General features: G+C 67.2%; 45 protein-coding genes (1 of these 45 only partly in view). 27 read left to right on the top strand and 18 right to left on the bottom strand.

Annotated elements, in window-relative coordinates:
- The first annotated feature begins 21 nt into the window (after positions 1–21).
- The gene (gene nrdD / locus A9974_RS05310) at positions 22–204 is read left to right on the top strand and encodes an anaerobic ribonucleoside-triphosphate reductase (RefSeq protein WP_183003090.1); all 183 of its coding nucleotides are present in this window, start codon (positions 22–24) and stop codon (positions 202–204) included.
- Positions 170–967 carry an anaerobic ribonucleoside-triphosphate reductase activating protein gene (locus A9974_RS05305; RefSeq protein ID WP_183003089.1) on the top strand — a complete coding sequence of 266 codons (798 nt, stop codon included), beginning with the start codon at positions 170–172 and terminating at the stop codon, positions 965–967. Before nrdD ends, A9974_RS05305 begins: the two co-directional genes overlap by 35 nt.
- On the opposite strand, the gene A9974_RS05300 is transcribed toward A9974_RS05305, so the two are convergent.
- Positions 958–2397, bottom strand: coding sequence for a PLP-dependent aminotransferase family protein (locus A9974_RS05300; protein WP_183003088.1), 1440 nt, complete (start codon positions 2395–2397; stop codon positions 958–960). The genes A9974_RS05305 and A9974_RS05300 overlap by 10 nt on opposite strands.
- Positions 2398–2529: 132 nt before the next feature.
- Here A9974_RS05300 and A9974_RS05295 point away from each other — a divergent pair, with 132 nt between their 5' ends.
- The 4 genes from A9974_RS05295 to A9974_RS05280 all read left to right on the top strand — a co-directional run bounded on the left by A9974_RS05295 (position 2530) and on the right by A9974_RS05280 (position 7051).
- The gene (locus A9974_RS05295) at positions 2530–3819 is read left to right on the top strand and encodes a hydroxymethylglutaryl-CoA reductase, degradative (RefSeq protein WP_183003087.1); all 1290 of its coding nucleotides are present in this window, start codon (positions 2530–2532) and stop codon (positions 3817–3819) included.
- Positions 3820–3911: 92 nt separating this feature from the next.
- Entirely contained in the window at positions 3912–4382 is a 471-nt protein-coding gene (locus tag A9974_RS05290) for a hypothetical protein (RefSeq protein ID WP_183003086.1), read from the top strand.
- Positions 4379–5767, top strand: a complete 1389-nt coding sequence (locus A9974_RS05285; protein WP_183003085.1) for a tripartite tricarboxylate transporter permease — start codon at positions 4379–4381, stop codon at positions 5765–5767. The genes A9974_RS05290 and A9974_RS05285 overlap by 4 nt, the downstream gene beginning before the upstream one ends.
- A gap of 126 nt (positions 5768–5893) precedes the next feature.
- Positions 5894–7051: a nitronate monooxygenase family protein gene (locus tag A9974_RS05280; RefSeq protein ID WP_183003084.1), complete on the top strand. Its 1158-nt coding sequence runs from the start codon at positions 5894–5896 to the stop codon at positions 7049–7051.
- Positions 7052–7134: 83 nt separating this feature from the next.
- Here A9974_RS05280 and A9974_RS05275 read toward each other — a convergent pair whose 3' ends face one another.
- Together A9974_RS05275 and A9974_RS05270 are read right to left on the bottom strand one after the other, a co-directional pair.
- Positions 7135–8607 carry a HAMP domain-containing sensor histidine kinase gene (locus tag A9974_RS05275; protein WP_183003083.1) on the bottom strand — a complete coding sequence of 491 codons (1473 nt, stop codon included), beginning with the start codon at positions 8605–8607 and terminating at the stop codon, positions 7135–7137.
- Positions 8604–9335, bottom strand: coding sequence for a response regulator transcription factor (locus A9974_RS05270; RefSeq protein ID WP_183003082.1), 732 nt, complete (start codon positions 9333–9335; stop codon positions 8604–8606). The genes A9974_RS05275 and A9974_RS05270 overlap by 4 nt, the downstream gene beginning before the upstream one ends.
- Before the next feature lie 203 nt (positions 9336–9538).
- On the opposite strand from A9974_RS05270, the gene A9974_RS05265 reads away from it, so the two are divergent.
- From A9974_RS05265 to A9974_RS05230, 8 genes are all read left to right on the top strand, one after another.
- Entirely contained in the window at positions 9539–10273 is a 735-nt protein-coding gene (locus tag A9974_RS05265) for a cytochrome b/b6 domain-containing protein (protein WP_183003081.1), read from the top strand.
- Between the two features lie 10 nt (positions 10274–10283).
- Positions 10284–11075, top strand: a complete 792-nt coding sequence (locus A9974_RS05260; RefSeq protein ID WP_183003080.1) for a molybdopterin-dependent oxidoreductase — start codon at positions 10284–10286, stop codon at positions 11073–11075.
- 54 nt (positions 11076–11129) lie between these two features.
- Entirely contained in the window at positions 11130–11471 is a 342-nt protein-coding gene (locus tag A9974_RS05255; protein WP_183003079.1) for a pentapeptide MXKDX repeat protein, read from the top strand.
- Positions 11472–11547: 76 nt separating this feature from the next.
- Positions 11548–12054 (top strand): peptide-methionine (R)-S-oxide reductase MsrB, encoded by a 507-nt coding sequence (msrB, locus tag A9974_RS05250; RefSeq protein WP_183003078.1) that lies wholly within the window; start codon positions 11548–11550, stop codon positions 12052–12054.
- 37 nt (positions 12055–12091) lie between these two features.
- Positions 12092–12784, top strand: coding sequence for a peptide-methionine (S)-S-oxide reductase MsrA (gene msrA / locus A9974_RS05245; RefSeq protein ID WP_183003077.1), 693 nt, complete (start codon positions 12092–12094; stop codon positions 12782–12784).
- A gap of 257 nt (positions 12785–13041) precedes the next feature.
- Positions 13042–14175: a quinolinate synthase NadA gene (nadA, locus tag A9974_RS05240; RefSeq protein WP_183003076.1), complete on the top strand. Its 1134-nt coding sequence runs from the start codon at positions 13042–13044 to the stop codon at positions 14173–14175.
- 37 nt (positions 14176–14212) lie between these two features.
- Positions 14213–15727, top strand: a complete 1515-nt coding sequence (gene nadB, locus A9974_RS05235; RefSeq protein ID WP_183003075.1) for an L-aspartate oxidase — start codon at positions 14213–14215, stop codon at positions 15725–15727.
- Positions 15728–16319: 592 nt separating this feature from the next.
- A complete protein-coding gene (locus tag A9974_RS05230; protein ID WP_183003074.1) occupies positions 16320–19130 on the top strand; it encodes an autotransporter outer membrane beta-barrel domain-containing protein in 2811 nt (936 codons plus the stop codon).
- Positions 19131–19287: 157 nt separating this feature from the next.
- Here A9974_RS05230 and A9974_RS05225 read toward each other — a convergent pair whose 3' ends face one another.
- Both A9974_RS05225 and A9974_RS05220 read right to left on the bottom strand, forming a co-directional pair.
- Positions 19288–19635: a hypothetical protein gene (locus A9974_RS05225; RefSeq protein ID WP_370539575.1), complete on the bottom strand. Its 348-nt coding sequence runs from the start codon at positions 19633–19635 to the stop codon at positions 19288–19290.
- Between the two features lie 25 nt (positions 19636–19660).
- Entirely contained in the window at positions 19661–21190 is a 1530-nt protein-coding gene (locus tag A9974_RS05220) for a sensor domain-containing diguanylate cyclase (RefSeq protein ID WP_183003073.1), read from the bottom strand.
- A gap of 620 nt (positions 21191–21810) precedes the next feature.
- On the opposite strand from A9974_RS05220, the gene A9974_RS05215 reads away from it, so the two are divergent.
- From A9974_RS05215 to A9974_RS05205, 3 genes are read left to right on the top strand one after another with little or no spacing between them, the layout of a single operon-like run.
- Complete coding sequence (locus tag A9974_RS05215; RefSeq protein ID WP_370539574.1) at positions 21811–22281, top strand: hypothetical protein; 471 nt, start codon at positions 21811–21813, stop codon at positions 22279–22281.
- Between the two features lie 19 nt (positions 22282–22300).
- Complete coding sequence (locus tag A9974_RS05210) at positions 22301–22801, top strand: ribosomal protein L7/L12 (RefSeq protein ID WP_183003071.1); 501 nt, start codon at positions 22301–22303, stop codon at positions 22799–22801.
- A 4-nt stretch (positions 22802–22805) separates the two neighbouring features.
- A complete protein-coding gene (locus A9974_RS05205) occupies positions 22806–23783 on the top strand; it encodes a hypothetical protein (protein ID WP_183003070.1) in 978 nt (325 codons plus the stop codon).
- Between the two features lie 55 nt (positions 23784–23838).
- Here the strand turns inward: A9974_RS05205 and A9974_RS05200 are convergent, their stop codons facing one another.
- The 6 genes from A9974_RS05200 to A9974_RS05175 all read right to left on the bottom strand — a co-directional run bounded on the left by A9974_RS05200 (position 23839) and on the right by A9974_RS05175 (position 28073).
- The gene (locus tag A9974_RS05200) at positions 23839–24810 is read right to left on the bottom strand and encodes a zinc-dependent alcohol dehydrogenase family protein (RefSeq protein WP_183003069.1); all 972 of its coding nucleotides are present in this window, start codon (positions 24808–24810) and stop codon (positions 23839–23841) included.
- 61 nt (positions 24811–24871) lie between these two features.
- Positions 24872–25174 (bottom strand): helix-turn-helix transcriptional regulator, encoded by a 303-nt coding sequence (locus A9974_RS05195; RefSeq protein WP_183003068.1) that lies wholly within the window; start codon positions 25172–25174, stop codon positions 24872–24874.
- 57 nt (positions 25175–25231) lie between these two features.
- Positions 25232–25528, bottom strand: coding sequence for a hypothetical protein (locus A9974_RS05190; RefSeq protein WP_183003067.1), 297 nt, complete (start codon positions 25526–25528; stop codon positions 25232–25234).
- Positions 25525–26457 (bottom strand): 2-hydroxyacid dehydrogenase, encoded by a 933-nt coding sequence (locus A9974_RS05185; protein WP_183003066.1) that lies wholly within the window; start codon positions 26455–26457, stop codon positions 25525–25527. Before A9974_RS05185 ends, A9974_RS05190 begins: the two co-directional genes overlap by 4 nt.
- 186 nt (positions 26458–26643) lie before the next feature.
- Complete coding sequence (locus A9974_RS05180) at positions 26644–27195, bottom strand: Dps family protein (protein ID WP_183003065.1); 552 nt, start codon at positions 27193–27195, stop codon at positions 26644–26646.
- Positions 27196–27407: 212 nt separating this feature from the next.
- Positions 27408–28073 carry a TetR/AcrR family transcriptional regulator gene (locus tag A9974_RS05175; RefSeq protein WP_183003064.1) on the bottom strand — a complete coding sequence of 222 codons (666 nt, stop codon included), beginning with the start codon at positions 28071–28073 and terminating at the stop codon, positions 27408–27410.
- Positions 28074–28238: 165 nt separating this feature from the next.
- Here A9974_RS05175 and A9974_RS05170 point away from each other — a divergent pair, with 165 nt between their 5' ends.
- Positions 28239–28940 (top strand): DAPG hydrolase family protein, encoded by a 702-nt coding sequence (locus tag A9974_RS05170; protein WP_183003063.1) that lies wholly within the window; start codon positions 28239–28241, stop codon positions 28938–28940.
- A 60-nt stretch (positions 28941–29000) separates the two neighbouring features.
- Positions 29001–30173 (top strand): MFS transporter, encoded by a 1173-nt coding sequence (locus tag A9974_RS05165; protein ID WP_183003062.1) that lies wholly within the window; start codon positions 29001–29003, stop codon positions 30171–30173.
- Positions 30174–30224: 51 nt separating this feature from the next.
- On the opposite strand, the gene A9974_RS05160 is transcribed toward A9974_RS05165, so the two are convergent.
- On the bottom strand, positions 30225–31616 hold the full coding sequence (locus A9974_RS05160; RefSeq protein ID WP_183003061.1) for a PLP-dependent aminotransferase family protein: 1392 nt from the start codon (positions 31614–31616) through the stop codon (positions 30225–30227).
- A 116-nt stretch (positions 31617–31732) separates the two neighbouring features.
- On the opposite strand from A9974_RS05160, the gene A9974_RS05155 reads away from it, so the two are divergent.
- On the top strand, positions 31733–32596 hold the full coding sequence (locus A9974_RS05155; protein ID WP_183003060.1) for a DMT family transporter: 864 nt from the start codon (positions 31733–31735) through the stop codon (positions 32594–32596).
- A 13-nt stretch (positions 32597–32609) separates the two neighbouring features.
- Here the strand turns inward: A9974_RS05155 and A9974_RS05150 are convergent, their stop codons facing one another.
- A complete protein-coding gene (locus A9974_RS05150; RefSeq protein ID WP_370539573.1) occupies positions 32610–32822 on the bottom strand; it encodes a YbdD/YjiX family protein in 213 nt (70 codons plus the stop codon).
- Positions 32823–32838: 16 nt separating this feature from the next.
- On the bottom strand, positions 32839–34920 hold the full coding sequence (locus A9974_RS05145) for a carbon starvation CstA family protein (RefSeq protein WP_183003059.1): 2082 nt from the start codon (positions 34918–34920) through the stop codon (positions 32839–32841).
- 314 nt (positions 34921–35234) lie between these two features.
- On the opposite strand from A9974_RS05145, the gene A9974_RS05140 reads away from it, so the two are divergent.
- The 7 genes from A9974_RS05140 (at position 35235) to A9974_RS05110 (ending at position 42756) form a co-directional block, all read left to right on the top strand.
- A complete protein-coding gene (locus A9974_RS05140) occupies positions 35235–36653 on the top strand; it encodes a cache domain-containing protein (RefSeq protein WP_183003058.1) in 1419 nt (472 codons plus the stop codon).
- Positions 36650–37306 carry a response regulator transcription factor gene (locus tag A9974_RS05135; protein ID WP_183003057.1) on the top strand — a complete coding sequence of 219 codons (657 nt, stop codon included), beginning with the start codon at positions 36650–36652 and terminating at the stop codon, positions 37304–37306. Before A9974_RS05140 ends, A9974_RS05135 begins: the two co-directional genes overlap by 4 nt.
- Positions 37307–37409: 103 nt before the next feature.
- Positions 37410–37955 carry a GTP cyclohydrolase I FolE gene (gene folE, locus A9974_RS05130; RefSeq protein ID WP_199168983.1) on the top strand — a complete coding sequence of 182 codons (546 nt, stop codon included), beginning with the start codon at positions 37410–37412 and terminating at the stop codon, positions 37953–37955.
- A 284-nt stretch (positions 37956–38239) separates the two neighbouring features.
- Positions 38240–39268: a taurine ABC transporter substrate-binding protein gene (tauA, locus tag A9974_RS05125; protein WP_183003055.1), complete on the top strand. Its 1029-nt coding sequence runs from the start codon at positions 38240–38242 to the stop codon at positions 39266–39268.
- Positions 39269–39355: 87 nt separating this feature from the next.
- Entirely contained in the window at positions 39356–40192 is an 837-nt protein-coding gene (locus tag A9974_RS05120; RefSeq protein WP_183003054.1) for a taurine ABC transporter ATP-binding protein, read from the top strand.
- Positions 40185–41012, top strand: coding sequence for an ABC transporter permease subunit (locus A9974_RS05115; RefSeq protein WP_183003053.1), 828 nt, complete (start codon positions 40185–40187; stop codon positions 41010–41012). The genes A9974_RS05120 and A9974_RS05115 overlap by 8 nt, the downstream gene beginning before the upstream one ends.
- Before the next feature lie 220 nt (positions 41013–41232).
- Positions 41233–42756 (top strand): PLP-dependent aminotransferase family protein, encoded by a 1524-nt coding sequence (locus A9974_RS05110; protein ID WP_183003052.1) that lies wholly within the window; start codon positions 41233–41235, stop codon positions 42754–42756.
- 58 nt (positions 42757–42814) lie between these two features.
- Here the strand turns inward: A9974_RS05110 and A9974_RS05105 are convergent, their stop codons facing one another.
- From A9974_RS05105 to xsc, 4 genes are all read right to left on the bottom strand, one after another.
- Positions 42815–44209 (bottom strand): FAD-binding oxidoreductase, encoded by a 1395-nt coding sequence (locus A9974_RS05105; protein WP_255468028.1) that lies wholly within the window; start codon positions 44207–44209, stop codon positions 42815–42817.
- A gap of 75 nt (positions 44210–44284) precedes the next feature.
- Positions 44285–44677, bottom strand: a complete 393-nt coding sequence (locus A9974_RS05100) for a nuclear transport factor 2 family protein (RefSeq protein WP_183003050.1) — start codon at positions 44675–44677, stop codon at positions 44285–44287.
- Between the two features lie 161 nt (positions 44678–44838).
- A complete protein-coding gene (locus A9974_RS05095) occupies positions 44839–45765 on the bottom strand; it encodes a bifunctional enoyl-CoA hydratase/phosphate acetyltransferase (protein ID WP_183003049.1) in 927 nt (308 codons plus the stop codon).
- 3 nt (positions 45766–45768) lie between these two features.
- Positions 45769–46305 carry the 3' portion of a sulfoacetaldehyde acetyltransferase gene (gene xsc / locus A9974_RS05090; RefSeq protein WP_183003048.1) on the bottom strand. Its footprint extends 1272 nt past the window's final position, so 537 of the gene's 1809 nt are visible here — the last part of the coding sequence; its start codon lies beyond the right edge, outside the window; its stop codon occupies positions 45769–45771.

Below are 46305 nucleotides of genomic sequence, written 5' to 3'. Positions count from 1 at the left end.
GCCCCACCCCAAGGAACCGCCATGCAAACCTTGATCTCTCCCGAAGCCGCCGCCCCCCAGGCCCTGCGCCTCCCCGACAGCCAGCGCGTGCGCTGCGAAGTCTGGACCCGCGTCATGGGCTACCACCGCCCCGTGTCTTCCTTCAACACCGGCAAACAGGGCGAATTCAATGAACGCCGCTTCTTCGTCGAACAGCATGCCTGACGCGCCCGGCGGCTGCGGAGCCGCGCCTGCCGCCCGCGGCAAGGCGGTGAGCGCGGCCCGCGCCACGCCGCCGCGGCCGGCGGCTCAGCCGCTGCCGCGGCATGCGCCGGCGGTGGGCGGGCTGACGCCGTTCTCCACCGTGGACTGGCCCGGCACGCTGGCCGCGGTGGTGTTCATCGCCGGCTGCCCCTGGCGCTGCCACTACTGCCACAACCCCGAATTGCAGACCCGCGCCGCACGCTACGACTGGCGCGACGTGCGCGCCTTCCTGGAGAACCGCCAGGGCCTGCTGGACGCGGTGGTGTTCTCCGGCGGCGAACCGCTAAGCGAGCCGCGCCTGCCGTCGATGATCCGCGACGCCCGCCGCATGGGTTTTCGCATCGGCCTGCACACGGCCGGTATTTACCCGCTGCGCCTGGCCGACATGGTGCGTTACCTGGATTGGGTGGGCCTGGACATCAAGGCCGATGCGCAAGGCTATGACGACATCACCGGCCGGCGCGATTCGCAGCGCCCCGCGCAAGCCTGCCTGACGCAGCTGCTGACGTCGGGCGTGGATTTCGAATGCCGCATCACCTGGCACCCGGACTGGCTGGACGAGGCCCGTCTGCTGACCCTGGCCCGCGAACTGGCGCGCCGCGGCGTCAAGCGCTTTGCGGTACAGCGCGCGCGGGCCAGCCCCAGCGCACCGCCCGTCTTGCGGCTGGGCGCCCACGCACAGGCCGTCTTGCAGGACCTGTTTGACGCCTTTTCCTACCGCTGAACGCGGCGCTTGCCGCCCTGGCCCAATTGCGCGGCCAGCGCGGCATGGAAACGCGGCGAGGCCACGGCGCCCACGTTGCAGCGCGACCACGGCGAGGCCGCTGTCGGATCCACGCTGAACACGCGGCCCGGCGCCATGATGACCTTCTCGGGCATCAAGGCCTCGGCCAGCGCCAGCGAATTGTCCACGCCCGGAAACGCCGACCACAGGTACAGCGAACTGGTGGGCCGGGCGAACACCTCGGCACCCAGCGAATCCAGCACGCGCAGCGCGTCGCCCGTGGCGGCCTGCAGCCGCTGGCGCAGCCGCACCAGATGCCGTTCATAATGGCCATCGCGCAACATCACGTCGACCATGCGTTCGCAGTATTCCGAGCTGCTGACATGCACCAGGGCCTTCAGGTCGGCCAGGTCGCTGGCCAGCGCCGCGCCGCAGGCGATGAAGCCCACCCGCAGCGCCGCCGAGAACGACTTGGAAAAACTGCCGATGTATACGGTGCGTTCCAACTGGTCCAGCGCCGACAGGCGCACGGCGGACGTTGGCTTGAAGTCGGCCAGCGGATCGTTTTCCACCACGATCAGGTTGTAGCGCTCGGACAGCTGCAGCAGCTTGTACGCCTTGGCCGGCGAAATGTCGGAACCGGTGGGGTTGTGGGCCAGCGACTGCGTGAAAAACAGGCGCGGCTTTTCGCGCTGCAACAAGGCTTCCAGCGCCGCCAGATCCGGGCCGTCCGACAGGCGCGGCACGCCCAGCATGCGCACGCCGGCCAGTTTGAGCTTGCCGAACAGCGGGTAGTAGCCCGGGTTGTCCACCAGCGCGGCCGCGCCCGGCGGCAGGAAGTAGCGGATCACCAGATCCATGGCCTCGTTGGCGCCGTGCGTCAGCACCAGTTGCGACGGCGCGGCGCTGATGCCCACGTCGCCCAGCTTGCGCACCAGGCTTTCGCGCAGCGGCGCGTAGCCAAAGCGGCTGCCGTAGCGGAACAAGGTGCCCAGGCCGGTGCGCACCACCTTCTGGTGATAGCGGTCCATGCGCATGTCGGCCAGCCATTCCACCGGCGGAAAGCCGTCGCCGGCGGCGATGGCATCGGGCTGGGTCTTGAGCTGTTCGCGCATCAGCCAGACGATGTCCATCGCCCGGCTGAGTTGCCCCGGCTCTTCGTCGGCCGCGCGTTGCGCCGGCCCGGTATCCAGCACGTAGAAGCCCGACCCGCGCCGCGGCTCGACCAGCCCGCGCGCCACCAGCATCTCAAAGGCCACCACCACCGTGTTCTTGGCGTAGCGGTGCAGTTGCGCCAGCTCGCGCAGCGACGGCAGCTTGTCGCCGGGGCGATAGACGCCATCGGCGATCTGGCGTCCGATCAGGCGGGCCAGGCTTTCGGCGATGGGTGCGGCGCGCGGAGTGCGGCCCAGGGGATTGTCGTCGTCCACGGGGTGGGATTCCTGCTCGGGGAAGGCCAGAATTGGTGCAGTGCGATGGTACTGTTCGCCCAAACTGTACCTCTGAATGCCGGTACAGTTTACCTAGAATCTCGCCACCTGATTCTTATATGGAGACATGCCATGGTGGCCGATTCACGCCTGCCGAACTTCCGCGCCCTCACCCCCGCTCAACGCCTGTCGGCCATTGCCGACGCCGCCGACCTGACGGCCGAAGAACGCCAGCTGCTGGCCGAGCCTGGCGCGCTGGGCCTGGACCGCGCGGACGGCATGATCGAAAACGTCATCGGCATGTTCGAGCTGCCGCTGGGCGTGGCCGGCAATTTCCAGATCAACGGCCGCGACGTGCTGGTGCCCATGGCGGTGGAAGAACCGTCGGTGGTGGCCGCGGCCTCGTTCATGGCCAAGCTGGCGCGCAGCGGCGGCGGCTTTGAAACGTCCAGCACCCGGCCGCTGATGCGCGCCCAGGTGCAGGTGCTGGGCCTGGGCGACCCCCATGGCGCGCGCCTGGCGCTGCTGCGCGAACGCGAGCGCATCGTCACGCTGGCCAACAGCCGCGACAAGGTGCTGATCGGCCTGGGCGGCGGCTGCCAGGACATCGAAGTGCACGTGTTCGCCGACACCCCGCGGGGCCCCATGATCGTGCTGCACCTGATCGTGGACGTGCGCGACGCGATGGGCGCCAACACCGTCAACACCATGGCCGAGGCCGTGGCCCCGCTGATCGAGGAAATCACCGGCGGCTCGGTGCGTCTGCGCATCCTGTCCAACCTGGCCGACCTGCGCCTGTCGCGGGCCCGCGTGCGCCTCACGCCGCAAGTGCTGGACACCAAGGACCGCAGCGGCGCCGAGATCATCGAAGGCGTGCTGGACGCCTACACGTTCGCGGCCATCGATCCGTACCGCGCGGCCACGCACAACAAGGGCATCATGAACGGCATCGATCCGGTCATCGTCGCCACCGGCAACGACTGGCGCGCCGTCGAAGCCGGCGCCCATGCCTACGCCTGCCGCGACGGCCGCTACACATCGCTGACGCATTGGGAAAAAGACGCCTCGGGCGCCCTGGTCGGCACGCTGGAAATGCCGATGCCCGTGGGTCTGGTCGGCGGCGCCACCAAGACCCATCCGCTGGCGCGCGTGGCGCTCAAGATCATGGCGGTGCGCTCGGCCCAGGAACTGGGCGAAATCGCCGTGGCGGTCGGCCTGGCGCAGAACCTGGGCGCCCTGCGGGCCCTGGCCACCGAAGGCATCCAGCGCGGCCACATGGCGCTGCACGCCCGCAACATCGCGCTGACGGCGGGCGCCGTGGGCGCTGAAATCGACGCGATCGCCAAGCGCATGGCCGAAGAGCACGACGTACGCACCGACCGCGCGCTGGCTCTGCTGGAGGAACTGCGCAAACCGGCCTAGGGCCACGGCGGGCGGATCCATCCGCCTGACCAAACAAGAACAGAGGCGGCGCCCGAGACATTGCGCGCCGCCCGTCCATCAAGGAGACAGACATGGATAGAGACACCAAGGCGTCCACCGGACGCCTGGCCGAAGTATGGAACGACACGGTCGACCTGCGCCATCTGGCGTGGGCGATCGTCATCGGCATCGGCGTCAGCGTGGCGGGCTTCTATGCCGCCAGCGGCTGGCTGCGCAGCCGCGTCGCCTCGCCCGAGCTGGCGCACGCCTACGCGATGCTGGCGGGTCTGGCCGGCTGCCTGCTGGCGGGCGTGATCTGCGCCCGCCTGTTCCCGCCCAAGCGTGAAGTGGTCGAGCACAGCGCCTCGCACGACCCGGCCTGGCGCGCCGAGGTGCTGGCCGAACTGGCCGCGCAGCCCGGCGGCCTGGGCACGCTGGCCGACCTGCCGCCCGCGGTGGTCGAGGAGCTGAAAGCGCTGGACCTGTACGAGCTGTTCGCCGCGCCCGCCGCCACGGCATCCCCCAGCCTGCCGCAAGGCGCAGCCAAAGAGGTGCTGGCATGAGCGATCCCGCATTGCTTGAACAGATTATGGTGGCCGCGGCCATGGGCCTATTGGGCGCCGTGGTGTTCGCCGCCATCGGCCTGGTGTCCGGCACCGACGAAACCACCACGCTGGCGCCGCTGACGCTGCTGGTCGTGCTGCTGGGCGTGCCGCCCGCCGGCGTGTTCACCTTCTTCCTGGCCGGCGCGGTCGCCAAGCACATGACCCACGCCGTGCCCACCGCGCTCTTGGGCATCCCCGGCGACACGCTGGCCACCCCCTTGCTGCAGGACGCCAATATGCTGCGCAAGCTGGGCGTGCCGCACATTGCGCTGCGCAAGATGGTGTCCGGCGCCATCGTGGCGGCCTTCGTGGCCGTGCCGCTGGCGGTGCTGTTCGCCGTGCTGCTGGCGCCGTTCGGCGGCGCCATCACCAAGTCCGCGCCGTGGATTTTCCTGGCCGCCGCCGTGCTGATCGCCTACTTCTCGGCCGGCCGCTGGGCCGCCGTGGCGTTGCTGGTGCCCTTCGTGGTGGTGATCGTGGCCCTGCAAAGCCTGACCGCCAAGTACGGCGTCAAGCTCAGCATCAGCTACTTCCTGGGCATCGCCATCGGGCCGCTGATCGCGGACCTGTTCACCGTGATCGCGCCGCAGGGGCGCGCCAAGATGATGCGGGACAAGGTGCGCACGTTCTCGCTGGCGCCGGACGTCAAGGGCTGGTCGGGCTACTTCCCCAACCCGCTCAAGGTCATGGACCGCATCCAGACCCGCTGGACCCTGGCCACGGCCACCATCTCCAGCGCCACCTTCGTGTTCAGTCCGGTAGCGATGACGGTGGTGCTGGGCGAACTGGTCGGCTCGCGCATCAAGCACGCCTACCACCGCCTGACCACCGTGCTCAGCGCGCGCAACGGCGTCACCGAGGCCACCTACATCGCCGAGGCCCTGATTCCGCTGATCGCCTTCGGCCTGCCGCTGAGCCCGGTCGCCGCCGGCCCTGCCGCGCCGCTGTTCAACGCCCCGCCCCGCTTCACGGTGGACGCGGCCACCGGCGAAACCCACAATCTGCACAACCTGTTGAACCACTGGGAATTCCTGGGTTACGGCATGCTGGCGGTGCTGCTGGCCGCCGTGGTGTCCTACCCCTTCGCCATGAATTTCGCGCGCCGCGCCGCGCTGTTCGTGTCGCGCAAGGTCAGCCACGAGGCGATCATCGCCACCTTCGTCGGCCTGATCATCGTGATCAGCGTATGGGAAGGCCAGTTCCTGGGCCTGCTGGTGATCCTGACCATGGGTCTATTCGGCGGCCTGCTGTCGCGCCTGTTCGGCTTTAACACCGGCGTGCAGTTCATGGGCTACTACACCGCCGTGCTGACGGTGCCGGCGCTGGTCAAGCTGATGGCATAACGCGCGGTCCATTCAGGCGGAGCCGGTGCGCTCCGCCTGTATCCCCAGCCCGCTTGATCCCGCGCAAAGCGGCGCGTCATGCCTTGCTCTAGCCTCGGAACCACTGTTCCTCTGAAAGGCTTCTTCATGACGTGGTTCCAATCACTCACCCTCGCTGGACGCGAATTGCTGCCCATCGTCCAGGGCGGCATGGGCGTGGGCGTGTCCGCCCATCGCCTGGCCGGCGCCGTCGCCAGCCAGAACGCGGTCGGCACCATTGCCAGTGTGGACTTGCGCCATCATCACCCCGACCTGGTCGAGCAGACCGAGCACTGCCGCGACCGCGAGCGCATCGACGGCGCCAACCGCGTCGCGCTGGACCGCGAAGTCCGCGCCGCGCTGGACGCGGCCAAGGGCCGCGGCCTGGTGGCCGTGAACGTCATGAAAGCCGTGCGCGACCATCCCGCCCTGGTGCGCCAGGCCTGCGAAAGCGGCGCCCAGGCCATCGTCATGGGCGCCGGCCTGCCCCTGGACCTGCCCGACATGACCGCCGACTACCCCAAGGTCGCGCTGATCCCGATCCTGTCCGAAGCGCGCGGCGTGGCCGCCGTGCTGAAAAAATGGATGAAGAAAGGCCGCATGGCCGACGCCGTGGTCATCGAACACCCCGGCTATGCCGGCGGCCACCTGGGCGCCGCGCGCCTGGACGAGATCCACGACGAACGCTTTGAATTCAAGCGCGTGCTGGGCGAATGCCATCAGCTATTCCAGGACCTGCAACTGGGCAGCGACGCGCCGCGCCTGATCGTCGCCGGCGGCGTGGGCAGCCACGAGCAGGTGCGGCACTGGCTGGCCAACGGCGCCGATGCCGTGCAGGTCGGCACCGCCTTTGCCGTCACGCAGGAAGGCGACGCGCACGAGAACTTCAAGCGCGTCCTGATGGACGCCGACCCCGCCAACCTGGCCGAATTCACCAGCGTGGCCGGTCTGCCCGCCCGCGCGGTGGCTACGCCGTGGCTGACCCGCTACCTGCGCCAGGAAAAGACCCTGCAGGCCGGCGCCCGCTGCGATCCGCGCCGCTGCAGCCAGCGCATGGACTGCCTGACCCAATGCGGCATCCGCGACGGCATCTCGCGTTTCGGCCAATTCTGCATCGACCTGAAACTGGCCGCCGCCATGCGCGGTGAAGTCAGCCGCGGCCTGTTCTTCCGCGGCGCGTCCAAGCTGCCGTTCGGCGACGCGATGCGCAGCGTGCGGGAATTGATGGATTACCTGCTGAACGGCAGGATGCCGGCGGCGGCGTAACGGCCGGCTGGCGCGGGTGGACGCCACGCAAGGCGTCGTGCGGCGCCTGCGCGCCGCCGGTCCAGACCTGCCCCCTTCAACCCCTAACGCGCCGCCGGCAGATTGAATTCAAACACGGCGCCCGGCTCAGGCCGTTCCACCAGGCGGATATCGCTGTGGTGCAACTGCAGGATGCGATGCACGATCACCAGGCCCAGCCCGCCGCTGTCGCGCGGGCCGTTGGCCAGCACGGACGCGCGGGTAAACAACCCGGCGCGCAGCGCCTCGGGAATGCCGGCGCCGCTGTCGCTGACCCGCACCTGCACGCCCTCTCGCGCCTGCCCCAGGCTCAGTTCAATCTGCCCGCCCGGCGCGCTATGGCGGATGGCGTTGTCCAGCAGATTGGTCAGCACCCGCTCGATCATGCCCAGGTCCGCGCGCACCGGCGGCAGTTCATGGGCGATGGCCGTGGTCAGCCGCTGCTGACGCGCCTCGGCCGCCAGCTCGAACTTCTGGATCACGTCCTGCGCCAGCTCGGGCAGCGAAAATGTCTCGGGCTCCAGCCGCACCAGCCCTGACTCCAGCCGCGCCAGCTCGAACAGTTCCTGCGCCAGCCGGCCCACCTTGCGGCTTTGCGCCAGCGCGATGTCCAGATAGCGGCGACGTTCGGCCGCGTCCAGCGTCTCGTCCTTCATCCGCAGCGTTTCCAGATACCCGTGCAGCGACGTCAGCGGCGTGCGCAGATCGTGCGAAATATTGGCCACCAGGTCGCGGCGCTGCTGGTCCTGGCGCGTCAGTTCACGCCATTGCTCGGAGATGCGCCGGCCCATCTGCACAAAACTGCGGCGCAACAGCGAAATCTCGTCGCCGCTCGTCTCGGTGGCATCGGCCGGTTTTTCCAACGCCGCCAGCGCGCGCCCATCGTCGCCGTCGAAATCGCGCACCGCCCGCGTCAGCCCGCGCAACGGCCGGGTGATCAGCCCGAACGCGGCCAGGCCGGCCACCAGGCCCAGCAGCGCCACCAACGCGATCGACCACAACGTCGTGCGCAGCACCGAACTGCGCGACACCGCCATGGCCAGCGCATCATGCGCCTGCCCTTGCAGCACCACGTAGACATACCCCTTGTCCTGCCCTCCCACCCGCACCGGCGCGGCCGAGAACACCTTGGCCGTGTCCAGGTGGCGCGGGTCATCGCCTGCGATCGGCAACGCCTCGCCCGCCAGGAAACGCCGCACCGGCGCCAGATCCACCCGTTCGCGCTTGACCTGCCCCGGCGGCGCCGCGTCGCCCACGATACGGCCGTCATTGGACAGCAGGTACACCTCCACCGACGGATTCACCGCCATCAGCATGCTGAACAGCGAGCGCACCGCGTCCGGCTTCCAGCCGTTGGCGTCCATCAGCTCATTGGTGCCCGCGATGTGCTGCGCCAGCCCGCTGGACAGCCGCTGCACCACCTCTTGTTCGTAGCGCACATTGGCCGAAATCTGGAACCAGGCCGACGCGCCGCAGCACGCCAATAGCAGCAGCGCGAACACGCCGGACAGGCGTTGGGTCAAGGTCAGGCGCTTCATGGGGCGGATTCCGATTGCGACGCGGGGCCCGCCGCGAATTTATAGCCGCACCCCCAGACTGTCAGGATGCGCTGGGGATTGGACGGGTCGGTCTCGATCTTGGTGCGCAGCCGGTTGATGTGCGTGTTCACCGTGTGCTCGTAGCCTTCGTGCTGGTAGCCCCAAACATGGTTCAGCAGGTCCAGCCGCGAAAACACCTTGTCCGGGTGACGCGCGAAAAAATGCAGCAGGTCGAACTCTCGCGGTGTCAATTCCAGCCGCCGCTCGTCCACCGACGCCGTGCGCGCGACCGGGTCGATTGCCACGCCGTATTGGCGCAAGCTGCCCGCATCGATGCGGGCGTTGCGTTCCAGCGCATCCGTGCGGCGCAGCAGCGCCCGCACCCGCGCCACCAGTTCCAGCATCGAAAACGGCTTGGCCAGGTAATCGTCGGCGCCCAGTTCCAGCCCCAGGATGCGATGCACCTCGCTGGATCGCGCGCTGGTGATGATGATGGGCGTATAGCGCGCCATGGCGCGGGCCCGCTTGCAGATTTCCAGGCCGTCGATGCCCGGCAGCATCAAGTCCAGCACCAGGGCATCCCAGTCGCCCTCTTCCAGGCGGCGCATGCCTTCGTGGCCGTCGGCCGCGTGCTCGACCGCATAGCCTTCGTCGCGCAGGTGCAGGCGCAGCAATTCGGCGATATGGGCGTCATCTTCGACGATCAGGACGCGGCGGGGCGTATCCATGGCAAAGGCTCGGGTGGGTTGCACGGCGGGGTTGCCGCAAAAACGCCGGGCGCAAGCGGCAAAGCCCGCGACGGCACCGCTATTGTCGCCAATCCAGGGCGGCCAAGTTTCACATTTATTTTAAGTTTGCGTGAGGACTTGGATATCGGCCCCGGGGAAGAATGGCTCCAACGACAACGAACGCCTCCCCGAGGAGCCCCCAAATGGCCGCCATCAGTGACCGCCCCCCTGCCGCCGACGCGCCGCTCGCGGGCAATCTGCCCCGCGGGCCGAACGCCCAGGCCGCCCCTGCCGGCAGCCCGCCGTCCCCCTCGGCCCCGGCCCGGCGGGCCACGGGCTCCGCCCCGGCCTCCGTGGGCCCTGTCCACCCCGGCTGGCTGCGCGTGACCCACTGGCTCAACGCCCTGGCGGTCGTCATCATGGTGGCCAGCGGCTGGCGCATCTACAACGCTTCGCCGCTGTTTGATTTCACCTTTCCCAACGGCGCCACGCTGGGCGGCTGGCTGGGCGGCGCCCTGCAATGGCATTTTGCCGGCATGTGGCTGCTGTTGGTCAACGGCCTGCTCTACCTGGGGCTGAATCTTACGACCGGCCGCCTGGCCCGCAAGTTCTTCCCCGTCGGCCCCCGCGGCGTGCTGGCCGATCTGGGCGCCGCCCTGCGCGGCAAGCTCTCGCACGCCGACCCGCGCCATTACAACCAGGTGCAGCGGCTGGCCTACCTGTTCGTCATCGCCGACATCACCGTGCTGGTCCTGTCCGGCCTGGTGCTGTGGAAATCCGTGCAATTCGACCTGCTGCGCACCCTGCTGGGTGGCTACGAATTCGCACGCCGCATCCATTTCTTCGCCATGGCGCTGCTCGTGGCCTTCGTCGCGGTCCACCTGGCCATGGTGGCCCTGGTGCCGCGCAGCCTCATCGCCATGATTCGCGGCAAATAAGGAGCCTAGTGTGAGCGCAAAACGACGCCTGTCGCTGCTGGGCCTGGACGGCCCGGCCATCCTCAAAGAAGCCGTCAAGATCCTGGACAAGCGGGTCGAGGCCCCCTCGCGCCGCGCCTTCCTGCGCAGCAGCCTGACCCTGGGCGGGCTGGCCATGTTGTCCGGCTGCACCCTGTCCGACGACGAAAACGTCGAAAAGGCGCTGACCGCCGTCTCGCGCTTCAACGACCGCGTGCAGGGCTGGATCTTCGACCCCGACAAGCTCGCCCCCACCTACCCCGAGTCCATGATTACCCGCCCCTTTCCGTTCAATGCCTATTACGGCATCGACGAGGTGCGCCACGTGGAAGAGGAAAGCTTCCGCCTGGAAGTCACTGGCATGGTCGCCGACAAGCGCCGCTGGCGCCTGGAGGAACTACGCGCCATGGCCCAGATCGACCAGGTCACCCGCCACATCTGCGTCGAAGGCTGGAGCGCCATCGGCAAATGGGGCGGCGTGCCTTTCTCTACCTTCTTGAAGCGCGTCGGCGCCGACCTGACCGCCAAGTACGTCGGCTTCAAGTGCGCCGACGACTACTACACCAGCATCGACATGCCCACCGCATTGCATCCGCAGACCATCCTGGCGCTGACCTACGACGGCAAGACCCTGCCGCCCGAGTACGGCTTTCCCATGAAGCTGCGGATGCCTACCAAGCTTGGCTACAAAAACCCCAAGCACATCCAGGCGATCTTCGTCACCAACACCTACCCGGGCGGTTATTGGGAGGACCAGGGCTACAACTGGTTCGGCGGCAGCTAGGTGGCTTTTTGCTCTTTTGTTTTTTCATTCAACGACACACCAAAGGAACTCACCATGAAGCAACTCACCACCACCGCGTTTGCCCTGTGCCTGGCCTTCGGCGCCGTCGCCGCCCATGCGGCCGACAGCATGAGCCGCGACTCGATGTCCAAGGACGCCGCGCCCGCCAGCAGCATGTCCAAGGATGGCATGGCGAAAGACGGCATGGCCAAGGACGGCATGTCGAAAGACGGCATGTCCAAGGGCAGCATGAGCAAGGACAACATGTCCCATGACGGCATGAAGAAAGACTCGATGGGCAAGGACGGCATGTCCAAGGATTCGATGTCCAAGGACGGCATGTCCAAAGGCGGCATGAGCAAGGATTCCATGGGCAAGGACGCCATGGGCAAGTGAGGCGGGAACGGGTCGCCCTGGGGTTGTTTACCCCGGGGCCGCCATCCCACCCTCAACGACGCACACGGAGCACGTCATGAGACTGAAACGCAGACATTTCCTCGGCGCAGGCGGCGCGGTCGCCGCGGCCGCCGGGCTGGCCCCCTTGCTGGGCGCCAACCGGGCGCGCGCCGCGCAAGCCCAGGCGCCGACCTACCCCTACACGCTGACCGACGCCGAATGGCGCGCCAAGCTGACCGCCGCGCAATACGACGTGCTGCGCCGCGAGGGTACCGAACGGCCCTACACCAGCCCCCTGAACGACGAACACCGCGCCGGCACCTTCGCCTGCGCCGGCTGCGCCCAAAAGCTGTTTTCCTCCGCCACCAAATTCGATAGCGGCACCGGCTGGCCCAGCTTCTGGCAACCGCTGGAACACGCCGTGGCCACGCTGGAAGACCGCAGCTTCGGCATGATCCGCACTGCCGTCAACTGCGGCAACTGCGGCGGCCACCTGGGCCATGTCTTCGATGACGGCCCGCGCCCCACCGGACTACGCTACTGCATGAACGGCGTGGCCATGCGCTTCACCCCGCAGGCCTGACCCCGGCCCGCGTCTTTTCTGTACAGGAATCCGCATCATGCCTATCCGCACCCTGCCCCGCGCGCTCTGCGCCGCCCTGGTCACCGCTGGCGGCCTGTTCGCCGCCAACGTGGCCGGCGCCGCCGAACGCGCCGTCATCATCCCGCCGCCCGCCGTCGACGAACCCGCGGCCGCCGGCCAGGAAAAAGCCGTCATCGCGGGCGGTTGCTTCTGGGGCGTGCAGGCCGTGTTCCAGCACGTCAAGGGTGTGACTTCCGCCGTCTCCGGCTATGCCGGCGGCCAGGCTTCCACCGCCGACTACGACACCGTCAGCGGCGGCCGCAGCGGCCACGCCGAATCGGTCGAGATCACCTACGACCCCACGCAGGTCACCTACGGCCAACTGCTCCAGATCTACTTTTCGGTGGCGCACGACCCGACCCAGTTGAACCGCCAGGGGCCGGACAGCGGCACGCAATACCGTTCCACCGTATTCCCGGCCAACGACAGCCAGCGCAAGGTGGCCGAGGCCTACATCGCGCAGCTGGACAAGGCCGGGGTGTATCCCAAGGCCCTGGCCACCACGGTCGAGCCGCTGAAGGCCTTCTATCCCGCCGAGGGATACCATCAGGACTATCTGGTGCGGCATCCATACAGCATGTACATCATGGTCAATGACGTGCCGAAGGTGGAGAACCTGGCCAAGACCTTTCCGGCCATGTATCGGGACAAGCCGGTTCTGGTGAATTGAACACGCCAAATGGCCGGTGTGGGCCGCCGCAGGCCCCACTGAACCGAGCGCCAGACCGAGCGCCAACGTCAATTCCGAGGCGTCATTCAAGCTGAATGACGCCTCGGTCCGTCCCCAAAAGCATCATTGCCAGCGCCGCCCTTCTGACGCGTCAGCGCAGCCCAAGTGACTTATGCTCGTTTTAAGCATAATATGGATTGCGTTCGACCCGCGTGACGCTCACCCCAAGCGTCCACCATCAGAAATGGAGCGATGCCATGAGCCCCCACCCCCGCCGTGCAGACAGCCCGCTCGACGGAGCGACTTGCTCCAGTGCGGCTAGCCAGGCGCCAAACGGCCCGGCCCCCTCTTCCCGCCCAAGCAATGCCACCGCGTTGACCACGCACGTCCAAACGCTGCTCACCCGCCACCGCGCAGTGCTGGTCGCCCACTACTACGTCGACGCCGCGCTGCAGGACCTGGCCGAGGCAACCGGCGGCTGCGTCGGCGATTCCCTGGAGATGGCGCGTTTTGGACGGGATCATCCCGCCGAGACCCTGGTGGTCGCCGGCGTACGCTTCATGGGCGAAACCGCCAAGATCCTCAGCCCCGCCAAACGTGTCCTCATGCCCGACCAGGACGCGACCTGTTCCCTCGATCTGGGCTGCCCGGCACCCGATTTTTCGGCCTGGTGCGATGCCCATCCTGACCGCACGGTGGTGGTCTATGCCAACACCAGCGCCGCGGTCAAGGCGCGCGCCGATTGGGTCGTCACCTCATCCATCGCCCTGGACGTGATCGCGCACCTGCATGCCGAGGGCCGGAAAATCCTGTGGGCGCCCGACAAGCACCTGGGACACTACGTCCAGCGTCAAACCGGCGCCGACATGCTGTTGTGGCCAGGGGCCTGCGTCGTCCATGACGAATTCAAGGGCACCGAACTGGAGCTGCTGCGCGCGCAACACCCGCAGGCCCGCGTCCTCGCGCACCCGGAGTCGCCGCAATCGGTCCTGGCCCAGGCCGACGTGGTGGGCTCGACCACGCAGCTGATCCAGGCCGCTCGAGAACTCGAAGCGCAGCAGCTGATCGTGGCCACCGATCAGGGCATCCTGCACAAGATGCGGGCCCAGGCGCCCGGCAAGGTCTTCATCGCCGCGCCCACGGCGGGCGACAGCGCCACCTGCAAAAGCTGCGGCGTGTGCCCCTGGATGGCCATGAATACGCTGGAGCGTCTGGCCGACACCCTGGAGCACGGCCGCAACGAAATCATGCTTGACCCTGCTCTGGGAGAACGCGCCAAGGCCCCCATCGAACGCATGCTTGCCTTCGCGGACCACCGCAAGCGCCGCGTGCGCACCAGCGGCGACATGGCGCGGGACACCGAGCTCTTCGCGCGCGTCGGCCCGGCCTGAAACCCTCTCCGGCCGCCTCTTCAGATAAAAATTCGCCATGGAATTCGACGTCATCATTATCGGCAGCGGACTCGCAGGCATGACTGCGGCGCTGGAGCTGGCGCCCCGGCGGCGCGTCGCCCTGGTCGCCAAAGGCCCCCTCATGGATGGCGCAAGCCCTCGGGCCCAGGGCGGCATCGCCGCCCCGCTCGCGCTCGAGGACAGCGTGGCCGACCATGTGCGAGACACCCTGACCGCGGGCGCCGGCCTGTCCGATGCAACGGCGGCCCGACAGATCATTGCGCAGGCTCGCGATGCGATCGCCTGGCTGCAACACCAGGGCGTGGGCTTTACCCGCGCGGGCGACGCCTTGCATCTGACACAGGAAGGCGGCCACGGACGCCGGCGCATCGTGCACAGCGCCGATGCGACCGGGCGCTGCATCATGGATGCGCTGCATGATCGGGTCCGGCGTCAACCGGGCATCACGCTGCTGCCACGGCATTTTGCCATCGACGTGATCCAGCGCGGCGCAGCGGGCACGCCGTGCCAGGGCGTTCGTCTGCTCGATATCGAACACGCCCGGTACGTCGACATGATGGCCTCTCACGTCGTACTGGCCAGCGGCGGCGCCGGACAGGTCTATGACACCACCAGCGCTCCCCCATCCGCCACCGGAGACGGCATCGCCATGGCCTGGCGCGCCGGCTGCCGCATCGCCAACATGGCATTCACCCAATTTCATCCCACCGGCCTGCATCATCCACAGAGTGGCGGCTTCCTGATCTCCGAAGCCGTGCGGGGAGAAGGAGGCCTGTTGCGGCTGCCCGGCGCGCGCCGCTTCATGCCTGACCATGATCCGCGCGCCGAATTGGCGCCGCGGGACATCGTGGCCCGCGCCATCCACCAGGAAATGCGGCGCCACGGCCTGGACTGCGTCCATCTCGATATCAGCCACCGCCTCCGCGACTTCCTGCTGACGCACTTTCCCACCATTCACGCCCATTGCCTGGCGCTGGGCATCGATATGGCCGTCGACCCCATCCCCGTGGCACCCACCGCCCACTACACCTGCGGCGGAATCGTCGCGGACACCACAGGCCGCACCGAAGTCGCCAACCTGTACGCCGTGGGCGAAGCCGCCTGCACCGGCCTGCACGGCGCCAACCGGCTGGCCAGCAACTCATTGCTGGAATGCGTGGTCATGGGCCGATCCGCCGCCCGGGACATCCTGCTGCGGCCGGCTGCAAGCGTGCGTCATGCACCTGCGGCGCCTACCCCCGCACACGGGCCAGATGCTCAGACCCGCCAGCATGCCGAGGCACTGCGCGACGCCCTGCGGCGCCTGATGAGCCGGGAGGTCGGCGTCGTGCGCACCGACGCCGGCTTGCTGCGGGCCAAAAGCCAGATCGGCGCGCTGACGGCGCAGATCAAGGCGTATTGCGATCGCGACGGAACCAGCATGGCCTTGCTGGAGCTGCGCAACCTGGCCCAGGTAGCCGCGCTGATCGTGAACGATGCCATCGCGCAGTGCGGCAGCCGCGGGGCGCATTTCAATACTGACAGGCCGTAATCAGGCGTCAGGCGGTCGATGCGGATGGGAGCAAATGGATTGACCATACTGGTATCCGCGTCGACTATCCGATTATCTGAATCGACAAGTTTCATCCCCACGGCGAGCTTTAGTTGACACCGACGTCCACATTGCACAGCCGTATATCGCACCCTTCGGATAAATGCTGCCACTGCGTCGGCATCGATCTGTCCAACAGCAGCCAGATCGTTGAATTACTTGGCTTTATATAGACAACAGCGAAGATTTATCAATAATAAAAAAAATAGAAATTCCGCCAAACCCGCCCAACGCCATCCACATCACGGCAAACGCTATCGAATGTATCAATAAGCGCCATTTAGATAATAAGGATGGTATCCAGTCGTCATTCCAAAAACCTGACGGTTGGTATCCATCTCAAATATATAGATAATCAAGATGGTATCTCCCGGTTAATTCTTCGTTCTGCAAAAAAACTGGTATAAATTGCGTCCTTTTTTTCGATCACCCATCTCGTCCAGCCAAATGTTTCTATATGCAGCAGCCCGTCTGCATCAACAAACAAGGCTTGGGCGCCAGATTATTAATCGAAATATAAAGGACCCCAGTTTTGATAAAAAGCACGAACAAGTGGCTGACCGCGACGCTCGCCCTCAGCACCACCTATCTCAGCGGCGCCCTGGCCGCCGACCTGACCGTTGCTCCCGGCAATACCCAGGTATTCGACGGCTCGGTCAACTACCCCGGCGGGGTTGACGTCAACGGCGGCACGCTGGTCATCGGCGGCAATGGCGGCGGCGCCGGCGTCACCCTCAACGGCAACGTCAACGCGGCATCGAATGGCACCGTTTCGGGCTTCGGCGCCATCAACGGCAATCTCAACGTCACGGGCAACGCGCGCGTTGCGCCCGGCTATCCCCTTGGCACCCCGACCGGCGTCTCCAACGGCAACCTCGTCGTCAAGGGCGACCTGTCGATGAACAACGCCGTGTTCGACTTCGAGACGGGCTACGCCGGCCTGCCCATTACCCAACCCGGCACGGGCGACAACATCACCGTCGGCGGCAACGTCGCCCTGAACAACACGACCCTGAACGTCTCGGTCAACACCCTGGGCGTCAACGGCGGCTACTACCGCATCATGTCGTACGGCGGCACCCTGAGCGGCAACGGCCTGACGCTGGGCACCGTCACCGGCGACTCGCTGCCCGGCGCCACCCTCCAGTCGCTGACCGGCGACAAGCAGATCAACCTCATCCTGGGCCCCAGCACCACCAACTTGTGGAACGGCAACGGCGCGGCATCGGCCACCCGCGCCGGTGGCGGCAACGGCACCTGGACCGCAACCGGCGGCAACTGGAATAGCCCTACCAATGCCACCGGCGCCCTGCCCGACGGCGGCTACGCCATCTTCACCGGCGCGGCCGGCACCGTCACCGTTGATGGCAGCGCCGGTCCGGTGCGCGTGTCGGGCATCCAGTTCGCCACCGACCGCTACACCGTGCAAGGCGCGCCCATCACGCTGGTCGGAAACGGCGGCAACCCGCCCGCCCTCGTCGTCGGCGACGGCACCTATGCCTCGGGTCAATTCGTCGACACGATCAACAATCCGCTGCAAGGCACGCAGGGCTTCGTCAAGACCGGCCCCGGCTCGCTGATCCTGAACGCCGACAGCAGCGGCCTGACTGGCCCCATCCTGATCGCCGACGGCGCCCTCGAAATCAATGGCAAACTCAATGGCCCCATGGACATCGGCCGCGAAGTCGTGCTGGCCGGCGTCGGTCAGGTCGGCACCACCACCCTCTACCCCACCGCCGTCATCTCGCCGGGCAACGATGGCTCGCCCATCGGCACCCTCACCGTCAACGGCAACCTGACCTTCGGCCAGGACACCCTCTACCGCGTCCACGCCGATCCGGCCAGCAGCGCCAGCGACCGCATCCACGTCACCGGCGTGGCCTACCTGGACGGCACCGTCGCCCACGTCGGCCCGGCCGGTAATTACGCGCCGCGCACCACCTACAACATCCTGACCGCCGACGGCGGCATCCAGGGCCGCTTCACCGGCACCTCCAGCGCTTATGCGTTCCTGACCCCCTCTCTCAGCTACGACGCCAAGAACGCCTTCATGACGCTCACGCGCAACGACGTGCCGATTGGCAGCATCGGCGGCTCGGGCAACGCGGGCAGCGTGGGCGATGCCCTGGACAAGGAAGATCCGCCGGTGGCGGGCAACGGCTCTTCGTCGTCGGGCAACGGCTCGTCCTCATCGGGCAACGGCTCGTCGTCGAGCGGCAATGGATCCTCGGTGATCGGCAGCGGCATCTCGTCGCCCAAGAACACCGGCGCCAGCCAGGTGACGACCGCGGTGCTCACCATGACGCCGACCGAAGCGAAATCGGCGCTGACGCTGCTGGCCGGCGAAGCCTACGCCAGCAACGCCAGCGTCTTGCAGAGCCAGAGCGATACCGTGCGCTCGCTGCCGCTGGACCATCTGCGCAGCAACCTCGACGCGCCGGTACGCGCCGGACAAGCGACCGCGCAACTGGGCACGCCGTCGCCCGACGCCCTACCGCAAAGCGGCGCTCATCCGGTCTGGGCACAGGCCTTCGGCAACTGGGGTTCCTTTGGCGGCGACGGCAACGCAGCGCGCGTCAGTCAATCGGCCGGAGGCCTGTTCGTCGGCAGCGATGCCGCCGTGGGCAACGGCTGGCGCCTGGGCGGCGCGGTCGGCTACATCGGCAGCCACAGCTCGATTGCGGACACCTCGTCGCGCACCGATGCCGACAGCTACACGGCAACGGTATTCGGCGGCCGCAATTTCGCCGCGGGTCCCGGCGCCATCCGCTTCATGGCAGGCGCGGCCTATACCTGGCATGACATCGACACGAAGCGCAATGTCACGGCCGGCAGCCTGAACCAGCAGCTCAAGTCTTCCTACAGCGCGTCGTCAACGCAGCTGTTCACGGAGCTGGGCTACAAGCTGCCGCTGGGCGACGCCTACACGATCGAACCTTACGCCGGCCTGGCGTGGAACCAGCTGCGCACGCGCGGCTTCCAGGAATCGGGCGGATCCGCGGCGCTGCGCGGGTCGGGCAATACCGACGATGTGACCAGCACCACGCTGGGCATGCGCGGGTCGTGGGAGTTTGAGTCCAAGGGCGCCCCGGGCCGCGTGACCGCGTCGCTGGGCTGGCGCCATGCCATGGGCGATGTGAAGCCCCGCCAGGAGCTGGCTTTCGAGGGCGGCAGCACGTTCTCGGTGACGGGGGTGCCGATCGCGCAGAATGCGGCCGTGGTCGGGCTGGGCGCCGAGGTCGCGATTGCGCGGAATACGACGGCGGGGGTCGCTTACGACGCGCAGTTTGGCGGCGGGAATCGGCAGCAGTCCGGCGTGTTGAAGTTGGCGGTGCGGTTCTAGGCTGACACCAAACGGTGTGCAGGCGTCGCGAATGCGACGCCTGCGACGGCCAGCACCAGACGGGAAATAGCGAGCTTGGGACTGGAAGCGGACGACCTGTGAAGCCCGCACCCGGCCAGGAACGGTCGCGCAAACCGACCGCCCCCGGCGAGGCCGTTCAGGCGGTCAGGAAGCGCACGACTTCGTCCCAGTCGTTCGTCGACAGGGCGACGTCCTCGTAGTCGCCTTCTTCCTCGTCGTAGCGCGAAACACAGAAACGCTGGCTCCGGCCGGATTCGCGGTCGGCATAGTCGGCGTAGTCGACATACACTTTCAAGCCGCGCTCCGCGTTTTCGAACGAAGGGGCTGCGTCGATGTAACTCGACGTGTCGGAGTAACCTTCGGGCAGGGTCGGCAGGGTTGTTATGTCGTAGTCGGGAAACTCGCGACGCAGTCGTTCAAGATTCATAAGGCAAGCACGTAGAGGCAGGAAGTTCGACATTTTACGTTGTTCGGTGTCGGCCACCACAATGCCCCAAGCTCGAAGCTCGTCACGGGTTGGCGAAGCGCATTTCCCCCGCCCGCCGCGCCTGCTTGTCGGCATACATCAGCCGGTCGGCTTCCTTGAGCGCGGCCTGCAGCGAGCAGACGGACGGGTCGACGCTGACAATGCCCAGGCTTGCGCCGGGATAATGAAAGCCACATTCCGCAAACGCATACGGGCCTGTCAATAGCGGCGCCAGCCGGCCGCGCATCGCGTCGACGACCCCTTGCGGAGCATCCAGCCGGGGCGGCGCGGCCATGCCAATCACGACGAACTCGTCGCCGCCCCAACGGCCCAGCATCTCGCCCACGCGCAGACCCGCCGACATCCGCCGGCCCACTTCGACCAGGAATTGGTCGCCCACCTCATGCCCGAAAGTATCGTTGATCGGCTTGAACCCATCCAGATCAATGAACGCCACCACCACCCATTGGCGCGTCCGTCTGGCCAGCGCGAACATGCGATCCAATTCGGTCAAGACCGCTCGTCGATTCGGCAGGCTGGTCAGGGCGTCATAGTTGGCGGCATGCCGGTCGTCTTGCCGCCGCATCACCATCTGCATGACCGCGTGGCCACATAGCAGAATCAGGACCAGACCGACCGTCGCGACCAACCCCGCCAACAACAAGTGCTGCCTGCGCGTGGGCGCCAGGCGCTCCAAGGTCGCCAGGGTGAGCAGCTGGTATTGCGTGCCCGCCAAGGGCTGGCGGCGCAGCAGATAGGGGCTGCCGTCAATCAACCACTGGTCGGCGAATTCTGCGCTGCCTGCCGCGCGCACCTCCATGGGCTCGCCCAACGCTTCCTCTCCGTCGGACGGCAGTACCGTGCCCGGCGGCAAAAGCGTGGCGACGTTGCGCAGCATGAATCGCTCGTCCGACGCCGTGATCACGCGCCCCTGGCGATTGACGATCAGCGCAATATGGCGCCCGGTCAGATACATCGCAACCTCCGGCGCGTCAAACTTCACCGTAACCGAGCCCAAGGGGGTGTCGTTTGCGTCCTCGATACGACTGGCCACGAAATAAGATGGCGTTTTATTCAAGCGGGCGATACCAAATGAATAACCGTTGCCGGTACGCAAAGCGTCGATGAGGTAAGGCCGGCCGGAATAGATCATGCCCACGATACTGCCGGGCTCCGCCCAGTTGCTGGCCGTGACGGTGTCGTCCGACAGGTTATTCATATAAATGCGGGCGTAGTGCAGATCACCCGCCAGCGCGTTCATGAATTCACCGACTTTGCGCACCAACGGGTCGCGGGTAAATTGTGCGGCGCGCTCCTGACGCGTCAATTCGGCAGTGCCGGGCGGATCGACACGATACCGGCGGGCAAGCTCGATAACCAAGGCCTGGCGCGCCACCATATTGGCCACGCTGACCATCTCGGTAAACAGACGGCCCATGATGCGTGCGGTGGTTTTGGCCTCGTATTCCAGGTTGGCCGCCAACCTCTCCAGCTGCGCAGTCACCATTCTTTGCGATATCCACCCGCCCAGGCCGGCCACCAGCAGCAACCAGGCGATGGCCAATCCCAGCATTGCTCGACGCGCGAATCGCCGAATCTGCGGTCCATGCCTGCTTTGCTCGTGCAAAACCTCACCTCCGCGCTGATAGTCAATAGGGTAAAGAAGCTACGCTATTCAATACTCGTGGCGCTCTGGTTTCTGGCGAGAACACGGCGACTGCGAGTCAGCAACAGCATATCGCCTGAAATGATTGCTGTATTTTCTTTGACAATTCTTGACAGTGCGGTTGCGGCGAAGTTGGGCCTTGCGTGGCCCAAAGGCCGCGCTTGCACAGGGGCGAGCCATATACCCGCAGCCGAAGACAGGCTTGCGCCGGATATTCGCGCCACCGTGACTCGCGCTCATGCCTGCGGCAGAAAAAACATAATCAAACTACAACTTCGGTGCCGAAAGCTGTAATCTGGCACCATTATTCTCCGGCCCCGATCGACGATATGCTCACCCCCATGACTATTCGACAGATTGCCCTGGCACTTGCCGCCCTCACCCTTTGCCCCGCTCTAGGCGCGCAGTCCGCCCCCAAGACTGCGCCCTGGACCCCGCCCGACCCCACGACCTGCAACTTCTCGGCTTGGACCAACGATCAAAAACCCGTGATTCAAGTGCGCGCCGCGGCCTCTGCGGAATCCAAAGTGCTAGGCACCCTGCCGACCACCCGCGGCGACGCCCCTGATCCCACCATCGACTACTACAGCGTCACCTTCGACGTGACCGAGGCGCGCGATGGGTGGCTCAAGATCAAGAACGCCAGCGACGACAAGACGGGCAACGACCAGCCCCGGCCGCGGCCCGTGTATCAAGGCGCGGGCTGGGTCGAAGCTTCGGATGCACGGATCGGTATTCAGTCGGCGCGGGGCTACGCCCGGCCGGATGCCGGCAGCGAGCGGATACTGGACCTGGGCAGCGACTGGCTGACCGAAAGAGCCGCCTTGCGAGGCATCGTGGCCTGCGATGGCGACTGGCTGCTGCTGGATTACGAAATGCGCAACAGCGACAAGTTCGAGCCGCTCGCGCCCAAGGACCGCACACAGGGACGAGCGTGGTTCCGCGGCATCTGCTCGTCTTCCGAGACGACCTGCGATATGCCGTCGGTCGACAAATGACGGCACCCCAGGAGACTTCATGACCCAGCTTCCCCCCGAAGCCATCGCTGCGTTGGCGCGCGGCAACTTCATCGAAGCCATCAAGATCACGCGCGACCGCAGCGGCATGGACCTCAAGTCGTCCAAGGAAGCCGTCGAGCGCTACGCCAATAGCGTAGCGGGCGCGCAGGCGCAGGACGCCGGCTGGACCTACGGCCAGGCCGAGGCTGGCGACGCGCAAGGCAGCCGGCCCGCCGTGGTGCCGCCGGCCGCGCTGGCCGCCCTTGCCCGCGGCAAGAAGGTCGAGGCCGTGAAGATCACACGTGACGCCACGGGCCTGGGGCTGGCCGAAGCCAAAAGGCTGGTGGATGCGCAGCTCAATCCCGCCGCGGCGGATATCGAGCATCAGCCGTCCAACGCGTCGGCCAATCCCATGCTCGAACCCGGCCGCGTGTCGAGCGGCGGCTTCAAATGGCTGCCTTTCTTCATCATCCTGCTGCTTGCGGTGCTGGCGTGGGTATTTCTTGGCAAGGGGGCATGAAACCGTGATCGTTCCCCAGTACTGGGCCGAAGGCCGCATCCAGGAGCGCGTGGCGGGCAAGCAGTACACCGTGCGCCGCTATGGCTGGTCCGACGACAGCCAGGCGGCGGCGCAGGCGCATGCCGACGCGCGCACCCGCGCGGCCTTTGACCGCATTGTCAGCGGCGAAACGCTGAACCGCCGCGAGCGCAAGCTGGCATACAACGGCGCCGAAGGCATGCCGATCCGCGAGGAAATCCTCGACCGCGACGGTGACAGCATCATCACCCGCAACGGCTACGGCGCGCGTTGCCTGAATACGCCCGACGTGATGTTTGTCGATGTCGATTTTGAAGAAACACGCGGCAGCGCGCGCGGACTGACGGTGATCGGCGCGGCGTTCATCGGCGCCCTGGCCGTGGGCTACGGGACGGGCTCGGCGATGGCGTGCGTCGCCACGTTCATGCTGGTGACGGCCTTTGGTTTCTGGCGCGCGCGCGCCGAGGGGCTACGTGTTACCGAGGACAAGCGCGATCCGCTGGCTAGCGTGCGCGAGCGTGTGGACCGCCTCATCCAACTGCACCCCGACTGGCACCTGCGCCTGTACCGCACGCCCGCGGGTATGCGCGTCCTGGCCATGCACGATGTCTACACGCCGTCGGATGCCGCCGTGACCGAGGCATTCGAGACGCTGGACGCGGACAAGATATACGCGCGCATGTGCCGCAACCAGAACTGCTTTCGGGCGCGCGTCAGCGCCAAGCCCTGGCGGGTGGACATCGACGAGCACCTGCCGCGTCCGAACGTCTGGCCGGTGCCGTTCGACAAGCAACCCGCGCGCAACGCCTGGGTAGCGCGCTACGAGAAGGCGGCTGCGGGCCATGCCGCCTGCCAGTACCTGGAAACGGTGGGCAGCAAGCTGAACGTGCATCCGCACGCGGCGGCGGTGCAGACCCTGCACGACGACCTCACCCGTGCCCACAGCGGGCTGCCGCTGGCGTGAAGCATCGTGCCAGGCGCGGGGTTCAGTGATGCGACGCCGGGCCTGGCAATCTCCCTCACTTCGGCTGCGGTCCGACCGCAATCGCGATTTTTCCCCGCAAGCCGTTGTTGGGGCTTTCCAGCCGGGCATGGGCGGCCGCCATATCGGCAAGTGAATACACCGCGCCGACATGCGGCCGCAACTGACCGCGCGTGACCAATGCGCTTAACTCGTCGAGCTTGCCGCGGTTCTGTCGGGTGAAAATGAAGTGGTAGCTCGCGTTCTTGCCCCAGGCCTGGATCAGGTTCTGCGGCTGGGCGATATCCACGATCGAGACGACGCGGCCCAGCTGCGCCAGCACATCGGGGCTGCGTGACAAGGTATCGCCGCCGATGGTGTCGAACACCACGTCAACGCCTTGGCCGCCCGTCAGCCGCGCGATGGCGTCGACGTAATCCTCGTTCTCGTAGTCGATGACCTCGTCGGCGCCCAGGTCGCGAACGAACTCGGCGTTGGCTGCGCGCACGGTCGTGAAGACTTTCGCGCCGATGGCTTTGGCGAGCTGGATCGCGACATGGCCGACGCCGCCCGCGCCGCCGTGCACCAGAATGCGCTCGCCCACTCTCAGCGCCGCGCGTCCGACCAGGGCTTCCCACGCCGTCCCGCCCACCAGGGTGAGGCTGGCGGCCTCCAGATGGCTCAGCGCGGCGGGTTTCTTGCCGACGATGTGCTCGGCGGCGACGTGGTATTCGGCATAGCTGCCCGGGCCGTCGAAGATCTGCGGGGTATACCAGACCTCGTCTCCGGGAACGAAGGCCGTGACGCCCGGCCCCACGGCTTCGACGACGCCGGAGACGTCGTGACCGGTGATGGCCGGCAGCGGCACCAGGTCGGGATAGTCGCCACGCCGGACCTGGTAGTCCAGGGGGTTGATGGACGTGGCATGAACCCGGACCAGCACTTGCCCTGCCTGCGGCACGGGCTTGGGCACGTCACGCAGCTCGAACGCCTCGGGCCCGCCAAATGCGTTAAGTACGACTGCTTTCATTATCACTCCTCGTTTCGATAAATAGGGATATCGGGAATTACCGATATTTTGGGATAAAAAATTACAACTCTTTCCCGATGAGCTGGGCCAGCGCGCGGATGGTGGCTTCATTGCGCTTGTAGTAAGTCCACTGCCCGATGCGCCTGACTTCGACCAGGCCGGCGCGTTGCAGGGTGGCAAGGTAATCGGACACGGTGGACTGCGACAGGCCGACGCCCTCCTGGATGCTGCTGACGCAGACGCCGACCGTATTGACGTCGCCCTCGTCCTGCGGCGGGAAGCTCCTGGCGGGGTCCTTCAACCCTTTCAGGATGTCCAGACGCGTGCGGTTCGAGAGGGCTTTGAAGATGTCGAGCAAGTCCATGCCGCCATGATATCGGGATTTACCGATATGTCAATTTGGAAAACTGACGGCGCGGCGCTAGCCAAACAGCGCGGTGGCCTTGCCGCCTGCCAGCACCTGCTCGAACAAGGCATCAAGGCTGATGGTGCGAAACGCATCCCAGGCGAAGGCGTTTTCGGCGGTGCCAGCGTAGTCGGCCGCGCTGAGAAACCAGCACGTATCGTCTGCACTGCTCAGTTGAGCGTACAAGGGCAGGAACCCCGAATGATTGTCGGTGTTTGCCGGCACAATCGCCGGGCCGGTACCCGCCGCGCTGTGCAGTACCGTCCACCCGCGCGCGGCAAGGTAACCCAGGAAACGTTCGTGCAGGGTCATACCGGCGTGACCACGCCGCGTCCGGAAAAATGCCCGTCGATGTTCTCGACGAAATTGGTGAACTGCGCGTGGATGGATTCCGGCGACCAGCCGGCCAGGTGCGGCGTCAGGATCACGTTGTCCAGCCCGATCAGTTCGGCCGGCGGCTGGGGCTCGCTTTCGTAGACGTCGATGCCCGCGCCGGCGATGGTGCCCGCGGCCAATGCGACGGCCAGCGCCTGGGTGTCGACGATGCTGCCGCGGCCAACATTGACCAGATAGCCGTCGGCGCCCAAGGCCTGCAACACTTCCGTGTTGATCATGTGGTGCGTGGACGCGCCGCCCGGCGCGGCACAGACGAGAACGTCGCACCACGCCGCCAACCCCAGCACGCTGTCGAAGTACTGATACGGCGAACCCGGCTTGGCGTTGCGGTTGTGGTAGGCCACCGGCATGTGAAAGCCGGCGGCGCGCGTGGCGATCTTTTCCCCGATGGCGCCCATGCCCAGGATGCCCAACCGCTTGCCCGAGACGTTGCGCGGCGGCGTAATGGCGGTGCGCCACACGCCGTCCCGGCACAACTGGTCCAGCTTGCGGAAATTGCGGATGCTGGCGATGACCAGCCCCATCGCGTGGTCGGCCACGCATTCATCGTTGGCGCCGCGGCCATTGGTGACGATGATGCCGCGCGCCTTGGCCGCATCGACGTCCACGCTCTCGTGGCCGACGCCCATGCACGAAATCAGGGCAAGCGCCGGCATGGCCGCGATTTCATCGGCGCTCAGGCCGATGGTGCCGATGGTCAGCACCGCCTGAAACCGCGCGCCCTGCGTGGCGATGGCGGCCTTGCGCTCCTGCGCGGTGGGGGCATACGTGACGTCGTAACGCTGCATCAGCGCGTCCAGATTGGCGCGCACGACGGGGCAGAGAATCAACAGAGGGATTTTCATGGGGGGACCGGCAAGGGGCGTGCCCATGCCGCATTCATCGAGGCCGAAAACGGGAAAGACTATATGCCTATTCCCCCCGCCTGTCATGATGCGCCGGACGCCGCCGCGCCCCGTCATTACCGGGCATTTTCCGCCTGGCAATCGGCACATCCGGGCGCCAGGATCAGAGCCCGGAACCCGCGCGGATCAATGGCCCGTCGTGTCGCCTTCGCGGCTGGCTTCAAACAGGAACCAGGTGCGGCGCTCGGTCTCGTCGATCCAGTTCTCGATCAGGCTGGAACTCGCGATATCGCGGTGTTCGTCGGTGACGTTGTGCGCTTCGCGCAGCGACGCGGCCAGGGTTTTGTTGTCTTCGCGCAATTCGGCCAGCATGTCCAGCGGCTGGACGTAATCGGCGTCGTTGTCGGCAATGCGCTGCGTGCGCGAGATGTGGCCGATAGACCGCAGCGTGGTGCCGCCGATCTTGCGGATGCGTTCGGCGATGGGGTCGGTCATGGCGAAGAGCTGGTCGCCCTGCTCGTCCAGCAATAGGTGGTAGTCGCGGAAGTGTGGTCCGCTGACGTGCCAATGGAAGTTCTTGGTCTTCAGGTACAGCGCGAATACGTCGGCCAGCACCTGGTTCAGCACCGCGGAGATATCGCGGGTGGCGGCGGCAGCCAGATCGGTAGGGGTCGCCAGCGGGCGCTTGCGCAGCGTTTTCGCCGCCTTGGTGGTCTTCTCATTCAGTTTCTTGGCCATGAATCGCAGCTCCTGGAAATGATTCGGAAACCTCGCACGCGGCGCCGATCGATGGCACCGCGCCATCCCAGGGTAGTTCCGTATGCCCGCTTTGCCAAATCGGCGCGCCATGCTGGCGCCAAGCTGAATGCAAGTCGGTTTCAACATGACGGCCGTACTAGTTTTTCCGGACCGCCGCGGCCCCCTTGCGGCGGGCGACGACACCGGCGAGCCTAACGCTTCTTCACCTCGAACACCCTGCCCTCGCCCGCGAACAATGTCACGCAAGCCTGGATGCGCTGCGCGACCGAGCCTTCTGGCAGTGGCGGCGTCAGACCCAGCGCCATCTGCCGCAACGGCTCGGCGATGACCATGGCCAGCAGCAAGCCGGCGGTGTCGCGCGGCTGCTGGATGCGGATCAGGCCGCGCGCGGCAAGCTTCTCGAACCAGGCGCCCAACATGGCCGTGCCGCGCTCGATGCCGTTGCGCTGATAGACGCCCAACAACGCTTCGCGCGCCGGAAAATCGGCGGTCAGCAGTCGGAACATGCCGACAGCGTCAGCGGACAGCGCGCGGTCGGCGATGGTCTGCAGCACGCGCGCCAAGGCAGGCAGCACGTCGGCAGCCGTGGCGACGTCTTGCGCCATGACGGGCTCGAAGGTGTCCGTCCAGCCGCGCACCACCTGCGCGACCAGGTCTTCGCGGTTGGCGGCGAAACGGTAGACGGTTTTCTTGGCCATGCCGGCACGCTTGGCCACCGCTTCCAGCGTGGCGGCGGCGTAGCCTTCGTTCAGCAGCAGCCAGGTAGCGGCCTGCAAGGCGGCCGCGTGCAGCTCGGCATCGGGCCGGGCGGGACGGCCGCGCGAGCGCGGCGCAGGGGGTAAAGCCAGGGTCGCCATGGGCGGTAGATCGTCCTGATGAGCAGCAAAGCCGGATGTCCCGGCGATGAACGGCGCTGCCGCGAGTGCCGTTGATGAAGCGTGATCTTACACGCTCCGTTATTTTGGAAACGCAAAACGTTTCTTTATTATAGAATCAGGTTCCCAACTCCTGGAAACCCTGCCATGACCACCCCACACCCCGACGCGGCCCACATCGCCGCCGACCTGGACACCCTGCTCGACCCCGCCCCGCTGCGCCTGGAAACCGGCATCACCCGGCTGCCCGGCGGCGGCCTGATCGTGGCGGCGCGCACCGACCTGCACGGCTGCAAGGGCCGCATGCTGGACTGGTGGTTCAAGTTCTTCCAGACGACGCAGCACATCAAATGGTGGCATCCGCAGGACCACGTCGAACACCTCGGCTGGGACGAGCAATGGCGCCGCGGCGAAAACTACATCGGCGCGTCGATCCATGCGGTGGAATCGCTGGCGGACCTGCCGCCGGTGGCGGCCAAGCTGAAGTTCCATGCGCCTGAAGACTGCCTGGACGCCGCGCGCCTGCAGGCGGCCACGGCAAACGGCGATATGTCGGCGGCGGTCTATGCACGCATCGGTTTTGGCGGCCACATCAAGCTGGACGCCAACGGCGATCCGCTGGACGGCCAGATGATCCACCTGGCCCGCGATACGCCGTTCGGCTGCGTGCTGCGCAGCCGCTTCTACCTGGGCCTGTCCAGCGCGCAACCCGAACAGGACGTGCCGGACGCGCTGGGGCTGAACCTGCTGCGGCACTGCTATACGGAGTTCACGTTCCTGTCGCGGTTCCTGCCGTCGATCTATTTCGGCGAGCACGCCAACGGCGAGGCCATCCCCCTGCCCTGGTAGCGCCCGCGCCGGAAGGAGTATGCTACGGCGCTTCATTCCGGCCTCACCCCCCACATCGCTATGCGCGGCAACCCCGACGCCCGGCAAGGCGCTATCGCCCTGCATGGGTTCTACTTCCTGTACTACGGCTTGCAGGGCGTCAGCATTCCCTTTCTTCCCTTGTGGTTCGCCAACCGCGGGCTGGACCCGGCGCTGATCGGGCTGATCGTGGCGACGTCGTTCCTGCCGAAGATCCTGTCCACGCCGGTGGTGGCGCACGTGGCCGACCAATCCGGCCGCGCCCATGGCCTGATCGCCGCCGCGCTGGGCGCCTCGCTACTGCTGTTCATCTGCTATCCGTTCAGCCAGGCGCCCGCGTGGCTCTTTGCCATCACCCTGCTGCTGAACGCCGTGTTTCCGGCGGTGCTGCCGCTGCTGGACCGCATGGCGATCGCCAGCGGCCGCGGCCAGGGCAATTCGTACACCATCATCCGCGCCTGCGGGTCGCTGGGCTTTGCCATCGTGACGGTGGCCGGCGGCTATCTGATCAAGACGTTCAACGCGGATTGGGTAATGTGGCTGTCGATCCTGCTGATCATCGCCTGCATTGCCTGCGTGCGGCTGTTGCCGCAGGCGGCCCGCCCCAGCGCGGATGACGCGCCGGTCGAGCGCGTGCGTCTGCCGATGCGCGAGATCCTGCGCGACCGGCCGCTGCTGCTGTGCATCGGCGCGGCATCGCTGGTGCAGGCCAGCAACGGCTTTCTGTATTCATATTCGACGCTCTACTGGACCGATCGTGGACTGTCGACGGCGCTGATCTCGATGCTGTGGGCGGTGGGCGTGACCAGCGAGGTGCTGTTCTTCTTCCTGGCGCCCAAGGTGCTGGCTCGGGTCGGCGCGCAGTGGCTGATCCTGGCGTCGGCGGCCATGACGGCGATCCGCTGGGCGGGGCTGTCGGCAACGACGGATCCGGCGTGGATCGGCGCGCTGCAGCTGTTGCAGTGCTTCACGCTGGCAGGCAACAACGCGGCCATCATGTGGTACATCGCCAGACGGGTGCCGGCGGCCTGCAAGACGTCGGCCATCGCGCTGTATGCGCTGCTGTCGGGCGGGGTGTTCATGTTCGGCAGCATCCAGCTGGGCGGCGCGCTGTACCGCAGCTATGCGCCGGGGGGCTTCCTGGTGATGGCGCTGTGCGCGGCCTGCGCGATTCCGTTGGTGCTGCTGTCGGAAAAGCGCACGCGGGCCGCGTAGCGCCAGCGCGACCGGCAAGCGGTTGCAGCGCCCGCCACGGCGCCGCGCTCCCTACCCTCGGCTGGCATCCAATGCGCGCGCCAGGCTGCCAAATACGTGGTCGTCGTTGGACTGCGCGACATTGAAGCGCACGAAGCCGCCGGCGTCCGGCGAACGGCTGAAGGAATTGCCCGGCGCCAGCACGACGCCGTCACGCAGGCAGGCCCGCGCGACCGCAGGCGCGTCGATGCCTGGCGGCAGGCGGCTCCACAGGAACATGCCGGCCTTCGGATAGTTCCACGGTTCGATGCCCAGCGTGTGCAGGCGCCGCGCCACGATCTCCATTTCCTCGGCCAGGCGCTGCCGGACCCATTCCATGTGTTTGCGGTAGCCACTGTCGGTCAGCGTGCGGTGCACGACGTCCGCCGCCAGGCGGCCGCCGCCGAAGGTGGTGGCGATCTTCAGGTCGGCCAGTCCTTCGATCCAGTCGGGCGTGGTGGCGATGTAGCCGCAGCGCAGCGAGGCGGACACGGTCTTGGAGAAACTGCCGATCTGGATCACGCGGGACAGCCCGTCAAACGCCGCCAGGCGCGGCGCCGGGCTGTTCTCGAAGTCGGCAAAGATGTCGTCTTCGACGATCACCAGGCCCGCGCCGTCCGCGACCTTCAGCACACGATGGGCCACCAGCGGCGACAGCGCCGCGCCGGTCGGGTTGTGGATACCCGAATTGGTGATGTACAGGCGCGGCGCGTGTTCGCGCACCGCGGCTTCGAACAGGGCCACGTCCGGACCGTGCGGGGTGTAGGGCACGGCGACGACGCGGGCCTGGTGCGCCTTGAGCAAGGCATGAAAATTGAAATAGCACGGGTCGTCGACCAGCACGGTGTCGCCGGGTTCGAGCAGGAAGCGGCAGACCAGGTCGATGGACTGGGTGCCGGATTCGGTCAGCATGATCTGCTCGGGCGCGACCTCGATGCCGCTGACCGCCATGCGCCGCGACAGGACCTGGCGCAAGCCGGGGTGTCCCAAGGGCGTGGCGTATTCAGTGAGCGCTACGCTGTCGGCCCTGGCCAGGGTACGCAAGGCGCGGCGGATGCCGGACTCGTACATCCAGGAACTGGGCAGCCAGCCGCAGCCGGGCTTAAGGGCGGCGGGCGCGGTGTCCAGCGACTGGCGCGACACCCACAAGGGGTCGACCTCGCGGTCGAACTTGGGGCCGATTTCCGCCAGCGCCAGCGGCGCCACCGGGCCGGCGACATAGAAGCCCGAGCCTGGCCGCGAGGTAATGGCGCCTTCGGCGGCCAGGCGCTCGTAGGCCTCCACCACCGTCGACACCGACAGCCCCATGGCGCCAGCCTGCGCCCGCACCGACGGCAGGCGTGCGCCGGGCAGCCAGGCGCGCGAGGCGATCTTTGCCTGCACCTGCGCCATCACCGTGTCGATCCGCGTTCCGCCTCGTGCCATGGGGCCTCCATTTGTACTGGACTGTATTGCATAACAGTTATTTTGAATTGTACTGGACTGTCTCTGGGGAAATCGCGGCGGCGGTGCTGAAGTAACGGATTCACCGGAGTCGTTTCATGGACAAGGCAACAAGCGGTTGGATCAATGGTTTCATCGGCGTGGCGATCTTCGCCGGATCGCTGCCCGCGACGCGGGTGGCGGTGGCGGAACTGGACCCGACCTTCCTGACCTGCGCCCGCGCCACCATCGCGGCCGTGCTGGGCTGGGCCCTGTTGCTGTTGCTGCGCCAGCCGCGGCCGCGGCGCGCGGATCTGCCGGCGCTGGCCTTGACGGCGGTGGGCGTGGTGCTGGGCTTTCCGCTGCTGACGGCGCTGGCGCTGCAGCACGTCACCTCGGCGCATTCAATCGTGTTCCTGGGCCTGTTGCCGCTGTCCACCGCGGTGTTCGCGGTGCTGCGCGGCGGCGAGCGCCCCCGGCCGGCGTTCTGGATGTTCTCGGTGGCCGGCGCGGCCTTCGTGGCGGGCTACGCGGTGATGGGCGGGCTGGAGGTGTCGCTCAAGGGCGACCTGCTGATGCTGGCGGCCATCGTGGTCTGCGGCATGGGCTACGCGGAAGGCGCCAAGCTGTCGCGCACGCTGGGCGGCTGGCAGGTGATCAGCTGGGCGCTGGTGCTGTCATTGCCGGTGATGCTGCCGCTGGCGCTATTCACCGTGCCGCCCTCGTTCGCGCACGTGACCATGGCCGGCTGGATCGGGCTGGCCTACGTGTCGCTGTTCAGCATGTTGATCGGCTTTGTGTTCTGGTACCGCGGGCTGGCGCAAGGCGGCATTGCCGCCGTGGGCCAGCTGCAGCTGTTCCAGCCCTTCATGGGGCTGGGGCTGGCGGCGCTGCTGCTGCACGAAAACGTCAGCTGGGCGATGCTGCTGGTGACGCTGGCGGCGGTGGTGTGCGTGGCCGGCGCGAAGAAATACGCGCGCTGAGCCGGCAACCCCCTTAGCAGCACCCGATCCGCTTCTTGCCGCCATAGCGGGCGTCCTGCCGCTCGCGGAAGAACGCCTCGTAGGTCATCGGCTCCTGGTCCGGATGGGTGCGCCGCATGTGTTCCACGTAGGTTTCGTAGTCGGGCACGCCGACCATCAGCCTCAGGGTCTGGCCCAGGTAGCGGCCGGCGGCGCCGGCCGCCGTTGTCATGTTGGAAAACAGCATGCGGCGGCTCCCGGGATCAGTCCGCGCCGGCGGCGGCCGGCAGGGTTTCGTACGGTGTTTCGCGGGCGGTCGGCTTGTTTTCCTCGCGGGCGCGCAGCACCGAACGGATGCCGAATACCACGATGCTGACCACTACGAAGATGAAGATGCCGCACAGGCCGGCATTGATGTAGTCGTTGAAGACCACGCGCGACATTTCCGCCAGCGATTTGGCCGGGGCCAGGACCTTGCCTTCGGCGATGGCGGCGTTGTACTTGGCCGCGTGCGCCAGGAAGCTGACCTTGGGGTCGGCGTGGAACAGCTTCTGCCAGCCGGCGGTCAGGGTGCACGCCAGCAGCCACAGCGTGGGCAGCACGGTGACCCAGGCGTAGCGGTCGCGCTTCATCTTGAACAGCACCACGGTGCCCAGCGTCAGCGCGATGGCGGCCAGCATCTGGTTGGCGATGCCGAACAGCGGCCACAGCGTGTTGATGCCGCCCAGCGGATCGACCACGCCCTGGTACAGGAAGTAGCCCCAGGCCGCCACGCACAGGCCGGTGGCGATCAGGTTGGCGGGCAAGGACTCGGTGCGCTTGAGCGACGGGGCGAAGGTGCCCAGCAGGTCTTGCAGCATGAAGCGGCCCGCGCGGGTACCGGCGTCCACGGCGGTCAGGATGAAGAGCGCTTCGAACAGAATGGCGAAGTGATACCAGAACGCCATCATGCCCGGGCCGCCGATGACCTGATGCAGGATGTGGGCCATACCCACGGCCAGCGTCGGCGCGCCGCCGGCGCGCGAGATGATGGTGCTTTCGCCGACGTCCTTGGCCGTCTGGATCAGGTCGGCCGGCGTCACCACGAAGCCCCAGCTGGAGACCACCTGGGCCACCTGGTCGGGCGTGGTGCCGATGACGGCCGCCGGGCTGTTCATGGCGTAGTAGATGCCCGGCTCGATCACGCAAGCGGCCACCAAGGCCATGATGGCCACGAACGATTCCATCAGCATGCCGCCGTAACCGATGTAGCGGGCCTGGGTTTCGTTTTCGATCAACTTGGGCGTGGTGCCCGACGAGATCAGGGCATGGAAGCCCGACACCGCGCCGCAGGCGATGGTGATGAACAGGAACGGGAACAGGTTGCCCGACCACACCGGGCCCGAGCCGTCCACGAACTGCGTCAGCGCCGGCATTTTCAGCTCGGGCGCCACCACCACGATGCCGATGGCCAGGCCGACGATGGTGCCGATCTTCAGGAAGGTCGACAGGTAGTCGCGCGGCGCCAGCAGCAGCCACACCGGCAGCACCGAGGCGATGAAACCGTAGATGATAAGAATCCAGGTCAGGCCCTTGCCGTCAAAGTCGAACATGGGGCCGATGACCGGATGCGCCGCCACGTCCTGGCCGAACGTGATGGCCGCCATCAGGCCGACGAAGCCGATGATGGAGACCTCGCCGATCTTGCCGGGACGGATGTAGCGCAGGTACACACCCATGAAGAGCGCGATGGGAATGGTGGCGGCCACCGTGAAGGTGCCCCACGGCGAATGCGTCAGCGCCTTGACCACGATCAGCGCCAGCACGGCCAGGATGATCACCATGATCATGAAGGCGCCGAACAACGCAATCACGCCCGGGATCTTGCCCAGCTCGGACTTGACCAGGTCGCCCAGCGAACGGCCGTCGCGGCGGGTGGAGATGAACAGGATGGTGAAGTCCTGCACGGCGCCGGCGAAGACCACGCCGGCCAGGATCCACAGCATGCCCGGCAGGTAGCCCATCTGCGCGGCCAGCACGGGGCCGACCAGGGGACCGGCGCCGGCGATGGCGGCGAAGTGGTGCCCGAACAGCACGTGCTTGTTGGTCGGGACGTAGTCCAGGCCGTCGTTGTGCTTCCAGGCGGGCGTCATGCGGGTGGGGTCCAGCATGAAGACCTTGTTCGCGATGAAGCGGCTGTAGTAGCGGTATGCGATCAGATAGACGCAGACGGCGGCGATCACCACCCATAGCGCGTTGATGGTCTCCCCTCTGGCCAGCGCCACGGTGCCAAGCGCGAACGCGCCCAATACCGCAACCGCCAGCCAGACCAGGTGCTGACCCAGTCCCTTACTGCTGGTATGCATAAGATCTCCTCGTGCCTGCCGCCATGCTCTTGGCGTGAAACGTTTTTTTCGTCTCGCGGAAGGCAGACTCATTGTTGTGGGGTGGCGGACACGGTGGTCCGCTCGGCGTCTGGTCGACGCGGGCGTTAGTATTTCGGTTTGCCCCACCCGCAACAAGCGCGAAACTACGCAAACGCCCTACGTGGTACTACCGAATGCGCCGCAGCAAATTCGCGCCGCAATCGTAAAATCGGCGGCACCTGTCCCTTCAGGGCTGGGCCGTCTTCCATTGATGCATCGCAACACGTCCGCTTGGCGCTGATACAAATCCCCTCATGAAGCTGCGACTGAAAATCCTGCTGCTGGCTGCCGTGCCCCTGCTCGTGGCGCTGGCCGCCATTGCCGCGGCCGTCTACGTGCAGGCGCTGCAATTGGCTCAGCGCGAAAAGGAAGTCGTGGAAAGCGCCTGGCTGGGCAGCAAGGAAAGCGAGCTGCGCCACTACGTCAGCCTGGCCTACAGCGCCATCGCGCCGTTGCAGGACGCCAGCGATGGCGAGGCCGCCCGGGAACGCGCGCTGGCGCTGCTGGGCCAGATGGAATTCGGCCACGACGGCTATTTCTTCGTCTATGACCTGCGCGGCAAGAACCTGATGCATCCGCGCCAGCCCGAACTGGTGGGGCAAGACCTCTGGGACCTGCGCGACACGCGCGGCCAGGCGGTGATCCAGAACCTGCTGGCCGCCGCCCGCCGCGGCGGCAGCGACGGCCAGGCGGTGCACTACCTGTGGGAAAAGCCCTCCACCCACCAGACCGTGGAAAAACTGGGCTACGTGGTCGAGCTGGAACGCTGGGGCTGGATGCTGGGCACCGGCATCTACCTGGACGACGTGGAGCAGACCCTGGCCCATATCGACGCGGCCGCGCAGGCCAATATCCGCAACATGTTCGCCTGGGTCGCGGGCATCGCGGCGGTGTCCATCCTGCTGGTGGCCGCCTGCGGCCTGGCCCTCAATATCAGCGACCACCGCCAGTCCGACGCCAAGCTGCGGCTGATGGCCCAGCAACTGGTGCGCTCGCAGGAAGACGAGCGCGCCCGCCTGTCGCGCGAGCTGCACGACGGCATCAGCCAGGTGCTGGTGTCCATCAAGCTGTCGCTGGAGGCCGCGCGCGAACGCCTGCGCCAGGCGCTGGCGGCCGAGCCGCGCGCGCTGGCGCATATCGACACGCCGCTGGGCGGCGCGCTGGACCGCCTGAACATGGCCGTGGGCGAGGTGCGCCGCATCTCGCACAACCTGCGCCCCACGCTGCTGGACGACCTGGGCCTGCCCGCCGCGCTGGAACACCTGGGCCGGGAATTCGCCGGCGCCAGCCAGCCGGGCGCCGCGCCCCTGGCCGTGCGCCTGTCCACCCAGGGCCGGCCGGTAAAGCTGCCCGACGCCTATGCCACCGCCCTGTTCCGCGTCACCCAGGAGGCGTTGACCAACGTCATCCGCCACGCTGGGGCGTCGCGCGCCGACCTGACCCTGACCTATTCCGCCCGCGACTTGCGCCTGACGGTCAGCGACGACGGCCGCGGCTTCGATTACGCCGACGTGCAGCGCGACCCGCGCCGCGGCATCGGCCTTCGCAATATGCGCGAACGCATGACGGCGCTGTCCGGCAGCCTCAGCTTTCACACCTCGGACCACGGCACCACGCTGCAAGCCTGGCTGCCCTTGCCCGCCCACACTCCCGACACCGCCCAGCCCGCATGACCCACCACCCCGACTCCGTCCGACTCCTGTTGATCGACGACCATCCGCTGGTGCGCGACGGCCTGCGCCTGCGCCTGGAAACCGTGCCGCACCTGCGGGTGGTGGGCGAAGCCGGCAACGCCGCCGCGGTGCTGGCCTTCCTGCAGGCCTGCCTGGCCGAGGATCCCCAGGGTGGCACCCTGCCGCAACTGGCGCTGATGGACCTGAACATGCCCGGCGTGGGCGGACTGGAATTGACCGCCCAGCTGCACGAACGCTACCCGCAGATCGCGGTGCTGGTGCTGTCCATGCACGACAATGCCGAATACATGGTGCAGGCCGTGCGGGCCGGCGCCCGGGGCTATCTGCTGAAAGACGAGCCGGCCCACGAGATCATCGCCGCCATCGACACCGTGATGACCGGCCGCAACTATTTCAGCGCGGCCGTCTCGCTGCGCCTGTCGCAGGCCAGCGCGCCGGCCACCCTGCTGACGCAGCGCGAACGCGACGTGCTGCGCCACATCGCCAGCGGCCATGCCAACAAGCAGATCGCCCAGGCGCTGGGCCTGTCGGTGCGCACCGTGGAAACGCACCGACTGAATATCAAGCGCAAGCTGGGCATCGACGGCCAGGCCGAACTGGTCAAGTACGCGGTGGAGAACCGCGGCGTGTAGTTTCAGGCCCCTTTCAGGCGTGCGGCCCCGGCCCGCGCTGCGGTAGACTTGCGTGTTATTCGCCGTGTCACGCCATACTTGGCGCGCAGCCCAGGAGTCCCCAATGTCATTGGAAACACACTACACCGCCATTCTCGAAGCACTGGGGGAAGATCCGTCCCGCGAAGGCCTGGCCGACACGCCCGCGCGCGCCGCCAAGGCCATGCGCCACCTGTGCCGCGGCTACCACCAGAACCTGGACGAAATCGTCAACGGCGCGCTGTTCACGTCGGACACCCGCGAAATCGTGCTGGTCAAGAACATCGAGCTGTATTCGCTCTGTGAACACCACATGCTGCCGTTCATCGGCAAGGCGCACGTGGCCTACCTGCCCAACGGCCGCGTGCTGGGCCTGTCCAAGGTGGCGCGCATCGTCGAAATGTACGCCCGCCGCCTGCAGATCCAGGAAAACCTCAGCCGCCAGGTGGCCGAGGCCGTGCAGTCGGTCACCGGCGCCGCCGGCGTCGCGGTCGTGATCGAAGCCCAGCACATGTGCATGATGATGCGCGGCGTCGAAAAGCAGAATTCGTCGATGGTCACCTCGGTCATGCTCGGCGAATTCCACGACAACCCGTCGACCCGGGCCGAATTCCTCAGCCTCATCCGCTAAATCAGACGCTTTCCCCTGAACGGGCGGCCGGACCATCAGGTCCCGCCGCCCGTTTGCATTACACCGTCCGGCCGCCCGGCCGCCCGAAGGCCGGCCCCCCCCTCGGGGGGCAGCAAGCGCGAAGCGCGCGGCGTTGGGGGCCTTCCCGAGCCCCCATTGGCACCTATCGAATAGGGCAACTGGCCCTAGCGTTCCGATCCCATCCGGGCAAACTGGCATCACAGGCCGCACCGGCACAAGCCGGTCGCGTCGGGGCGCGGCCGTCCTCTCTACCGGAGATCACCATGAACGCGATATACCGCCTCATCCGCCGCTGTCTCCTGGCCGGCGTGGCCGCCGCGCTGCTGGCCGCGCCCGCCTATGCCCAGACCCGCCTGGTGGTGGGCTACCAGCTCATCGTCGGCCCCTTCCTGACCGCCATTGCCGACGGCAGCTTCGACAAGGCCCTGAAAGACGCCGGCTACCAGGTCGACTGGCGCCAGTTCACCTCGGGCGGCGACATTTCCACGGCGCTGGCGTCCGGCAACGTGCCGGTCGGCGTCCTGGGGTCCACCGGCATCACGTCCGCCGCCACTCGTGGTGTCGACCTGCAGCTGTTCTGGGTGCTGGACAACATCGGCAAATCGGAAGCGCTGGTGGCGCGCAACGGCTCGGGCATCAACAGCACCGCCGACCTGAAGGGCAAGCGCGTCGCCACGCCGTTCGTCTCGACCTCGCACTTCCACCTGCTGGTCGGCCTGGAACAGGTCTGGAAGATCAACCCGCGCGACGTGCGCATCCTGAACATGCAGCCGCCGCAGATCGTGGCCGCCTGGCAGCGCGGCGACATCGACGCCGCCTACGTCTGGCCGCCCGCCCTGACGGAAATCGAAAAGACCGGCAAGGTCATCGCCGATTCCGAAGCCATCGGCCACGCCAGCGTGCCGACCTTCGACGGCCTGGTGGTGGACCGCGCCTGGGCCGCCAAGAACCCGAAATTCATGGCGGCCTTCACCGCCGTGCTGGCCAAGTCGTATGCTGACTACCGTGCCAACAGCGCGTCCTGGACCGCCGATTCGGCCCCGGTCAAGAGCATCGTCAAGCTGATCGGCGGCAAGCCGGACGACGTCGCCACGGCCTTGAAGCTGCTGACCTTTCCCACCGCCCAGGAACAGGCGTCCAAGGAATGGCTGGGCGGCGGCAAGGACGCCGGCGCGGCGCGGGCCTTCGCGGCCAGCGCCAAGTTCCTGAAGGACCAGAAGCAGATCGACCGCGCCCTGGACGACTACAGCGCCCACGTCACGGACCAGTACGCCAAAGCGGCCGTCAAATAGCCGCAGCAGCCCGCGGGGCGCGCCGCCAACCGCGCCCCGCCCCGGTGTCCGCCTGGCTACGGGCGCCGTAACAACAGGGGAGCCCGCATGTCCCACTCCGCCACGCCCGCCGCGCAGGCTCTGCGCGCGGATCACGTCAGCGTCACCTACCCCGGGCTGCACGACAGCGGCCCGGTCATTGCCTTGCAGGACGTCAACCTGACTATCGAGCCCGGCGAATTCGTCGTGGCGCTGGGCGCGTCGGGTTGCGGCAAGACCACCTTGCTCAGCCTGCTGGCCGGCTTTCTGTCGCCGACCGACGGCGAGATCACGCTGGGCGGACGGCCCATCACCGGGCCAGGCGCCGACCGCGGCGTGGTGTTCCAGAAGCACGCGCTGCTGCCGTGGTTGAACGTGCTGGAAAACACCGAGTTCGGCCTGAAGCTGCAAGGCGTGGACCGCGAGACCCGCCGCGCCCGCGCGCGCCGCAACCTGGAGTTGGTGGGTCTGAAGGATTTCCACCGCCACATGATCTACCAGTTGTCCGGCGGCATGCAGCAGCGCGTGGGCATCGCCCGGGCGCTGACCTGCGACCCCGCCATGCTGCTGATGGACGAGCCCATGGCGGCGCTGGACGCGCTGACCCGCGAGACCATCCAGGAACTGTTGCTGGATATCTGGCGCCAGACCGGCAAGATGTTCTTTTTCATTACCCATAGCGTGGAAGAGGCGCTGTTCCTGGGGTCGCGGCTGATCGTCATGTCGCCCCGCCCGGGACGCATCACCCACACCTTCAAGCCGGACTTCAACCGGCGCTACCTGGAGACGCGCGATGGACGCGGCATCAAATCAAGTCCCGACTTCATCGCCATGCGCGAACAAGTCCTTGGCATCATCTACGGCGACGAACTCGCCGCCTCCTCCCCGCAGGCCGTCCATGCCTAGCCGTTTTTCAGGACATCAGCCGGCCACGCCGGGCAAGGTCTATGGGGCGCCAGGAGCCGGCTACAGCGGCCACATCAGCCTGTTGACCAGCATTGCGCTGCTGGCGCTGTGGTTCCTGGCCACCAACGCGGGCTGGGTCAAGCCGCTGTTCCTGCCCTCGCCGCAGGCGGTGTACGGCAAGTTCGTCTCGGCCATGACCGACGGCGTGGCCAATTCCACCCTGGCCGAGCACGCGCTGGCCAGCCTGTCGCGGGTGTTCTCGGCGTTCTTCCTGGCTTGCGCCACCGCCATTCCGGTGGGCATCCTGATGGGCGTGAACCGCTACGCGCGCGGCATCTTCGATCCGCCCATCGAGTTCTACCGCCCCCTGCCGCCGCTGGCCTATCTGCCGCTCATCATCATCTGGTTCGGCATCGGCGAGTTTCCCAAGATCCTGCTGATCTACCTGGCCATCTTCGCCCCCATGGCGATCGCGGCCCGGGCGGGCGTGCGCTCGGTCTCCATCGAGCAGATCCACGCGGCCTATGCCATGGGCGGCACGCGCATGCAGATCGTCTGGCACGTCATCCTGAAAGCCGCCATGCCCGAGATCTTCACCGGCATGCGCATCGGCATCGGGGTGGGCTGGACCACACTGGTGGCCGCCGAAATGGTGGCCGCCGACCGCGGGCTGGGCTTCATGGTGCTCAATGCCGCGCAGTTCCTGGCCAGCGACACCGTCATCATGGGCATCATCGTCATCGGCGTGTTCGCCTTCGCCTTCGACCTGCTGGTGCGGTATCTGGAAAAATTCGCGATTCCCTGGAAGGGACGCCTCTGACGCTGGGGCCCGGCACGCGCCGGGCTGCTGGGGCTCAACACGTCAGCCGGACTGATCTCCCGTTCCATTTTTCCACCGGCGCGCGCAACCCGGCGCGCCGGCAGGGCAATCCCGCATTCCGTCCCCCCTTGCGCTCCTCTATTCTGGGATTTCGCCCCACGCCCAGGCCGCCCCCCCGTGCCGGCACGGCCCGGGTGCGATGCCACTACAAGGAGCCGCCATGTCCAGCCAGGCCTCGATGCTCAAGCCTGTGTTGTGGGAACGCCTGTTCGAACGGGAAAGCGCGCCCAACCTCAGCCTGCAGGGCCGCGTGCGGCAGATGCTGGTGTCCGCCATCCTCAGCGGCCATCTGCCGCCCGGCGCGCCGGTGCCCTCCAGCCGCTACCTGGCCGATCAGTTGCGCATCGCCCGCAACACCGTGGTGTTCGCCTACCAGCAACTGGTCAGCGAGGGTTACCTGGAATCGCGCGAGCGCAGCGGCCACTTCGTCAGCGCCGACGTGCTGCAGGGCCGCGCGGCGCAGCATCCGGATCCTTGCGCCGCCAACGCGGCGGCCGACGCCGTGTGCTGGGACGAACGGCTGCGCTTTCGACCCAGCAGACAGCGCAACATCACCAAGCCGCAAGACTGGCAGAAGCAGCCCTACCCCTTCGTCTACGGCCAGTTCGACCAGGACCTGTTTCCCACCGCCGAATGGCGCGAGTGCTGTATCAAGGCCTTGTCGGTGCTGGACATCCGCAGCTGGGCGCCGGACCTGATCACCCACGACGACCCGGCGCTGATCGAACAGATCCGCACGCAGGTGCTGCCGCGCCGCGGGGTGTGGGCCGACGCCGAGGAAATCGTCATCACCGTGGGCGCGCAGCATGCCTTGTATCTGCTGGCCGACCTGCTGGTCCACGAAGACGCCGTGGTCGGCATGGAAGACCCCGGCTACCCGGACGCACGCAACATCTTTGCCAGCCACACCCGCCACCTGCTGCCCCTGCCGGTGGACGGCCAGGGCCTGTGCACCGGCACCCACCTGCTGGGCTGCGACTACCTATTCGTGACGCCGGGCCACCAGTGCCCCACCACCGTCACCCTGTCCGAGACGCGCCGCGAGACGCTTTTGACGCTGGCGCGCCAGGCTGACAGCCTGATCATCGAAGACGACTTCGAAAGCGAAAGCCGCTGGGGCGAAGGCGCCATCCCGGCGCTGAAAAGCCAGGACCGCGACGGCCGCGTGATCTACGTGGGCAGCCTGGCCAAGTCGTTCGCGCCCGGCCTGCGCATCGGCTATATCGTCGCGCCGCGCGAGCTTGCCGCCGAACTGCGGGCGTTGCGCCGCCTGATGCTGCGCCACCCGTCGGCCTACATCCAGCGCGCGTTCTCGCTGTTCATTTCGCTGGGACACCATCATTCGCTGCTGCGCCGGCAGTCGCAGTCGTACCAGCAGCGCGGCGCCGAGCTGACCGCGGCGCTGGCGCGCTGGCTGCCCGACTTCACGGCGGTGCCCATCACCGGTTCGTCGTCGTGCTGGCTGCAGGGGCCGGCCTGGCTCGACGCCACCGCACTGTCGCAAGCCGCGCTGGCCGAGGGCGTGGTGGTGGAGCCGGGAAATGTATTTTTCATGGACGGCGCCAGCGCGCCGCGCAATTTCCTGCGGGTGGGATTCACGTCGATCCGCGCCGAACACATCGGGCCCGGGATTGAAAAGCTGGCGCAGGTGGTGCACCGCTACCGCCTGCGGGCGGCGGCTTGACGGCGCCCGCAGGCGGACGCCCGGCGCCGTCGCGCAAACGGCGCCATGGCGCCTGGCATCAGAGGATTTCGTCGCGCAGGTAGTACCAGCGGTACAACAGCGCCTGCCCCAGCCGGCGGAACGGCGCGAACAGGTGCCCGGGCAGCGGCGAATCGTAGATGGGCAAGTCCCAGGCCACGCCGTCCTGCCCCATCATGCGCTGCGCCAGGCGGCGCCCGGCGTGGGCCGAGAACGCCACGCCGTTGCCGCCGTAGCCGAAGGCATAGAACACCCGCTGCGCCGGATCGGGCTGCGTGATGCGCGGCATCATGTCGTGGCTGACATCCACCCAGCCCCACCACGAATAGTCCACCTCGACCCCGCGCAGCGACGGGAACTTGCGCGCCAGGCCGTTGCGCAGCAGCGCCAGGTGGCGCGGGTGCTGCGCGTCGGCGCCGCGCAGCGCGCTGCGGCTGCCGATCTGCATGCGGCCGTCGGGCAGCAGCCGGTAATAAAAGCGCAGCGTGCGCGTGTCGGTGATGAACACCGTGCTTTTCAGGCCGGCGCGCTCGCGCTCGGCCGGCGTCAGCACCCGCGTCACCATGGAATTGGACAGCACCGGCATGATGCGGTTGTCCAGCAGGCCGTTGACCCCCTGCGCGGTGTAGCCGCCCGTGGCAAAGGCCACCCGCTTGGCGCGCACCGTGCCGCCAGGCGTCTGCAGGCGGTAGCCGCCGGCCTCTTCGGTCCAGCCCAGCACGGGGCTGCCCGGATGGATGCGCACGCCCAGCGCGCGCGCCTGGCGCATGTAGCCGTATGCCAGCTTCAGCGGATGCACGCCCACGCCGTCCGGCTCGTGCATGGCGCCCACGGCCTCGTGATCGTCGACATAGCGTTCGCGCAGTTCTGCCTTGTCCAGCATGCGCGTGTCGTAGCCGAACTGGTCGCGCATCACGCGGGCCTCGTTGCGCAGGAACGCCATTTTCTTTTCGCGGTGCGCGGTGTACAGGTGGCCGCCGGGCTGGGCATCGCAATCGACCTGCGCCACCAGGCTTTTCCAGTACTCGAAGCCCTCGCGGATTTCGGCATCGAGCCGGCGCGCGGTGTCCAGTCCCCAGCGTTCGATCCATTGCGACCGGTACAGCCGCCCGGAGGCATTCTGCCCCTGTCCGCCATTGCGGCTGGTGCAGCCCCAGACCGCGCGATTGGCTTCCAGCACCACTGCCCGCACGCCATAGTCGCGCGCCAGCGCGAGCGCGGCCGACAGCCCGGTAAAGCCCGAGCCGACAATGACCACGTCGGCGTCGATGTCGCCCCGGATCGGGCCGTCGTCGGCCGGCGGCGGCCCGGCCGTGCCGACCCAGTAGGTCGGCGCGTAGTCCTGCCCGCGGCCCGGCGGCGATACTAGCGGATCGTAGGTGGGGTTGTAGGCGCTGGCGGCGGGGCTGGCGGCGTCCGGGGAATCGATAGGCATAGCGGTATCCATGCGGCGGGGTCCGGTAGCGGTGAGCGGGGTCGGGGCGCGATGGCGGCCGGGGAAATCGGCGGGTCAGCCGCGCGCCGGCAAGGCCGGGCGCTGCTTGCGGAACGCGTTCTTGACGCGGATCTTGCCGCCTTGAAAGGTGAAGACGTCGACCATGTCGGCCTCGATGCGCGAGCCGTCGGCGGCGGTGCCGGTGAAGGTGGATTCGGACACGCCCCGGTCTCCCGCCACCCAATGGCGGCTGTTGTTCCATTGCGCATCCGGGAAGTTCTTCCAGGCCGCTTCGAACGCCGTGCGCACCGCCTCGCGGCCGGCGTGGCGGGCGCCCCAGCGTTCGGGGCCGCCCACGGTTTCAAAGACGCAGTCGTCGCTCATGAAAGACATCAAGGCATCGATATCGTGGCGATTCCACGCGGCTGCGAACTCGGCCAGCATGTCCACGGTGACGGTCTGGTGCATTGCCTACCCTCCTCGATCGGCGGGCGCGACATGCGCCTGCGCGGTAAGTCCAAGGTACGCGGGGGGTCCGGCAGGGTCTAGAACCAGACGCGGCAAATCGCTTGCACCAGACAGGGACCTGGAGCCTGCCAGTGCGAGGCTCCCTTTAGGGCTAACAGGCCCTAGCGTTGCACTGCCAGCGCGCGGGCATACAGCACCGCCACCGCACAGCTGTTGACACGGGCCTCGACCGAATCCGAGCGGCTGGTCAGCAGCACCGGCACGCGCGTGCCCAGCACCAGCCCGGCCGTGCCGGCGCCGGCCAGCCAGGTCAGTTCCTTGTAGAGCATGTTGCCGGCCTCGATGTCGGGCACCAGCAAGATGTCGGCATCGCCCGCCACCTGCGACACGATGCCCTTCTGCTCGGCCGCCAGCCGCGAGATGGCGTTGTCGAAGGCCAGCGGGCCATCGACAACGCCGCCACGGATCTGCTGGCGGTCGGCCATCTTGGACAGCGCTGCCGCGTCCAGCGTGGCGGGCATGGCGGGGTTGACGGATTCGGTGGCGCACAGCACCGCCACCTTGGGCCGCGCCACGCCCAGCGCGCGCGCCAGATCGATGGCGTTCTGGGCGATGTCGGCCTTTTCCGGCAGCGTGGGCGCGATGTTGACGGCGGCGTCGGTCAGGATGAACAGCTTGGAGTACGCCGCCACCGACATCACGAACGCATGGCTGATGCGCCGTCCGGTACGCAGGCCGGCCTCGCGCGCCACCACCGCCCCCATGAAATGGTCGGTGTGCAGGCTGCCTTTCATCAGCATGCCGGCCTTGCCGTCGCGCGCCAGAGCCGCCGCGACCGCGGCGGCTTGCCGCTCATCGTCGGGCGTGTCGATGATTTCCAATGAGCCGGCGCGCAGCCCCAGCTCGGCCATCAGCGCGGCCAGCCGGGCCGCCGGCCCGACCAGCAACGGCTCGATATAGCCGGCCTCCTGCGCCTGCACCGCCGCGCCCAGGCTGGCCGCGCACAGCGGATAGGCCACCGCCGTGCGTACCCGCCCGGCGGACAGCGCCGCCGCCCGCAGCGGCTCGAACAAGCGGTCGGCGGCCATGGCCTAACGCACCGGATCGATCGACAGCGGCACCTCGCCCGGCTGGAACGGCTGATTGACGTAGCGCTTGTACTTGTCCAGCAAACGCAGCGGCTGCTTGAGCGCGTCGCGGCGGAACGGGTCGCCCAGTTCCTGGCTGACCATCATTTCGAGCACGGTGGTCTTGCCCTCGGACTGCGCCTTGCAGGCCGCCTGCAGGGCCGCGCCCACCTGGTCCGAATGTTCGACGCGGATGCCCTCGGCGCCCATGGCGCGGGCCAGTTCGGCGAAGTTCGGGTTCAAGAGGTTGCTGCCGACGAAGCGGCGGCCGTAGAAGTCCACCTGGTTCTTCTTTTCGGCGCCCCACTGGCCATTGTGGAACACCACCGCCGTGACGGGGATGCGCTCGCGCACGCAGGTCAGGAGCTCCTGGAAGCTCATGCACCAGGCGCCATCGCCCACGTAGGCCACCGCCGGGCGGTCGGGACGGCCAAGCTTGGCGCCGATCAGCGCCGGCAAGGCGTAGCCGCAATTGCCGAAGCTCATGGCGGCCAGCATGGA

The organism is Achromobacter sp. UMC71, assembly GCF_014170305.1.
In the GTDB taxonomy this organism is placed as follows: domain Bacteria; phylum Pseudomonadota; class Gammaproteobacteria; order Burkholderiales; family Burkholderiaceae_B; genus Achromobacter.
The sequence above is the reverse complement of the archived record's forward strand: the minus strand, read 5'-3'. Positions and strand labels throughout refer to the sequence as shown.

What these genes read in the sequence shown, in the direction of transcription:
- A9974_RS05120 (WP_183003054.1), top strand. Translation starts at nt 39,356, where the DNA reads ATGTCCCACTCCGCCACGCCCGCCGCGCAGGCTCTGCGCGCGGATCAC.
- nrdD (WP_183003090.1), top strand. Translation starts at nt 22, where the DNA reads ATGCAAACCTTGATCTCTCCCGAAGCCGCCGCCCCCCAGGCCCTGCGC.
- A9974_RS05195 (WP_183003068.1), bottom strand. Translation starts at nt 25,174, where the DNA reads ATGGACTTGCTCGACATCTTCAAAGCCCTCTCGAACCGCACGCGTCTG.
- A9974_RS05145 (WP_183003059.1), bottom strand. Translation starts at nt 34,920, where the DNA reads ATGCATACCAGCAGTAAGGGACTGGGTCAGCACCTGGTCTGGCTGGCG.
- A9974_RS05160 (WP_183003061.1), bottom strand. Translation starts at nt 31,616, where the DNA reads ATGGCACGAGGCGGAACGCGGATCGACACGGTGATGGCGCAGGTGCAG.
- A9974_RS05190 (WP_183003067.1), bottom strand. Translation starts at nt 25,528, where the DNA reads ATGACCCTGCACGAACGTTTCCTGGGTTACCTTGCCGCGCGCGGGTGG.
- A9974_RS05270 (WP_183003082.1), bottom strand. Translation starts at nt 9,335, where the DNA reads ATGGATACGCCCCGCCGCGTCCTGATCGTCGAAGATGACGCCCATATC.
- A9974_RS05155 (WP_183003060.1), top strand. Translation starts at nt 31,733, where the DNA reads ATGGACAAGGCAACAAGCGGTTGGATCAATGGTTTCATCGGCGTGGCG.
- A9974_RS05135 (WP_183003057.1), top strand. Translation starts at nt 36,650, where the DNA reads ATGACCCACCACCCCGACTCCGTCCGACTCCTGTTGATCGACGACCAT.
- A9974_RS05100 (WP_183003050.1), bottom strand. Translation starts at nt 44,677, where the DNA reads ATGCACCAGACCGTCACCGTGGACATGCTGGCCGAGTTCGCAGCCGCG.
- nadA (WP_183003076.1), top strand. Translation starts at nt 13,042, where the DNA reads ATGAGCCCCCACCCCCGCCGTGCAGACAGCCCGCTCGACGGAGCGACT.
- A9974_RS05140 (WP_183003058.1), top strand. Translation starts at nt 35,235, where the DNA reads ATGAAGCTGCGACTGAAAATCCTGCTGCTGGCTGCCGTGCCCCTGCTC.
- A9974_RS05275 (WP_183003083.1), bottom strand. Translation starts at nt 8,607, where the DNA reads ATGAAGCGCCTGACCTTGACCCAACGCCTGTCCGGCGTGTTCGCGCTG.
- A9974_RS05095 (WP_183003049.1), bottom strand. Translation starts at nt 45,765, where the DNA reads ATGGCCGCCGACCGCTTGTTCGAGCCGCTGCGGGCGGCGGCGCTGTCC.
- A9974_RS05180 (WP_183003065.1), bottom strand. Translation starts at nt 27,195, where the DNA reads ATGGCCAAGAAACTGAATGAGAAGACCACCAAGGCGGCGAAAACGCTG.
- A9974_RS05210 (WP_183003071.1), top strand. Translation starts at nt 22,301, where the DNA reads ATGACCCAGCTTCCCCCCGAAGCCATCGCTGCGTTGGCGCGCGGCAAC.
- A9974_RS05175 (WP_183003064.1), bottom strand. Translation starts at nt 28,073, where the DNA reads ATGGCGACCCTGGCTTTACCCCCTGCGCCGCGCTCGCGCGGCCGTCCC.
- A9974_RS05255 (WP_183003079.1), top strand. Translation starts at nt 11,130, where the DNA reads ATGAAGCAACTCACCACCACCGCGTTTGCCCTGTGCCTGGCCTTCGGC.
- A9974_RS05185 (WP_183003066.1), bottom strand. Translation starts at nt 26,457, where the DNA reads ATGAAAATCCCTCTGTTGATTCTCTGCCCCGTCGTGCGCGCCAATCTG.
- A9974_RS05170 (WP_183003063.1), top strand. Translation starts at nt 28,239, where the DNA reads ATGACCACCCCACACCCCGACGCGGCCCACATCGCCGCCGACCTGGAC.
- tauA (WP_183003055.1), top strand. Translation starts at nt 38,240, where the DNA reads ATGAACGCGATATACCGCCTCATCCGCCGCTGTCTCCTGGCCGGCGTG.
- A9974_RS05280 (WP_183003084.1), top strand. Translation starts at nt 5,894, where the DNA reads ATGACGTGGTTCCAATCACTCACCCTCGCTGGACGCGAATTGCTGCCC.
- A9974_RS05290 (WP_183003086.1), top strand. Translation starts at nt 3,912, where the DNA reads ATGGATAGAGACACCAAGGCGTCCACCGGACGCCTGGCCGAAGTATGG.
- A9974_RS05150 (WP_370539573.1), bottom strand. Translation starts at nt 32,822, where the DNA reads ATGCTGTTTTCCAACATGACAACGGCGGCCGGCGCCGCCGGCCGCTAC.
- folE (WP_199168983.1), top strand. Translation starts at nt 37,410, where the DNA reads ATGTCATTGGAAACACACTACACCGCCATTCTCGAAGCACTGGGGGAA.
- A9974_RS05110 (WP_183003052.1), top strand. Translation starts at nt 41,233, where the DNA reads ATGTCCAGCCAGGCCTCGATGCTCAAGCCTGTGTTGTGGGAACGCCTG.
- A9974_RS05220 (WP_183003073.1), bottom strand. Translation starts at nt 21,190, where the DNA reads ATGCTGGGATTGGCCATCGCCTGGTTGCTGCTGGTGGCCGGCCTGGGC.
- msrA (WP_183003077.1), top strand. Translation starts at nt 12,092, where the DNA reads ATGCCTATCCGCACCCTGCCCCGCGCGCTCTGCGCCGCCCTGGTCACC.
- A9974_RS05305 (WP_183003089.1), top strand. Translation starts at nt 170, where the DNA reads ATGAACGCCGCTTCTTCGTCGAACAGCATGCCTGACGCGCCCGGCGGC.
- msrB (WP_183003078.1), top strand. Translation starts at nt 11,548, where the DNA reads ATGAGACTGAAACGCAGACATTTCCTCGGCGCAGGCGGCGCGGTCGCC.
- A9974_RS05265 (WP_183003081.1), top strand. Translation starts at nt 9,539, where the DNA reads ATGGCCGCCATCAGTGACCGCCCCCCTGCCGCCGACGCGCCGCTCGCG.
- A9974_RS05200 (WP_183003069.1), bottom strand. Translation starts at nt 24,810, where the DNA reads ATGAAAGCAGTCGTACTTAACGCATTTGGCGGGCCCGAGGCGTTCGAG.
- A9974_RS05165 (WP_183003062.1), top strand. Translation starts at nt 29,001, where the DNA reads ATGCGCGGCAACCCCGACGCCCGGCAAGGCGCTATCGCCCTGCATGGG.
- A9974_RS05115 (WP_183003053.1), top strand. Translation starts at nt 40,185, where the DNA reads ATGCCTAGCCGTTTTTCAGGACATCAGCCGGCCACGCCGGGCAAGGTC.
- A9974_RS05105 (WP_255468028.1), bottom strand. Translation starts at nt 44,209, where the DNA reads ATGCCTATCGATTCCCCGGACGCCGCCAGCCCCGCCGCCAGCGCCTAC.
- A9974_RS05295 (WP_183003087.1), top strand. Translation starts at nt 2,530, where the DNA reads ATGGTGGCCGATTCACGCCTGCCGAACTTCCGCGCCCTCACCCCCGCT.
- A9974_RS05285 (WP_183003085.1), top strand. Translation starts at nt 4,379, where the DNA reads ATGAGCGATCCCGCATTGCTTGAACAGATTATGGTGGCCGCGGCCATG.
- nadB (WP_183003075.1), top strand. Translation starts at nt 14,213, where the DNA reads ATGGAATTCGACGTCATCATTATCGGCAGCGGACTCGCAGGCATGACT.